General features: G+C 70.8%; 50 protein-coding genes (2 of these 50 only partly in view). 33 read left to right on the forward strand and 17 right to left on the reverse strand.

The annotated features are described in order from the left end of the window. On the forward strand, positions 1-233 hold the 3' end of the coding sequence (locus UA75_RS12835; RefSeq protein WP_075743748.1) for a zinc-binding dehydrogenase. The gene continues 820 nt to the left of window position 1, outside the view; only the last 233 of its 1,053 coding nucleotides appear in the window; its start codon lies off the left edge, out of view; it ends in the stop codon at positions 231-233. Between the two features lie 22 nt (positions 234-255). Here UA75_RS12835 and UA75_RS12840 read toward each other — a convergent pair whose 3' ends face one another. Then, positions 256-789: a cupin domain-containing protein gene (locus tag UA75_RS12840; protein WP_157434148.1), complete on the reverse strand. Its 534-nt coding sequence runs from the start codon at positions 787-789 to the stop codon at positions 256-258. Positions 790-819: 30 nt separating this feature from the next. Beyond that, on the reverse strand, positions 820-2,154 hold the full coding sequence (locus UA75_RS12845; RefSeq protein WP_075740439.1) for a cytochrome P450: 1,335 nt from the start codon (positions 2,152-2,154) through the stop codon (positions 820-822). 366 nt (positions 2,155-2,520) lie between these two features. Here UA75_RS12845 and UA75_RS12850 point away from each other — a divergent pair, with 366 nt between their 5' ends. Genes UA75_RS12850 through UA75_RS12860 form a run of 3 tightly spaced genes read left to right on the forward strand, consistent with a single transcriptional unit; the run spans position 2,521 to position 4,896 of the window. Further along, positions 2,521-3,690 (forward strand): aromatic ring-hydroxylating oxygenase subunit alpha, encoded by a 1,170-nt coding sequence (locus tag UA75_RS12850; RefSeq protein ID WP_198043004.1) that lies wholly within the window; start codon positions 2,521-2,523, stop codon positions 3,688-3,690. Positions 3,691-3,697: 7 nt separating this feature from the next. Continuing rightward, positions 3,698-4,219, forward strand: a complete 522-nt coding sequence (locus UA75_RS12855) for an aromatic-ring-hydroxylating dioxygenase subunit beta (protein WP_083683166.1) — start codon at positions 3,698-3,700, stop codon at positions 4,217-4,219. Then, positions 4,216-4,896, forward strand: a complete 681-nt coding sequence (locus UA75_RS12860; RefSeq protein ID WP_075740441.1) for a maleylpyruvate isomerase N-terminal domain-containing protein — start codon at positions 4,216-4,218, stop codon at positions 4,894-4,896. Before UA75_RS12855 ends, UA75_RS12860 begins: the two co-directional genes overlap by 4 nt. A gap of 423 nt (positions 4,897-5,319) precedes the next feature. Here the strand turns inward: UA75_RS12860 and UA75_RS12865 are convergent, their stop codons facing one another. Both UA75_RS12865 and UA75_RS12870 read right to left on the reverse strand, forming a co-directional pair. Further along, positions 5,320-6,225, reverse strand: coding sequence for a prenyltransferase (locus tag UA75_RS12865; protein WP_075740442.1), 906 nt, complete (start codon positions 6,223-6,225; stop codon positions 5,320-5,322). A 119-nt stretch (positions 6,226-6,344) separates the two neighbouring features. After that, entirely contained in the window at positions 6,345-7,115 is a 771-nt protein-coding gene (locus tag UA75_RS12870; protein ID WP_232237736.1) for a methyltransferase domain-containing protein, read from the reverse strand. 279 nt (positions 7,116-7,394) lie between these two features. Between UA75_RS12870 and UA75_RS31755 the strand changes: the two genes are divergently transcribed. Next, a complete protein-coding gene (locus UA75_RS31755) occupies positions 7,395-7,946 on the forward strand; it encodes a PPOX class F420-dependent oxidoreductase (RefSeq protein WP_198043005.1) in 552 nt (183 codons plus the stop codon). Here UA75_RS31755 and shc read toward each other — a convergent pair. Continuing rightward, a complete protein-coding gene (gene shc, locus UA75_RS12880; RefSeq protein WP_083683168.1) occupies positions 7,883-9,823 on the reverse strand; it encodes a squalene--hopene cyclase in 1,941 nt (646 codons plus the stop codon). The genes UA75_RS31755 and shc overlap by 64 nt on opposite strands. A gap of 59 nt (positions 9,824-9,882) precedes the next feature. Further along, positions 9,883-10,827, reverse strand: coding sequence for a polyprenyl synthetase family protein (locus tag UA75_RS12885; RefSeq protein WP_198043006.1), 945 nt, complete (start codon positions 10,825-10,827; stop codon positions 9,883-9,885). A gap of 554 nt (positions 10,828-11,381) precedes the next feature. Between UA75_RS12885 and UA75_RS12890 the strand changes: the two genes are divergently transcribed. The 3 genes from UA75_RS12890 to UA75_RS12900 all read left to right on the forward strand — a co-directional run bounded on the left by UA75_RS12890 (position 11,382) and on the right by UA75_RS12900 (position 15,550). Next, complete coding sequence (locus tag UA75_RS12890) at positions 11,382-12,191, forward strand: methyltransferase domain-containing protein (protein ID WP_075740446.1); 810 nt, start codon at positions 11,382-11,384, stop codon at positions 12,189-12,191. Positions 12,192-12,369: 178 nt separating this feature from the next. Continuing rightward, positions 12,370-13,878 (forward strand): carboxylesterase/lipase family protein, encoded by a 1,509-nt coding sequence (locus tag UA75_RS12895; RefSeq protein WP_075740447.1) that lies wholly within the window; start codon positions 12,370-12,372, stop codon positions 13,876-13,878. Between the two features lie 370 nt (positions 13,879-14,248). Beyond that, positions 14,249-15,550, forward strand: coding sequence for a sensor histidine kinase (locus UA75_RS12900; RefSeq protein ID WP_075740448.1), 1,302 nt, complete (start codon positions 14,249-14,251; stop codon positions 15,548-15,550). 64 nt (positions 15,551-15,614) lie between these two features. On the opposite strand, the gene UA75_RS12905 is transcribed toward UA75_RS12900, so the two are convergent. Beyond that, the gene (locus UA75_RS12905) at positions 15,615-16,253 is read right to left on the reverse strand and encodes a response regulator transcription factor (RefSeq protein ID WP_075740449.1); all 639 of its coding nucleotides are present in this window, start codon (positions 16,251-16,253) and stop codon (positions 15,615-15,617) included. 324 nt (positions 16,254-16,577) lie between these two features. On the opposite strand from UA75_RS12905, the gene lanKC reads away from it, so the two are divergent. From lanKC to hisG, 7 genes are all read left to right on the forward strand, one after another. Beyond that, the gene (gene lanKC, locus UA75_RS12910; protein WP_075740450.1) at positions 16,578-19,235 is read left to right on the forward strand and encodes a class III lanthionine synthetase LanKC; all 2,658 of its coding nucleotides are present in this window, start codon (positions 16,578-16,580) and stop codon (positions 19,233-19,235) included. Next, positions 19,232-19,336: a class III lanthipeptide gene (locus UA75_RS33820; RefSeq protein WP_198043007.1), complete on the forward strand. Its 105-nt coding sequence runs from the start codon at positions 19,232-19,234 to the stop codon at positions 19,334-19,336. Before lanKC ends, UA75_RS33820 begins: the two co-directional genes overlap by 4 nt. A 92-nt stretch (positions 19,337-19,428) precedes the next feature. After that, a complete protein-coding gene (locus UA75_RS12915; protein WP_075740451.1) occupies positions 19,429-20,961 on the forward strand; it encodes an MFS transporter in 1,533 nt (510 codons plus the stop codon). Beyond that, on the forward strand, positions 20,958-23,339 hold the full coding sequence (locus UA75_RS12920) for a prolyl oligopeptidase family serine peptidase (RefSeq protein WP_075740452.1): 2,382 nt from the start codon (positions 20,958-20,960) through the stop codon (positions 23,337-23,339). The genes UA75_RS12915 and UA75_RS12920 overlap by 4 nt, the downstream gene beginning before the upstream one ends. After that, positions 23,336-23,668 (forward strand): hypothetical protein, encoded by a 333-nt coding sequence (locus UA75_RS12925; protein WP_075740453.1) that lies wholly within the window; start codon positions 23,336-23,338, stop codon positions 23,666-23,668. The genes UA75_RS12920 and UA75_RS12925 overlap by 4 nt, the downstream gene beginning before the upstream one ends. Positions 23,669-24,002: 334 nt before the next feature. Then, entirely contained in the window at positions 24,003-24,266 is a 264-nt protein-coding gene (locus UA75_RS12930; protein WP_075743751.1) for a phosphoribosyl-ATP diphosphatase, read from the forward strand. A gap of 17 nt (positions 24,267-24,283) precedes the next feature. Further along, complete coding sequence (hisG, locus tag UA75_RS12935) at positions 24,284-25,129, forward strand: ATP phosphoribosyltransferase (protein ID WP_075740454.1); 846 nt, start codon at positions 24,284-24,286, stop codon at positions 25,127-25,129. Positions 25,130-25,295: 166 nt separating this feature from the next. Here the strand turns inward: hisG and add are convergent, their stop codons facing one another. Then, complete coding sequence (gene add / locus UA75_RS12940) at positions 25,296-26,330, reverse strand: adenosine deaminase (RefSeq protein ID WP_075740455.1); 1,035 nt, start codon at positions 26,328-26,330, stop codon at positions 25,296-25,298. 529 nt (positions 26,331-26,859) lie between these two features. Here add and UA75_RS12945 point away from each other — a divergent pair. Then, a complete protein-coding gene (locus UA75_RS12945) occupies positions 26,860-27,171 on the forward strand; it encodes an antibiotic biosynthesis monooxygenase family protein (RefSeq protein ID WP_075740456.1) in 312 nt (103 codons plus the stop codon). A gap of 95 nt (positions 27,172-27,266) precedes the next feature. Here the strand turns inward: UA75_RS12945 and UA75_RS12950 are convergent, their stop codons facing one another. Next, positions 27,267-29,273: an ABC1 kinase family protein gene (locus UA75_RS12950; protein ID WP_232251194.1), complete on the reverse strand. Its 2,007-nt coding sequence runs from the start codon at positions 29,271-29,273 to the stop codon at positions 27,267-27,269. 151 nt (positions 29,274-29,424) lie between these two features. Next, positions 29,425-30,318, reverse strand: a complete 894-nt coding sequence (locus UA75_RS12955; protein WP_075740458.1) for a RecB family exonuclease — start codon at positions 30,316-30,318, stop codon at positions 29,425-29,427. A 408-nt stretch (positions 30,319-30,726) separates the two neighbouring features. On the opposite strand from UA75_RS12955, the gene UA75_RS12960 reads away from it, so the two are divergent. After that, positions 30,727-31,857: a site-2 protease family protein gene (locus tag UA75_RS12960; protein ID WP_075740459.1), complete on the forward strand. Its 1,131-nt coding sequence runs from the start codon at positions 30,727-30,729 to the stop codon at positions 31,855-31,857. A 219-nt stretch (positions 31,858-32,076) separates the two neighbouring features. Further along, entirely contained in the window at positions 32,077-32,910 is an 834-nt protein-coding gene (locus UA75_RS12965; protein WP_075743752.1) for a tRNA (adenine-N1)-methyltransferase, read from the forward strand. Positions 32,911-33,048: 138 nt separating this feature from the next. Here UA75_RS12965 and UA75_RS32800 read toward each other — a convergent pair whose 3' ends face one another. From UA75_RS32800 to UA75_RS12985, 3 genes are all read right to left on the reverse strand, one after another. Then, entirely contained in the window at positions 33,049-33,876 is an 828-nt protein-coding gene (locus UA75_RS32800) for a hypothetical protein (protein WP_157434149.1), read from the reverse strand. Between the two features lie 504 nt (positions 33,877-34,380). Next, complete coding sequence (locus tag UA75_RS12980; RefSeq protein WP_075740462.1) at positions 34,381-35,214, reverse strand: hypothetical protein; 834 nt, start codon at positions 35,212-35,214, stop codon at positions 34,381-34,383. Positions 35,215-35,477: 263 nt separating this feature from the next. Continuing rightward, on the reverse strand, positions 35,478-36,194 hold the full coding sequence (locus UA75_RS12985) for a DUF4878 domain-containing protein (RefSeq protein ID WP_075740463.1): 717 nt from the start codon (positions 36,192-36,194) through the stop codon (positions 35,478-35,480). A gap of 229 nt (positions 36,195-36,423) precedes the next feature. On the opposite strand from UA75_RS12985, the gene arc reads away from it, so the two are divergent. The 3 genes from arc (at position 36,424) to UA75_RS13000 (ending at position 40,758) form a co-directional block, all read left to right on the forward strand. Continuing rightward, entirely contained in the window at positions 36,424-38,217 is a 1,794-nt protein-coding gene (gene arc, locus UA75_RS12990) for a proteasome ATPase (RefSeq protein ID WP_075743753.1), read from the forward strand. Between the two features lie 474 nt (positions 38,218-38,691). Continuing rightward, positions 38,692-39,225: a DUF3558 family protein gene (locus tag UA75_RS12995; protein WP_083690684.1), complete on the forward strand. Its 534-nt coding sequence runs from the start codon at positions 38,692-38,694 to the stop codon at positions 39,223-39,225. A 576-nt stretch (positions 39,226-39,801) separates the two neighbouring features. Next, positions 39,802-40,758, forward strand: a complete 957-nt coding sequence (locus UA75_RS13000) for an aldo/keto reductase (protein ID WP_075743754.1) — start codon at positions 39,802-39,804, stop codon at positions 40,756-40,758. A 232-nt stretch (positions 40,759-40,990) separates the two neighbouring features. Here the strand turns inward: UA75_RS13000 and UA75_RS13005 are convergent, their stop codons facing one another. Then, positions 40,991-41,518, reverse strand: a complete 528-nt coding sequence (locus UA75_RS13005) for an NUDIX hydrolase (protein WP_075740465.1) — start codon at positions 41,516-41,518, stop codon at positions 40,991-40,993. A 56-nt stretch (positions 41,519-41,574) separates the two neighbouring features. Here UA75_RS13005 and dop point away from each other — a divergent pair, with 56 nt between their 5' ends. The 4 genes from dop to prcA all read left to right on the forward strand — a co-directional run bounded on the left by dop (position 41,575) and on the right by prcA (position 45,444). Beyond that, positions 41,575-43,074 (forward strand): depupylase/deamidase Dop, encoded by a 1,500-nt coding sequence (gene dop / locus UA75_RS13010; RefSeq protein ID WP_075740466.1) that lies wholly within the window; start codon positions 41,575-41,577, stop codon positions 43,072-43,074. 89 nt (positions 43,075-43,163) lie between these two features. Beyond that, positions 43,164-43,361, forward strand: a complete 198-nt coding sequence (locus tag UA75_RS13015; RefSeq protein ID WP_075740467.1) for a ubiquitin-like protein Pup — start codon at positions 43,164-43,166, stop codon at positions 43,359-43,361. A gap of 172 nt (positions 43,362-43,533) precedes the next feature. Beyond that, positions 43,534-44,379: a proteasome subunit beta gene (gene prcB / locus UA75_RS13020; protein WP_075743755.1), complete on the forward strand. Its 846-nt coding sequence runs from the start codon at positions 43,534-43,536 to the stop codon at positions 44,377-44,379. A 276-nt stretch (positions 44,380-44,655) separates the two neighbouring features. Next, on the forward strand, positions 44,656-45,444 hold the full coding sequence (prcA, locus tag UA75_RS13025) for a proteasome subunit alpha (protein WP_075740468.1): 789 nt from the start codon (positions 44,656-44,658) through the stop codon (positions 45,442-45,444). Positions 45,445-45,620: 176 nt separating this feature from the next. Here the strand turns inward: prcA and UA75_RS13030 are convergent, their stop codons facing one another. After that, entirely contained in the window at positions 45,621-46,106 is a 486-nt protein-coding gene (locus UA75_RS13030; RefSeq protein ID WP_075740469.1) for a universal stress protein, read from the reverse strand. Between the two features lie 157 nt (positions 46,107-46,263). Continuing rightward, entirely contained in the window at positions 46,264-47,658 is a 1,395-nt protein-coding gene (locus tag UA75_RS13035) for a bifunctional phosphatase PAP2/diacylglycerol kinase family protein (protein ID WP_083690685.1), read from the reverse strand. A 170-nt stretch (positions 47,659-47,828) separates the two neighbouring features. Here UA75_RS13035 and pafA point away from each other — a divergent pair, with 170 nt between their 5' ends. The 5 genes from pafA (at position 47,829) to tatA (ending at position 51,963) form a co-directional block, all read left to right on the forward strand. Continuing rightward, on the forward strand, positions 47,829-49,187 hold the full coding sequence (gene pafA / locus UA75_RS13040) for a Pup--protein ligase (protein WP_075740471.1): 1,359 nt from the start codon (positions 47,829-47,831) through the stop codon (positions 49,185-49,187). A 153-nt stretch (positions 49,188-49,340) separates the two neighbouring features. Then, positions 49,341-50,318, forward strand: a complete 978-nt coding sequence (locus UA75_RS13045; protein ID WP_075743756.1) for a helix-turn-helix transcriptional regulator — start codon at positions 49,341-49,343, stop codon at positions 50,316-50,318. Then, entirely contained in the window at positions 50,315-51,304 is a 990-nt protein-coding gene (locus UA75_RS13050) for a helix-turn-helix transcriptional regulator (protein ID WP_075740472.1), read from the forward strand. The genes UA75_RS13045 and UA75_RS13050 overlap by 4 nt, the downstream gene beginning before the upstream one ends. Positions 51,305-51,308: 4 nt before the next feature. Continuing rightward, positions 51,309-51,578 carry a bacteriophage holin gene (locus tag UA75_RS35155; RefSeq protein ID WP_075740473.1) on the forward strand — a complete coding sequence of 90 codons (270 nt, stop codon included), beginning with the start codon at positions 51,309-51,311 and terminating at the stop codon, positions 51,576-51,578. Next, the gene (gene tatA / locus UA75_RS13060) at positions 51,556-51,963 is read left to right on the forward strand and encodes a Sec-independent protein translocase subunit TatA (protein ID WP_075740474.1); all 408 of its coding nucleotides are present in this window, start codon (positions 51,556-51,558) and stop codon (positions 51,961-51,963) included. Before UA75_RS35155 ends, tatA begins: the two co-directional genes overlap by 23 nt. A 149-nt stretch (positions 51,964-52,112) precedes the next feature. On the opposite strand, the gene UA75_RS13065 is transcribed toward tatA, so the two are convergent. Beyond that, entirely contained in the window at positions 52,113-52,325 is a 213-nt protein-coding gene (locus UA75_RS13065) for a zinc finger protein (RefSeq protein WP_075740475.1), read from the reverse strand. 522 nt (positions 52,326-52,847) lie between these two features. Between UA75_RS13065 and UA75_RS13070 the strand changes: the two genes are divergently transcribed. The 3 genes from UA75_RS13070 to UA75_RS13080 all read left to right on the forward strand — a co-directional run. Continuing rightward, entirely contained in the window at positions 52,848-55,886 is a 3,039-nt protein-coding gene (locus tag UA75_RS13070) for a DEAD/DEAH box helicase (RefSeq protein ID WP_075740476.1), read from the forward strand. A gap of 169 nt (positions 55,887-56,055) precedes the next feature. Then, on the forward strand, positions 56,056-56,694 hold the full coding sequence (locus UA75_RS13075) for a DUF4333 domain-containing protein (RefSeq protein ID WP_075740477.1): 639 nt from the start codon (positions 56,056-56,058) through the stop codon (positions 56,692-56,694). Positions 56,695-56,758: 64 nt separating this feature from the next. After that, positions 56,759-57,414, forward strand: partial view of a GNAT family N-acetyltransferase gene (locus UA75_RS13080; RefSeq protein WP_075740478.1) — the 5' portion only. Its footprint extends 559 nt past the window's final position; 656 of the gene's 1,215 nt are visible here — the first part of the coding sequence; the start codon lies at positions 56,759-56,761; its stop codon lies off the right edge, out of view.

Raw genomic sequence — 57,414 nt, forward strand, 5'->3', positions numbered from 1 at the left:
CGGCGCAGCTCGATCTGCGGCAGATGTACCTGCGCAACCAGCGGGTCCTCGGTGTCCGAACCGCTCGGCCCGCCGACGTCCAGGCACTGTGGAGGGACGTGTCCGAGGGACTGCGGGCCGTCGTCGATCCGGAGTCCGCGTTCACCCTGGAGCAGGCCGCCGACGCGCATCGGCATCTGGAGGAGGCTCGCAACTTCGGCCGGGTGGTGCTCACCGTGGACGCTCAGGGGTGAGCACCACCGACGGCGCAGCGGATCAGATCATCCGTGTCGTCGTGGAGTCCACCTGACTCATGCCGTACCGCTCGAACAGCGGGCCCAGCGTGGCGAGGTTCAACTCACCACGCCGGGCCAGGCTGTCCGCTTCGATGAACCAGCCCTCCGGCCCGGCGGGGACGAACATCGTGAGGTGTCGGCCGCCTGCCGGTCCCGCCGTGAGCTGATGCGGCACCCCTCGGCCGACCTTGACGACGTCGCCCGGCCCGCAGTCCAACGTCGTGTCGCCGATCCGGAACCGGTAACTGCCCTCCACGACGTGGAAGTACTCGTCCTCGTCGCGGTGGAGGTGCGGGTCCGGCCCCTGCTCCGGGCCGAGCCGCATCTCCAGCAGGGCGAACGCGTCGTCGGTGTCCTGACCTGACAGCAGCAGCGCCCCGTCGAGGAACGGGAGCCGGAACCGGGCGTACTCGGTCGAGCCTCGGACCAGTCCCCAGGGAAACGGCGTGCGGGGCAGCGCGGTCGTCGGCCCGGCCGAGCCCGCGGTCGTGGTCACGTCGGGTGCTTCGGACATCACGGTCACCTCTCCTGACGGTCGGATCGGTCAGCGCGGACGCACCACGACGCGCGCGCCGCGACCGGGTACGAAGGTGACGTGCCGCAGCCGAGGAGGCTCCGAGCGATCGTCGACGCGGTGCAGGTCCACCTCGGTGAGCACGGTGCGCAGCACCTCTTTCATCTCGAGCAGCGCCAGTGCGGCGCCCACGCAGCGCCGTGCGCCGCCGCCGAAGGGGACCCATGCATAGGGGTCGGGTTTGACGTGCAGGAACCGGTCCGGCCGAAACTCCTCCGGCGCCTCGTAGTTGTCCGGTGACAGGTGAACGAGGCCGGTGGAGATCATCACGTTCACTCCTGCCGGGAGGTCCCAGCGGCCGATCCGGACCGGCGCGGCGGTCTTGCGGGCCATGATCGGGGTGATCGTCCTGATCCGCAGGGCCTCCCGCACCAGGGAGTCGAGCTGAGCGTCCAGTGTCGGATCGTCCAGGTCGACGGCCGCCTGAATCCGGTGCATCGCCTCCGGATGCTGTACGAGTCGTTCCAGCGCCCAGGCCATGCCGGTGGACGAGGTCTCGTGCCCGGCCAGCAGCAGCGAGATGAGCAGGTCGATCAGTTCGGAGTCGTCCTCGGCGACGGCGTTGCCGCTCGCGAGCACCGTCGAGAGGATGTCGGTGCGCTCGGCCAGATCCGTTCTGGTTCGACGGTCCGCGATCTCCTGTCCCAGCAGATCGCGAGCCTCCGCCTGGATGCGGAGATATCGCTGCCAGGCAGGCATCTTCCGGAGGCCCGACCACAGCATCGGCCCCCGATCGAAGGACGCGACGCGGGGCAGCAGGGCACGCAGCCGCTGCGTCCTGGTCTCGTCGGTGACGCCGATGACGATCCGCAGGATCACCTCGAGGGCGATGGACTGCATCGGCTCCAACAGGGCGACGGGAGTGTTCCTCGGCCAGCGAGCCACCTCGGCACGGGTGATCTCGCCGATCTCCTGCGCGCTGCGCCGGACCGCCTTGCCCTGGAACGCGGGCGAGACGCTGTGCCGTCGCCGTCGATGCTCCTCCCCGTCCTTGATGACGAACGCCGTCGGGCCGAGTACCTCGCCGAGGCCGATCTCGGTGGAGTGCTCCCCGGCCCGCAGGACGTCCGGGTCGCCGGTGAACACCTCCTTGACCAGTTCTGGGCTCGACACGAAGACACAGGGCCCCCAGGTCACCGTGCGCAGCGTGAAGCAGTCGCCGTAGCGTCGTCGACACGAGTCGAGATACGGCTGTAACCGGCCTGCCAGCATCGCGGTCTGCAGAATCGCAGGCGCGCTCGGCCCCGGCGGCAGGCCGTCGCCCGGTGCGGATCTGCGCTCGGCAAGTGATTGCGGGCTTCCCATCAGTTCCTCGCATTCGTCGGCTGGTGGCGGTGGAGCTGTTCCGCCTGCGCCGACTCAATCAGTTCTCTCGTGCCAGGAACAGTCTTGACTCCGTGATTCTCCGGTTAGTGCGAGTTCCGACGTCCGACCGGCAGCCGGTCGCCGCACTGCGCTGCGCCGCCCGGCGCAATAGTGCTCCATTCGGGTATTTCGATGCTGCGCTGAGTGCTAATCTGCGGCGGCAAATGCGCGGGTACCAGAGGTAGTTTCTGAGTCGAGGAGTCGGGCATGTCGACACCCAGCACCGTCGCACCAGAAGGCCTTGTCGCGGATTCCGAGTTCGCCCGGATATGGCCGGGTTCGAGTGTCTCTCGAGTCCCTTACTGGGTGTACACGGCAGCCGACGTCTACCGTCGAGAACAAGAGCGGATCTTCGCCGGGCCGTTCTGGAACTACGTGGCGTTGGCGGCCGAGATTCCGCGTCCCGGCGACTTCGTGCGGACCTTCGTCGGCGGACATCCGATCATCGTGGTGCGGGCCGAGGACGGGGCGATCAACGCCGTGCTCAACCGGTGTGCGCACCGAGGACTGGAATTCTGCATGGAGCGCTCGGGCAATGCCCGCCGCTTCGTCTGTCCTTACCACCAGTGGACCTATGGCCTGGACGGCACGCTGCGCGGCGTGCCGTTCCGGCGGGGCGTCGGCGGCAACGGCGGGATGCCCGCTGACTTCGAGCCCGCCGAGCACGGATTGCGGCGGCTGGCGGTCGCCGAGCGCAACGGAGTGGTCTTCGCGAGCCTCGACCACGCCGTACCGCCGTTGGAGGCCTACCTCGGTGCCCAGATGACCCAGTACTTCGACCGGGTGTTCGACGGACGAGAGCTGACGGTGCTCGGCTACCAGCGACACCGCATCCCGGCCAACTGGAAGCTGATCTTCGAGAACATCAAGGACCCGTACCACGCGAGTCTGCTGCACGTCTTCCTCGTCAGCCTCGGACTGTTCCGGGCCGACCAGCCGTCCCGGGTGCTGATGGACGCGACCGGTCAGCATGCGGTGCTCAGCTCCCGGCGCGGGGAACAGCGACACACAGCGGCGACCGCGGACATCGAGAACCTGGACACCTCCCTGCGGCTGGCCGATCCGAACATGCTGGTCCCCGCCAAGGAGTTCGCGGGTCCGGAGACGGTGGTGATGCAGACCCTGTGGCCGAACCTGATGATCCAACAGCAGACCAACACCCTCGCGATGCGGCAGATCGTCACGCGCGCGGCCGGGGTGACCGAACTGCACTGGACCTACTTCGGTTACGCCGACGACGATGCGGAGATGACTCGGCGCAGGCTGCGTCAGGCCAACCTCCAGGGGCCCGCCGGGCTGGTCGGCATCGACGACTGGGAGGTGCTGGCCTACAACCAGCGTGGACTTCAGGGCAGCGACGACGCGGAGGCCGTCGTCGAGATGGGCGGCCATGGAACCGAGGACACCGAGCACATGGTGACCGAGGTGGCCATCAGGGCGTTCTACCGCCACTATCGCCAGGTGATGGGACTGTGAGGCAGCGATGACCGAGACCACCGAGACCGCACTCAGCCGCGACGTCGGGCAGTCCACGTCGATGGAGCTGTGGTTCCGGGTCCTGCGGCTCTACACCGACTACACGGAGCTGCTCGACGAGAAGCGGCTGACCGAGTGGCTCGGCCTGTTCGAGGACGACTGTCGATATCTGGCGATCTCACGGGAGAACGCCGATGCGGGACTGCCCTTGGCGATGATGCGCTGCGAGGGCGTTCCGGGGCTCTCCGACCGTGTCAACGCCATCGAGAACGTCTCGGTCTACGCGCCGAGGTCGATGCGTCATCTCGTCTCGGGGCTCCGGGTGAGCCACACCGACGAGCCGGGCCTGTTGGCGGTGGAGGCGTCCTTCGTCGTGCTGCAGAGCCTCAATGAGGAGCACACCGAGGTCTACGCCTCGGGGCGCTACCGTGACCTGGTGCGCGACGACGGTGGGACCCTTCGCTTCGCCGAGAAGACGGCCGTCTACGACGGTGCGCTGATCAAGAACGCCATGGTCTATCCGCTGTGACCTCGCAGCAGGATCGGGCCACGCAGGGCAGCGGCGCCTCGGCCCTGCCCGTGCGGGGGAGCCGGGCGGGCGGGACCACGGCAGACCTCGCGCTGCTCGCCGAGAACTGGGCGAGCTGGGCAGGGCTCGGCGCGGGGCTCGACGATGCCGGGTGGCGGTCCCCGACGCGACTGCCCGGCTGGACGATGACCGAGCTGTACGCCCATGTCGCCAGGGGGGTCGGTGTCCTGGGCACCGCCGTGGACGGCCGGTCGGACTCCCCGCCTTCGCGGACCGACGCGGCCGACTATTTCCGATACCTGCGGGGACTGCCCCACGGACCCTCGATGGTGGACTCGGCCGCGCGGGCGGCGGCGGAGGCGGGCCGGACCGAGCTGGTCGGCTGGTTCGCCGAGGACGCCCCCGTGGTGCTCGAACGAACGCAGGCCGCCTGGGACTCGGTCGTGGCCAGCCCGGCAGGCGACATCGCGCTCGGCGACTACGTGCTGACGCGACTCGTCGAGGGCACCGTGCACCTGCTCGACGCGGCCTCGGCCGTCGACCGCGTACCGGAACCCGCCGCCGAGGCCCTGGCCAGGACGGCCGACGTGCTCGTGGTCCTGGCCGGGCCTGCCCGATTCGTGGAGCTGGCCACCGGCCGCGACGCCGGTCCGGAACTGTTCCCCGTGCTGACCTGACCCGACCCGGCCTGATCGGCACCTGACCAGGCTGCGCCGGGGCGAGCCGAGATCGAGCCAGACGGAGTCGCGGGCCGGACGCAGGCCGATCGGCTCGGCATCGTCCCGGCCACCGCAGGACAGGATCAGGCGGGATGCCCGCGTCCTCGGCCGGTCGGCGCCGCCGGGGGACGGAATCGGCCGGTGCGCAGGCTGGACTCCGGGCGACGGCGGGGCCGGCCTGTGCCATTCCACGCCGCAACGGGCACCTCCTGCGGGTTGGGCCCGTGGCCGATCACGAGGTGATCGGCGGCTTCGCCCGCGCTCGGCAGGGCCGCACCCGCTCCGACGCCGAGTGGAGCCGGCGGGACCCGCCGGAGGGGAGACCATCGGACCGGAGGCCGTCGACACGGTAGGCAGGCTCGACTGAGCCGACCCGCCCACTCACAGCCAGGCGCCGACGGAGAACAACGCGAAGTTCGCGATCATCAGCAGGTACAGCCGCGCCCAGGAGACCATCTTGTCGCCGATCGGGCCTCGGAGGACCGTGACGGCCAGCGACGCGGTCCAGGGCAGCGTGACCAGCGGCAGCAGGTACCAGGGCGCCGACAGCAGCACCGCGATGCCCGCGACGCAGAGGTAGAAGCCCGACAGTCCGGCGACGTAGACGGCCTTGGTCGCCGACGGCGGGACGAGCTGTGGCAGCGTCGTCTTGCCCACTGCGGCGTCCTTCTCCACGTCACGGGCGTTGTTGTGCAGCATCAGGCTCATGAACAGGAAGCCGGCGCCGAGCGCGGCCAGCACCAGGGCGCCGTCGACCCGGCCCACGTTCACCCAGCCGACCACCAACGTCACCATCGTGCCGGTGAACACGAAGTCGAGGGCCTCCCCGAGGCCCCGATGGCCCAGTGGTCGACGGCCGCCCGCATAGGCGAAGTAGGCGAGATAGAGGATCGGGATCGACAACAGCAGCCACGGCGTCGTCGTCACCGCCAGGTAGCCTGCGCAGAGCCAGGCCAGCACGAATCCGGTCATGCCGACGCGACGGACCACGCGCATGTCCAGTCCCAGCGCCAACGAGCTGTCCGGCCGGACCCGGTCCGGCCGGTCCAGACCGCGGGCATGGTCCTCGTAGTCGTTGATCAGTCGCCGTCCGATGCCGTCGAAGACGAACATCGCCAGCGTCAGGCCCACCCGCCACGGGGAGAGCTGCTCCAGATGGTGGGAGGCGGAGACGGCATAGGCGCCCTGGAGCACCAGAACGAGGATCAACGGCGGACCCGACGCGTGCACCCAGTCGAGGAGGCGAGCGGGCCTGGAATGGGAGAGGGCTGCCGAGTCGGTGGTCATGGGGACTCCTCCCGGGAGTTTCCGGCGATCGGACCGCTCGCGGGACTGAGCGGACTTCGCTATGTCGCGCTCCGGACCTGGACGAGCCGGACCGCCGAGTACCGTCCTGGCCGTCGGTTCTAGCCGCCGATGCCCGCCGGTCTCCTCGCCTCGCGGTGACTCCTCGCGTCGGCACGCACTCGCTTCACCCCCACACCCTGGAAGAGAACGCTGGTGTTGCGCGAGGGGATGAGGCGGATCTCCGGACGGCGGTGAAACAGGAATCCGGGTATGTCGCTGAGCTTGGGCGCGAGACCCTGAAGACGCAGCGAGACTCCGTGCGCCGCAGCGGCTCGCACCAGACCCGCTCGGTTCACGAACAGTCGGTGGTCATGGCAGCCTTTGGGCGCCTTGACCCGGAGCGGCAGGTTCTCGGCCAGTGTGATGATCAGCAGTCGCGCTATGGCGGTGTCCGGGATCGTGTCCACCACGAGCGTGCCGCCCGGCCGGAGGATTCGACAGCATTCGGCGATCACCCTGGCCGGGTCGGTGACGTGCTCAAGACACTGGCCCGCCGTGACGACGTCGGCACACTCGTTCGCCAACGGAATGCGATTCATGTCGCCTCGGATCACCTGGTCCACGCCGTGGGCGCGGGCGACCCGGCCGCTCTCGGCCGAGAGGTCCACGCCGACGTGGGTGTAACCCTTCCCGACCAGGTGCGGGTGCAGCAGGCCGCCGCCGCACGCGACGTCCACCAGCACGGCGTTCTCTCTGGTCGCGGTGGGCACCAGGGCCGCGCGGCAGCGGGCGATCCAGGAGAGCGACGCGAAAGTGCCCTCCGGGTTCCACCATTGATCGGCGAGTTCGTCGTACTGGCGCGGGTCATTCGGAATCCGAGTGCTGCTCACCGTCGTCATCCCGTCGTGTCGAGTCGGCCGAGAGAGAGGATTCAGAGAAGGAAGTAGAGCTGTCTGGCGGCATCCATACAATGGTCTATGCGTCCATCGGTGGCAACCCTTCTGGCCAATCCAGTGGTACTCAAGCGTGCCTCGAGGTGCCTGCTGCTAAACCGAGACCTTCAATGGTCGAACAACCGCTGCTGGATTCCAGGCAGGGCGGTCATAATCGCGGATCGGCCGGTGGGTGAATCGGCCTCGAAGCGTGCCAGGACTACAGGAGGTGCGTCCGTGAGCGACGCCGTTCGTCCCGCCCGTCGGTCCGCTCGTCCGGTCGCGGGTCGGGCCCTGCCCGGCGGCCGGGTCGCCGACCGGCTCAGCATTCCGTCCGTTCGCATCCTCGAGCTGCTCGACGCGATGCCCGACCGGACCGAGTCCACGCCGGAGTCGATCGCACGGGGAAAGCAGACCCTGTTGATCACGTTCCGGCGGGACGGCTCCCGGGTGGCGACCCCGGTCTGGGCGGCTCGGACGGCGGGGATCGTCTACGTCCGCACCCAGCGCCCGTCCGGCAAGGTCAAGCGCGTACGGCGTGAGCCTCGAGTGCTGCTGGCCCCGTGCACCACCAGAGGCGTCCCCACCGCTCCGGCGGTTCCCGCCCGCGCTCGCCTCCTCGGACCAGCCGAGGAGGCGAGCGCGGAGCTGGCGCTCCGGCGGGGCTACCGCCTGGTCCGCGCCGCGTGTGCGCTGATCCAGGACCTGCTGCGGGTCGACATGTGCTACCTGGAGATCGTCTTGGACGACTCTGCCGCCACCGAGGCCGGTGACCCGGTGACCGGCTGACGCCGATACCTGCCCAGCGCCATGATGGGGAAGATCTGCCGGTAGAGCGGGTATCCGATGTAGAAGTCGCCGGGGAACCCGGTGCCGGTGAACAGATGCTCCTCCCAGGTGCCGTCCGGGAGCTGCCTGCTGGTCAGCCATTCGATGCCGCGCCGGACCACGTCCGTGTCCTCGCCCTCGCCTGCCGCGTGCAGCGCGAGCAGCGCCCACGCGGTCTGGGAGGGCGTCGACTCGCCCCTGCCCCGCCACGAGTCGTCGTCGTAGGAGCGCAGATCCTCACCCCAGCCGCCGTCGGCGTTCTGATGGTCGACCAGCCAGCGCACTGCCCGACGAACAGCCCGGCTCTGCGGTGAGGCGCCCGCCGCGATCAGGGCGGGCACCGCCGCTCCGGTGCCGTAGACGTAATTCGCACCCCAGCGGCCGAACCACGATCCGTCCTCTTCCTGAGTCTTCAGCAGGTAGAGGGCGCCGTTGCGCATCCTCGGGTCGTCGGGCGGCAGTATTCGGGCGAAGGCCTCCACCACGTGCGCGGTGATGTCCACCGAGGGGGGATCGGTCGCGACCCCGAAATCGCAGAAGGGCAGCTGCGCGAGGATGTCCGAGGTCTTGTCGGCGTCGTAGACGGCCCAGCCCCCGTTCTCGGACTGCTGGCCGAAGAGCCACCCGAAGCCTCGGTCGGCGGCGGCTGCGGCGCGCTCGGCGATCGGCGAGCCGTCGGCCTCGGCCACTCGGTGCAGGGCCAGGACGACGAGGCTGGTGTCGTCGCAGTCGGGGAAGTGCTCCATGGCGAAGGGGAAGGACCACGCGCCGGGCACCAGATCGGGTCGGTTGACCGCCCAGTCGCCCTTGGTGCGGATCTCCCGGTCCAACAGCCACTCCGCCGCCGCGCGGACTCGGTCGTCGGCTGGGTCGGTTCCCGAGTCCAGCAGGGCGAGCACGACCAGCGCGGTGTCCCAGACCGGCCCTGGACAGCAGGCGACCCGGCGCGCGACGCCCTGTGGCGTCTGCTCAGTGACGGCGAAGCGGCTCAGCCCGCGCAGGCCGGCGACCATGGTCGGATGGTCGGCTCGATAGCCGGCCGCGCCGAGCCCGAGCAGCCCGAACACGGTGATCAGGTGGATCCCCAGCCAGGAGCCGTCGACCTCCTGATGCCGCATCATCCACTGCTCGGCCAGTCGGGCCGCCGTGCGTCGGACCCTGGCGACGGGCCGTCGCTCGTAGCGGTGGAGCAGCCGGTCCATCCGGACGAACATGCCGGGCCAGCTCAGCAGCGGCGGGTCGGCGGGCGGCGGCACGGGCTGCTCCGACCGTAACTCGTCGACGTCGAAGGGCAGCGTGACGGTCGGCCGGTGCGAGCTGATCAGGGTCAACGGGATGACGGCCATCCGAGTCCAGCCGGAGAACCCGTACACCGACATCGAGGACTCGCGGGGGACGAACATCAGCTCCGGGGGGATGACGGGCAGCTCGTCCCAGGACCACTGCCCCAGGATGGCGAGCCAGATCCTGGTGACCATGCGGGAGCGCTCGGCGCCGCCCGCCTCCCGGCAGAACGCCGCCGCCGCAGCCATGTGCGGCTCGTCGGGTCGATCTCCCGCCAGTCGTAACGCCAGGTAGGCCTCGATGGTGACCGACAGCTCCGCCGGTCCGCCGGGGAAGGTCGCCCAGGTGCCGTCGGCTCGTTGTTGAGACCTGATCCAGCGGGCCGTGGTCGTGGTGTACTCCTCGGTTCGCGTCCCGAGGAACTCGTGCATGAACAGCTCGCCTGCCTCTGCCGTCACGTTCGTCAGCACCGGCGCGTACCAGTAACCCTCGCTGTCCTGCTGTTTCAGCAGCCAGTCGACTGCCTGTGCGAGGGCGTCATCGACCTTGGTCATGGCCACCTCTTGATCATTCTCGTTTCGGACTTCTCGATGGTGAGCACGAGCACCGCCGCTCAGGCGACGACAGAGGTCTCGACATGCTCTGGCCGGGGGAGCAGCCGGTCGATCTCGGGCATGAGCAGCCGCGCGACGGCGATGAGCCGCTCCGCCGAGTCCGGCGCGACGCCGGGCAGGGAGCGGACGTCGGACAGCGCCTGCTCGATGTGGGCCCTGGCCACGCGGAGGGACTGTTCCGCGGCATCGGTGCGGCCGAGCACGGCGAGGATCTCCTCACGGCGTTGCGGGGTGAACTCGCCCTTGCTGAGCAGGGGCTGCAGCTCGGCGGGCCGCTCGCGCAGTGCGTAGATCACCGGCAGCGTGTAGACCCCGTTGGCCAGGTCCTGCCCGGACTCCTTGCCGGTCACGCCGTTCGGCGCCCAGATGTCGAGCACGTCGTCCCAGATCTGGAAGGCGATGCCGAGGTTGCGGCCGAAGGACCCCATGCCTGCTCTGGCGACCGCGTCCCCGCCTGCCGCTGCCGCGCCGAGCACCGCGCTGGCCTCCATGAGGGCGGCGGTCTTGCCGGTGATGGCGGCGAAGTAGGCGCTCTCCGAGCGGTCGACGTCGTAGAGGTCGAGGCCCTCCTGCAACTGGCCCATGCAGATCGTCTTCAAGGTCTCGCCGATGAGCTGCATCGGCAGGGTGCCCAACGACGCCGCCGTGCCGGTGGCGCAGGCGAGCAGATAGTCACCGGAGATCAGGGCGGTCGCGTCGCCGAACAGCGCGTTGACGGTCGGGTGACCTCGTCGGGTCTCTGCTCGGTCGCACAGGTCGTCATGGCAGAGCGTGGCCAGGTGGAGCAGCTCCACGGTCACGGCGGCGGGGATCACCTCCTCGGCGGACACCTGGTGGTCGACGACGTAGGCCGAGGTCAGCGCGAGTGTCGGCCGGAAGAGCCTGCCCGGCCTGCGGGTGAAATGCTCGAAAGGGCCTCGCGCTCGCTCGTCGCCCACAGTCACCGAATCGATGATCGCCCGCCGCACCGCCGCCAGATCCGTGGTGAGTCGGGGAAAAGAAGAACTGCTCGATGACGACCTGGATGTCATGGTGCACCGCCCCCTTGAAAGACTCAGATGACTTGTTGATCGCTTTCACACTGCCAGTCGGCACAATGGCAGGCAAGACTCCGCGCCGAGTTGAAATTGGTTTTGAGGCGGCGGCGGGAGAGACGCCTGCACTAAGCTCGACTGGGACGAATGGAGTAGTGAATAACAAAGGCGGTTGGCGGTCGATCCGCCGGTCGTCGAAGTTCGCGCAGGTGGCGCGGGAACACCAGGATCACCGATTGTGACGCGATTCGCCGATCGTCACTCCCAGTATGCGGACCGGCTTATTCCCGAGGTCCGATTTCGGCCGCGTTAAATGACGTCTCCTCGGTTGCGGGCGGCGTCGGGTCTGCTCTGGTCGGCTGGTCCCGGCATGGTGCTATTTTCTCGAATCATGAGAGCCCGCTCTCGAATGATGGGAGGCGCCCGGTACGGTCGGGGCGCGGGACGAACGACGGGGAGGGCCCATGACCGCAGAGGCTGATCAGTATGTGCACGGACACCACGACTCGGTGCTGCGGTCCCATCGATGGCGGACGGCGGCCAACTCCGCCGGCTATCTGCTGGATCGGCTGCGGCCCGGCCTCGATCTGCTCGACGTCGGATGCGGTCCCGGCACGATCACCGTCGAGCTGGCCGAGCGGGTGGCTCCCGGCCGGGTCGTCGCAGTCGACGTGGCACCCGTCGCGATCGCGGCCACCCGAGCATTGGCCGAGGATCGCGGTCTGACCGACCTCGAGGTGCGTGCCGACGACGTCTACGCGCTCGATCTGCCGGACGACGCCGTGGACGTAGTCCATGCACACCAGGTGTTGCAGCATCTCGCCGATCCGGTCGGCGCGCTGCGGGAGATGCGTCGGGTGTGCCGCCCCGGTGGACTGGTCGCCGTCCGCGACGCCGACTACGCCGCGATGACCTGGTTCCCTGAGCCGCTTGCGATGCGGGAGTGGCGCTCGGTCTATCGCCGCGTCGCCCGTGCCGCGGGCGGCGAGCCGGACGCGGGCCGTCGACTGTCCTCCTGGGCTCGCCAGGCCGGGTTCACCGACGTCACCGCCACCGCCTCCACCTGGTGCTATGCCGATCCGGACGACCGGGCCTGGTGGAGCGGCCTGTGGGCCGAGCGCATGACCGAGTCCACCGTGGCCGCCCGCGCGCGCCACGAGGGGCACGCGACGGAGGCGGAGCTGCAGCGGATCGCGGCGGGTTGGCGGGAGTGGGCCGAGGACGACGGCGCCTGGTTCGCCGTCCTGCACGGCGAGGTGCTCTGCCGGGCCTGAGGCCGACCGGCCGACGGTCCTCGGCCCGCCGTCGGTCGTCGGCTCGGACGGGCTGCGCCGACGCGGGCGCCCATCGGCCCGGCGGGCACGGAAATCGAGCTGCCTTCGACGCGTGCGCCCGGTTACAGTGCCCAATCGTCGTCCGTCGACCGGCGGTGGCGAAGACGGGGGGATCGGAATGGACGACCTCGTCGCCACCTCCGCCGGTCGGGTGCGCGGCATCGCCCGCTCGCCGGAGGTGCTCGCCTTCCTCGGCATCCCCTACGCGGCCCCGCCCTTCGGTGCGGACCGCTTCCGGGCGCCCCGCCCCGCCGCCGGGTGGGCCGGAGTCCGCGACGCTCGGTCCTTCGGGCCCGTCGCGCCGCAGTCCGCGCGGCTGCCCGGCATGCCGACCTGGTCGCCGGGCGACGAGGACGTCCTCACGGTGAACGTCTGGACGCGCCGGCCCGCCGCCGACCGCCCGCCGTCGCCGGTCCTGTGCTGGCTGCACGGCGGGGCGTTCACCTTCGGGTCGGCGGCCCAGCCCGACTTCGACGGGACGACGTTGGCCTCGGCCGGACTCGTGGTGGTCACGTGCAATTACCGGCTGGGCTTCGAGGGCTTCGGGCGGCTCGCGGGATTCCCGGACGATCGAGGGCTGCTCGACCAGCTCGCCGCACTGCACTGGGTTCGAGACGAGATCGCGGCGTTCGGCGGCGATCCCGATCAGGTCACCCTCGCGGGCCAGTCGGCGGGCGCGACCTCGGCGGCCTGCCTGCTGGGGCTGCCCGAGGTACGCGGGCTGTTCCGCCGAGTGATCGCCCACAGTCCCGTCGGGGTGCGTTTCACTCGTGACGCTGCCGACGACGTCGCCGAGCGGATCGCCGCCGTGGCCGGGCTGCCCTCGGTGACTCGCCTGTCCGAGGCATCGCCGCAGACGCTCGTCGCCGCCTCCGACGCGGTGTCGGCCGCCTGCCGTGCGGACCCGGCCGAGGGCCGCCGGTACTACGATTCGGTCCTCTACGGCCCGGTGCCCGCCGACGGCGGGGCCGATGCGCTGCTCGCCGCGTCCCCGGAGGAGCAGCTGCGCACGGGCCTCGCTTCCGACGTCGACCTGCTGGTCTGCCGCACGGCGGACGAGCACTGGCTGCTGCACGCGGTTGACGGCGTGCCGTCGGTGGTCGACGAGGCGGGCTTCGCCGACTTCGTCGCGGCGATGGGCATTCCCGAGGAGATCGTCCTCGGCCTGCGTCGGCGTCGGCCTGCGGCCTCGATCGTCGAGTCCTATCTCGACGTGTTCGGTGAGTTCGTCGTCGGCAGGCCCGCCGCCCGGCTGATCGAGGAGCACGTCGGGGCAGGCGGTCGAGCCTGGTCGGCTCGCTTCGCCCGCCGCCTCGGTCCCGGCGGCCCGGTTCCGGCCTGGCACAACGCCGACCTCCCGTTCGCCTTCGGCAATCTCGACGTGCCGGGGGCGCACTTCCTGATCGGCGGTCCGCCGGGCGAGGCAGACCGGGCACTGTCGCGTCGGATGACGGCGTCCTGGGTCGGTTTCGCGACCGACGGAGATCCCGGCTGGCCCGCCGTGCCCGCCGCCGTCGGGCCATCGCCGACCCGGATCTGGCAGACGCCGCACGACTCGCTCGACCGCCGAGCCGACGACGGCGCCGTCCGGCGCGATACGGTCCGGCCGAACGACACCGCGGGCTGACGGGCACCGGAGCCCGGACACGGAGCGTGTCGGACTCGGTCGAGGAGTGGGCGCGGCCCGGTCGTCGGGTCTGTGGTGCCGAGGCCGGTCCACCCTGTCGAACACCGCGCATGGGGACGTTTCAGCAGGTGGAATGTCCCGCCGTAGATCCCCTCCCGTGATCCTCGACCCCCTCGCCGCCAGGTCCGTCGAGGCCTGCCCCGTACCGGCCGTGATCACCGTGTGTGCTCGGCGGACGTCCCGGACGCGACCGCATCACGAATAGACGTCGGTGCGTCGACAGATCGGCACGGCCGGTCACGGCCCGGTTACCGTTCGACTCGCCGGTGGGGGCTGGCCGACCGGCGGCGGTCCGGGGAGATGGTGCGGGATGAGCCGGTTCACGTCCTGGTGGGGGCATGCGGCGAGACTCCGACGGTTACGAGGCCTGGCGCCCGGCGGCACTCTCGGCTGGCTCGACCCTCGCTACATGCTCTCCAAACCGGGGGAGGAGCGGGCCCGCCGCTTCATCGCCGTGCTCCTGTTCGGTCAGCGGGCCAGCTATCTGCTGCCCGCCCTGGCCGCGTCGCAGGCCGCGAGCTATCACGCCGTCGTCCTCAACGGACTGCTGCTCGCCTGCGCCTTCGGCTGGAACGTCCTCATGGCCGCTGGGATCGGGCGGCGCGGCTGGTTCACCCACGGCATGGTCGCCGTCGACGTCCTGATCGGCTGCGTGCTGCTGGCGGCGGTCACCCGCAACTGTCTGCCGGGCACGGAGTTCACCTCGGTCAACTGGTCGTCGAAGTACGTGCTGGGCACGGCGGCGCTCATCGGGGCGACGCTGGCCCCGAGAGCGGCGATCCTCGTGTCGCTCGCCCCGATGATCGCCTACGTCTGGGCGTTGAGCGGCGGGGGTGCCTCCTTCGCGGTCACGCCGAACATGATCGGCCACCTCAACTCCTGCCTCTGGTTCGGACTGCTGCTGCACTACATGCGCCGTTACCTCTCAGCGCAGTCGCGCATCCTCGACGAGGCCTCGCAGCGCAGGCTCGCGACCGAGGTCGCCAAGGCCGCCGATCAGGCGCGCTTCCACGAGCGCATCGCCCACTACCGCGCCCTGCACGACACGGCGCTGGCGACCCTGACCGCCATCGCACGCGGCGGGCTCGACCATCGCACGGATCAGGTGCGGCGGCGGTGCGCCAAGGATGCCGACTACATCCGGCGGCTGATCGTCGAGGACTCCGCGGGCGGCTTCACCGGCCTCGGCGACAAACTCGCCGAGGTCATCGCCGACGCGGAGGGGCTCGGGCTGCGCGTGCACTACCTGCCGGGCACCCTGCCCGGTCATCTTCCCCGACATGTCGTCGAGGCCGTCGCCGACGCCTGCCGGGAGGGGCTCAACAACGTCGCCCGGCATGCCCGCTCACCCGAGGCGTGGGTGACCGTCGACTGGGAGGACGCCGAACTCACCCTGCGAGTCGTCGACCGGGGCGTCGGCTTCGATCCGGACACCACGCCGAGGGGCCTCGGGCTCGGCCGCTCGGTGATCGATCGCATGCAGGAGGTCGGCGGCCGCGTGGAGTTGTTCTCGATGTTCGGCGAGGGAACCTGTCTGGAACTCTCGTGGCGGCAGGAGATCCGGCCCGCCCTGGCGACGACGGGAGTCGCCGGAGCCCGGTCGCGCCAGTGAGGACCGGGGCTCCGTCGCCGCGCACCGGCGGCGGAGCAGACCCGGCGACGGCGGCCGGTCCGTCTCAGCTCAGCGGATAGCGGGCGAGGCCGTCCTCACGGACCCGGTTGGCCAGGTCCAGCTTGGTGTAGGTGGCGCGGCCCAGTTCGCGGTACTTCTCCTTCACCTTCGCGAGGTACTTCTTCGCGGTCGCAGGCTGCACCCCGGCGCGTCGTGCCGCCGCCGTCAACGTCATCCCGGAGGCGTAGGCGACGAGCACGGCCCGCTCCTGCGCGGCCAGGCGGGGTCGTTCCGGCCTGGTGTCTCGAGACCATGAGTAGGCGAGTTCGGTGGAGTAGACGGTCTCCCCGGCCGCGACCTGTCGGATCGCGTCGGCCAGCACGTCGAGCGCGTGATCCTTGGTGAGGTAGCCCAGCGCCCCCGCCCGGACGACGTCCACCCCGTGCTCGACGTGCGGCACCACGCTGGCCACCAGGACCTGGACGTCGGCCGTGACCAGACGGCGGACGTTCTCGACGGGATCGGAGCGGTCGGCGAGCAGCAGGTCCAGCACCACCACCTGCGGGCGGGCTCCCGGTGCGGCCAGGAGTTCGTCCACCGTGCGCATCGTGCCGAGCAGCCGCAGGTCGGGCACGGACGACAACCAGGCGGCCAGCCCGTCCAACAGCATCTGGTCGTCGTCGACGAACGAGACCGTGATCATGCGGCGTCGATGTCGTCGGGACACGGGCCCTCGTCGTTCTCGCCGTGTGACGGCAGCGGTGCAGACCCGGATCGCCGTTCGCTCCCCATCGAACCCCCCTGTTCGCGGAATCGCGCGCTTCGATTCCCTGGAGCATAGGCGGTCCTGCACGAATTCCACGAGTGATCGGGCTGATTCGCGATAATTCGCCTAGCGGTCCCGCCCGCATCGCGTCAACACCTCCGAAAAGGGGGCTGGGAAGGCCTTCCCGACTCCCGCAGGATCAGCATCGTCCGGTCGAGAAGAGGCCGAGATCCGAGGAACGCCGATCCGGGGGGAGCCACGATGCGCGAGTTCTGGCTGATGTTCGCCAGCAGCGAGTATTACCTCCCGCTGGACCAGCTCGCCGACCCCGGAACCCGATACCGGCCCGCCACGGTGCCGCCGGACTGGACGGCGACGCCGCTGGACTGCTGGCTCGCCTGGTCGGCGCCCGACGTGCGCTCGGTGGAACAGGGCTGGAAGATCCACGTCTCCAGTGCGCTGCCGGACGCCCAGACCACGCTGGACGTGGTCGCCGAGATCTGTTTCGAAGAACGCGTTCGATTCAAGCACCTCGCCGCGGAACAGTTCTTCCTCGCGTTACATCACAAGCACGGACCTCGTCCACAGGCGGGGAAGTTCTGCGCGCTCTATCCCCCCGACGTCGAGACCGCACGGCACCTGATGGATCGACTCGTCGAACGACGGCGAGAAGCCGAGGCGCCGCACATCCTCACCGACCGGCGCTATCGCGACTCGACCTCGGTTCATTACCGATACGGCGGATTCTCGCCGCGCGCCAGGCTGCTCTCCGACGGCACCCGTCAGTCGCTGCTTCTCGACGGCACGGGACAGGCGATCGCCGACGAGCGGCAGCCCTACTTCACCCTGCCCCCGGGAGTGACCGACCCCTTCGTGACGGAGTCCGGACCCGATCATCAGGGCTCCGTGGTCCTCGCCGGTCGGTACCGCGTCGAGAAGGCGATCCGGCACAGCAACGCGGGCGGCAGCTACCAGGCGGTGGACGAGCGGAGCGGCCGCACGGTGTTCGTCAAGGAGGCCCGCGCACACAACGGGCTGACCTGGGACGGGATCGAAGCACAGACCCGCCTTCGCCGGGAACACCGCACTCTCGTCGAGCTGCACGCTGCCGATCCGGGCCTCGCCCCGGAGCCGATCGACTACTTCCGTGCGTGGGAGCACGAGTTCATGGTCACCGAGCACGTGCCCGGCACCCCGATGGTGACCTGGAGCGGCACCTACAACCGGCTGATCAGGCCCGCGACCACGCCAGAGGATCGGCTCGCCTATGTCAGGCGGGCTCACGGCGTCCTCACCGAGCTGCGCAGCATCATGGACCGGCTGCGCGCCGTGGGCAGGCGGTTCGGCGACCTCAGCCCCGGCAACGTGCTGATCGACTCGGATGACGCCGTGCGGCTGGTGGACTTCGAGGCCACGGCGCTGCTCACCGACCCGGAGATTCAGCTCGGCACCGAGGGCTTCTCACCGCCGAGGACCCTGGTCGCCGAGGGGGTGGACTCGGACTCCTACGGGTTCGCCGCCCTGGCCCTGCTCCTGTTGTTCCCGCTCCAACGGCTCATGGAGATCGACGGCGCGGGCCGCGTCGAACTGCTCACCCGCGATCTCGGCCTCGACGACGTCGCGGCGTCCCCCGCCGACGAGCTGTGGGGTGCCGCGCTGCGGTACTACGACACCACCACCCGCACCGTCTCCGCCGCGGCGGCGACCGCTTCCGGCGCGGCAGGGGAGGGGATTCCCGCGCTGGTGGCCGCCGCTCGTGCGCACCGCCCCCTGCCAGGACCGGCGGACCTCGACGAGCGGCCGATCGAGTCGCTGCTGGCACTCTCCGAGGACCTCGCCGCCGGAATACTCGCGATGGCGCGCCCCGAACGAGACGACTGGCTCTTCCCGCCGTCTCCCGGCGGATACCGCACCAACACGGTGTGCGTCGCCTACGGCACGGCGGGGGTCCTGCACGCGCTGCACCACGCGGGCACGACCGTGCCCGAGGAGATCCGCGTCCGGTTCCGTCGGGACGCCCTCGCGGTGCGGGACGAGCTCGCCCCCGGCCTGCACGTCGGGACGGCAGGCCTGTCCTGGGTGCTCGCCGAACTCGGCGAACTGGACGAGGCACGCGAACTGATCGACCACGCGCAACGGCATGTACTGACCCGCGAGTCGATCAACCTGGAGGGCGGTGCCGCAGGCGTCGGCCTCGCCCAGCTCGCCCTGCATCGTCGGACCGGCGACGAGAAGCAGCTGCTGGCCGCCGCGGACCTGGGCGAGTGGCTCTGCGAACTCGACGACCCGGTCGGGCTGTTGGGACGAATCCTGCCCGGACTGCTGCGCGGCCGCAGCGGGGTGGCCCTGTTCTTGCATCAACTGGCCGTGGAGACCGGTGAGGACCGGTTCCGGCGCGCGGGCCTCGACCTGATCCACGCCGAGCTCGACGGGGTCGTGCAGACCCCGAACGGTGATCTGTCCTTCGAGGAGCGTGCCGAGATGCGCAGACAGCTGCCCTACCTCGGGGCCGGTTCGGCAGGCGTCGCCCTCGTGCTGGGCCGATATGCCGCCGACGACGAACGCTGCCGGACCATGCTGCCCGGCATCGCCGCCGACTGCGCGGTGAGCTGTGCGATCGACCCCGGCCTCTACCAGGGCCTGGCGGGCGGCGCCTACGCCTGGTCCGAGCACGCCGACCGAGCAGGCGCGGGGCGCGAGGCAGCACGGGACACCGCGCTCCGACTGGCCACCGGCCTCGTCAAGTACGTCGTGCGGCACCGCGACGGACTCCGGGTCCTCGGCGGCTCCGTCACCCGATTCACGGCCGACCTGCACAGCGGCTCGGCAGGTGTGCTGCTGGCCCTGCACCGCGTCGTGCACGGCCCCGCCGACCAGTTCTTCACCCTCGACGAACGGAGAGGAGGTGACATGACATGACCGAGATCCTCGCGCTTCAGCAGCTCGTCGACGACAGCGACAGCGAGTTGGTTCCCTGCAGCTCCGTCAGCGTGGTCTGCAGCAACGACAACATCCAGTGATGTTCCTGCGGTGAACCACCGACCCCGCGGGACTCGGCCCCACCACCGAGCCCCGCGGGGTCCGCCGCGACACAGCGGCAGAGAGGACCGAGATGCGACGCGACCTGCGGCTGTACTGGATCGGTCAGAGCAGCACGAGCGTCGGCTCCGCCTTCACTGCTGTGGCCATTCCCCTGATCGCCGTGCAGACGGTCGGGGCGACCGGCGTCCAGATGGGGCTGCTCACCGCCGCGAGCAGTCTCAGCGTCCTGTTGTTCGGCCTGCCACTGGCCACGCTCGCCGATCGGCTGCCCCGGAAGCGACCGTGGCTGATCGGCGCGGAACTCGTCGCCGCAGCCGCCGTCGGCGTCGTCGCGCTCGGCGTCGCCGGGAACTGGGTCGACGTCGGGCTGCTCGCCGCGTTCGCCTTCGTCCTCGGCTGCCTGGGCGCCCTCACCGAGGCCGTCTACTTCGCCCACCTCGGCAGCATCGTGGACCGCGACGGCCAGACCAGGGCACGCGCACACCTGCAGAGCGGGGAGTTCGTCGGCGACCTGACCGGCCGAGGACTCGCCGGTCCGCTCATCGCGATCACCGGTCCGGTCGGCGCCCTGCTCGTCAACATCGGCACCCGCCTGATCAGTGCACTGTGCCTGGTGCGGATCGCCGCCCCGGAACGGCCGACGTCCCCCACGGGCAGGCGAGTGCGCCCGGCCGACCTGCTGGCAGGCTTCCGAGCGATCGGCGACAGCCCGTACCTGCGCAGGCTCGCACCGTTCCTCGCGGTCAGCCAGGTGATGCGGGGAATGGTCGCAGCGCTGACGGCGCTCTTCGTGCTCACGGTCCTGGAGGTTCCCGCTCTCTGGTACGGCGCCCTGTTCGTGGTCAGCGGCCTGTGCGGACTGGCGGGCAGCCTCGTCGCGGCCCGGCTCGCCGACCGGGTCGTCCCGCAGCGGCTGGCCACCGTCGGCTTCGCGGGAGTCGCCGCCACCACCGCCCTGCTGCCGCTCGCCTCGGGACCGCTGCCGCTGGCGATGGCGGTGGCGGCCTTCGGGCTGGGCCTGCCGATCTTCTGCGGGGCCGTGGCCAACGTGGGCATGGTCGGCTTCGCGGGTCGGGAGCTGGGGGAGGAGGTGCTGGGCCGGTTCTCGGCGAGCTTTCAACTCGTCGGCACCCTCGCCTTCATCCTCGGCTCGGTGGCCGCAGGTCTCCTCTCCGAGATCATCGGAATCCGTCCGACGTTGTGGGCTGCCGTCGTCATCGGTCTGCTCGCCCTGATCCTGCTGCCCGCCGCTCGGCACGGCGCCGGGCCCCAGACGGCGGCGCCCCGGACTGCGACGCCCCGGCCTGAGACCTCCCAGTCGGACACCTCCCAGTCGGAGACCTCCCAGTCTGAGACGTCTCAGACTGCGACGCCCCGCACCGAGCCGGACCGGACTGTTCAGCCGCAGGCGGCGGCACCTCGGACCACGGCTGCCCGCCGGACCGGCACCGGACCCGATGCAGTCGTTCCCCGCTCCGCCTCCGCCTCGCCGGCTGCCGAGACGACTCGGTCGACAGCCTGGGACGGCGATCCCGATCGACGGGCCGTCGCCGAGAGCCCGACCACCACGGCGGCGGACAACCGCCCCGAGGTCGCCCGATGAACGCCTACCCGCCCGCCCCCCGAGGCACGGAGGTCGACGTGCTGCACGGGCGCGTCGTGCCCGATCCGTATCGGAGCCTGGAGCACGAGACCGGGGACACCGCGGAGTGGACTGCCGCGCAGGGGCGGCTCGTCGACGCCTACTTCCGTGACTGCCGGGTGCGCAGGCGGTTCGCCGATCGGCTCGAGGAGTCGGACGTGCGACCGGAGCCCACGTCGATGCGGTTCGGCGACCGCGAGTTCCTGCCCCCGTCGGGCGACGGCGCGGACGGCGGGCTGAGAATGCGCCGTGCCGACGGGTCGGTCGTGACCGTCTGCGACCCGAGGGAGATCGATCCCGTCGGCCACCCGGTGCTGGACCGCTTCGCGCCGTCCCCCGACGGCCGCGTGGTGGCGTGTCAGCTCTCCCGGCGAGGCGTCGAGTACGGGGCGATCCTGGTGATCGACGCCGACACCGGCACGATCCTCGACGGCCCGGTCGGACCGACGCGGTACTCCTCCATCGCCTGGCTGCCCGACTGCTCCGCCTTCTTCTACGTGTCGCAGGAGCCTGCGTCCGTCGCGTCGGCGGGTACCCGCCCCGTCGTCGCACTGCACCGACTCGACAGCCGACGCGCGGCGAGGCCCGCGCGCGGCGCGGGACTCGCCGCCCGCGAACCGACGTCGCAGGCAGGCGGCTTGGACGCGGTCCGCGTCCCCGAGAACTCCGGCGCGACCCGGCCGGGTGTCGAGACGCCGATCACGGCCGAACCGGACGTGGTGCCCGCAGGTCTCCTGGCCGCGATCACCGTGGCGACCGAGGGAGCCGCCGCGATCTCACTGCGGATCGACCGGGGCCGGTGGCTCCTGCTGCACTGCGGGTCTGCCGCAGGCGGCGGCAACCGAGTCTGGCTGGCCGACCTCGCCGATCCCACCGCGTTCGCCGACCCCGTCCGCCCCCTGATCCGCTGCGTCACCGAGGGGATCGACGCGCGCACCCACGCCGAGATCGGACCGGACGGCCTGCTGTATCTGCTGACCACACACCGCGCGCCGAACCGGCGGTTGTGTCGTGTCGAGCCTGCGGACCCGCATCCCGAGCACTGGCGGGAGGTGGTGCCCGCGCTGCCCGACGCGACGCTGGCCTCGGTGACCCTCCTCGAGGGCACACCCGTGCTGCTCGTCCTCCGGCTGCTGGGCGGCGCCCACGAGGCAGCCCTGCATGACCGGGCGACCGGGCGGCGGCTCAGGACGATCACGCTGCCGGGGCCAGGTCGGGTCGGGCAGATCGTCGAGACCGGGCATCGGGAGGTCCGGTTCGTCTACACGGACTTCGTCACGCCGCCGACCCGGCTGCGCTGCGACCTCGTCACCGGCTTCTGTCGGCCGACCACCCGGCAGGCGAGCCGACCGAGTCCCGCGACGGCCGTCCGACAGGTCCGGTATCGCTCGGCCGACGGCACCCCGGTCCGCCTGTTCCTGCTCGGCAGGACCGCCGACCTCGCGGTGCGGCCCCGCCACCCCCTGCCCACCCTGCTCACCGCCTACGGCGGCTTCGGCATCCCCACCGTGCCCGCCTACGACCCGGAGCTGCTCGCCTGGGTGGCCGAAGGCGGCCTCGTGGCGATCGCCTGCGTGCGCGGCGGCGGTGACGAGGGTGCGGCCTGGCATCGGGCGGGGAGGTCGGAGCGGAAGCAGAACACCTTCGACGACCTCCACGCCGCCGCCGAGTGGCTGATCGCGGACGGACACACCTCGCCGGACCGGCTCGGCCTGCTGGGGTCGAGCAACGGCGGTCTCCTCGTCGGCACGGCGATCACCCAGCGCCCCGACCTGTTCGCCGCAGGGGTCGCGCGGGGAGCGGTGCTGGACATGATCCGTTCCGAGCAGTTCGGCCTCGGCCCGCTCTGGCGCGGCGAGTACGGCAGCGTCCGTGACGAGTCCCAGTTCCTGGCGCTGCTGGCCTACTCGCCGTACCACCGGGTTCGCCCGGGCATCGGGTATCCCGCGACGCTCTTCGTCGTCGCCGACGGGGACACCAGAGTGCATCCGATGCACGCCCGCAAGACGTGTGCGGCGATGCAGCACGCGGACCCCGCAGGCAGGCCGGTCCTCTTGCGCGCCCTGCCCGATGCCGGACATGTCGAGCACTCGCGGCACCGTGCGGCCGCCGTCGCCGCCGAGACCCTCGCCTTCCTCGCCAGGGAGACGGGTCTCCTCGGGGCGGCGGGCTTCGCCGAGGCGGCCGGGCCGGTTCGGGGGGCGGGCTCCTCGGGGGAGACGGGTCTCGCCGCATCGCCGTCCGGCCGCCCGCCCCGACGAGCCGGGGCGCATCAGGACTCCTCGACGGGGCTTCCGTCGAGGTCGTCACACCGGAACACTAGGAGGGAAACACCATGAACAGTGTGCGACGCGCACTCGTCTCGACCGCGTTGGCGGGGGCCATGGCACTCGGCGGCACAGCGATCGCCTCGGCCGCTCCCGCCATCACGGCGGCGCCCGGCGCCTCGTCGGTGTCCGCTGCCGAGACGACCGCTGCCGCCGGGTGGTTCACCGGCTACGGCTCCGGCGCGATCGAGTTCCTCGCCGTGTTCCAGGCCGAGAATCAGGCCTACCAGTGGGCCTGGATTCACGGCGGCTTCGAGCGCTGGCAGTGCAGTGTCACCAGCACTCAGGTCACCCCGTTCCTCAACGGGTTCAACGCGCAGGTGACGGTGTACTGCTTCTGATCCGTCTCGATCGGAGCCTGCCCGACGAAAGGCGTCACCCGACGGGGGCGGGCGTGCCGGGCCGGTACCAGAGCGCAAGATCTCCGTAGGCGCGGCTCGGACACCGACGGTGTGTCCGAGCCGCGTTTCGTTCGTGGTCGAGGCGGCCCCGTGCCGCCTGGTCTCGGGCCGGACGATCAGTGTGCTGCTCCAGGGCCTGGTTCGGGGCGGGTGCCCTCGATTCGTCGCCGGGCCGCGCCCGCAGCCTGCCCAGCACGGCGAGTCGCGGCCCGCAGGGCTCGGACACCGGGGTGAGCGGGGCGGCTTCCGGGCCGGGATGCGAGGATCGGGCCTCGTGAAGACGTTCGACGAGCTGTTCGCGGAACTACGTGATCGCGCCGCCACCCGTCCTGCGGGTTCCGGCACCGTCGCCGCCCTGGATGCCGGGGTCCATGCGCAGGGCAAGAAGGTGCTGGAAGAGGCGGGCGAGGTCTGGATCGCGGCCGAGCATGAGTCCGACGAGCGACTCGCCGAGGAGATCTCCCAGCTTCTCTACCGCCTTCAGGTGTTGATGATCGGTCGTGGGATCGACACCGCCGACGTATACCGCCACCTGTGAGCCGGAGGAGTCACCACATGTTGCGTGTCGCCATCCCCAACAAGGGCTCCCTCGCCGAGAAGGCGTCGGAGATGCTGGCCGAGGCGGGCTACCGCCGCAGGCCCGGCCCCAAGGACCTCACCGTGCTCGACACGGTCAACGAGGTCGAGTTCTTCTTCCTTCGACCCAAGGACATCGCCGTCTACGTCGGCTCCGGCCGACTGGACATGGGAATCACCGGTCGTGACCTGGCCCTGGACTCCGAGGCGCCGGTCAGGGAACGGCTGGGTCTCGGCTTCGGCGGCTCCACCTTCCGCTACGCCGCGCCCGCAGGCCGAGAGTGGACGGTCGCCGACCTCGCGGGAAGGCGGATCGCCACCTCCTATCCTCGGCTGGTCCGCAGCGACCTCCTTCGGCACGGCGTGGAGGCCGAGGTCATCCGCCTGGAAGGCGCGGTGGAGATCTCGGTGCAGCTCGACGTCGCCGACGCGGTCGCCGACGTCGTGGAGTCGGGTGTCACCCTGCGCCAACACGGCCTGGTGGCCTTCGGCGCACCGATCTGCGTCTCCGAGGCGGTACTGCTGGAAGGCGTGGACGCCGAGGACAACCCGGCCAGGGCGCAGCTCGCCGCCCGGCTGCAGGGTGTGGTGATCGCGCAGCAGTATCTGATGCTCGACTACAACTGCCCGGCGGCGCTGCTGCCGGAGGCGATCCACGTCGCTCCCGGCCTGGAGTCGCCGACGGTCTCCACGCTGGCCGAACAGGACTGGAACGCGGTACGCGTGATGGTGCCCAGGAAGCAGGCCAACGAGGTGATGGATCAGCTCGCCGTCCTCGGTGCCAAGGCGATCCTCGCCTCGGACATCCGCTTCTGTCGGCTGTGACGACGCGCCCCGCGCTCCGACCGGGCGCGGGCGGTGCTCCGCTCACCTCCGGTGGGCACGCACCGCTTGCGGAAGGCTGACGCCGCACCGTCGAGCGAAGTCATGCCGGGCGGACCGGCCGTGACCAGGTCGTACTCGGACCTGGTCACGGCCTGCGTCGTTCAGATCAGATCTCGCCTGCCTGCCAGCGGGCGACCACCGCGCCGATCTCCGCGTGCAGGGCGGCCTTGCGCTCCGCAGGCAGGAAGGACGCGGTGACGCCGTTGCGGGCCAGCAGCGCGAGCTGTTCCGGGGCCAGACCGATCTCGTGCGCGGTGCGGTACTCGTTGGTCAGGTCGGTGCCGAACATCGGCGGGTCGTCGGAGTTGAGCGTGACGAAGACGCCCTCGGCGAGCATCTGCGGCAGCGGGTGCTCCGCTGCGGTCGCGACCATGCGGGTCGCGACGTTCGAGGTCGGCGAGACGTCGACCGGGAGCTGCGTGTCGCGCAGGTAGGCGACCAGTTCCGGGTCCTGCATACTCCCGATGCCGTGTCCGATGCGCTCGGCGTGCAGGGTGCGGATGGCCGACCAGACGCGGTCCGGGCCGTGCGTCTCGCCCGCGTGCGGGAGGCTGTGCAGCCCGGCTGCCCTCGCCTTGGCGAAGATGTCGACGAACGGGTCTCGCTCGACCTCGATGCCGCCGACGCCGAAACCGATCACGGAGTCCGGACCGACGTCGAGGACCTCCTTGAGCGTCTGCTCGCCCGCCTCGACGCCGTAGTGACCCGGGAAGTCGGGAATCCAGGTCAGCGTGATCCCGTGCTCCTGCTCGGCCTGTCTGCGCCCCGCCTCGATCCCCGCGAAGACGACCTCGGCGGGCACGTCGCGCTCCAGATGGTTGAGCAGGCTGAGATGGACCTCGGCGTGCCGGACGTTCTGGCGGGCGAGGTTGCGCGCGGTCTCCAACGTGAGCAGCGCGAAGTCCTCCTCGTCCCGCAGCGCCTGCACCGACGTCAGGTACACGTCGATGAAGTGCGGGAAGTCGCGGAACGCGTACCACTCGCGCAACGCGTCCAGGGTGGCGGGCACGGCGGGCAGGTCGTGTTTGCGCGCCAGCGTCAGCAGGGTGGTCGGGGCGATCGAGCCCTCGAGGTGGACGTGGAGTTCGACCTTGGGCAGCGCGTCGATCAAGGTGTGGACGGAGCGGGTGGACTCGGGCATGACGAAGCTCCCTGACCGGGTGGGGGTGGAGTGAGTGTCTGCGAGACGAGCGGCGCGACGAACGGCCTGCTCGTCGCCGGTTCAGGGTGCGAGGTCTCCGCGTTCGTGATCCTCCCCGTACAGGGGCAGAGGAGGCGGCTCGGGGAACGGACGCATGCCCCGCACTGTAGCCGGCCGGTCTGTCTCGTGTCACTCGTCTTCGGAGATCGCGCGAGCGGCGTCCGGGGAGTCTGCCTGCCCCCGAGGCGATCTCGGCGGGCGGCAGGCTTCGGCGGGACGGTGTGGCCGACGGGCGCCGACCTGCCTGCCGACGTCTGGCGGCGGCACGGAGTCCGGCCGGCGACGAGCACGCGCCGGTATCGGAGCAGCCGCGCAGTCCGCTTCGAGGGCCGCTCGCGGCGGCGGAGATCGAGCATGCCGATCCGTGCGGCGTCGCTCGTCGTCGCGGTCGTCGTGCGGGATGCGGCGCCGTCGCCCCCTCGCGCGAGACTCGGTCTCCCCGCCATGTCGACCGAGCAAGGACAACGTGATGATCCTCGAAGCCGCCACCCTCGACGTGATCCCCGACCGCGAGGCCGAGTTCGAACTCGCCTTCGCCCAGGCGCGACCGCTCATCTCCGCGTCGCCGGGCTTCCTCGGCCTCGATCTGAGCCGATGTCTGGAGCAGCCGGGGCGCTACCTGCTGCTCGTCCGGTGGGCCACCTTGGAGGATCACACGGTCGGCTTCCGGCAGGGGCCGGACTACCCGAGGTGGCGCGAGCTGCTGCACCACTTCTACGACCCGTTCCCCACCGTCGAGCACTACGCGTCGGTGCTGCCCGACGTGGCGGCTGTCCACTGACACCCGAGCTGACATCCGAGGCGTCCTCGCGGTGGGCGCCTCGGCTCGGCGGCGTGATCGCGGCAGGTCGTCCGCCGGACGGATGCAGGCCGAGGTCAGAGTCGACTCGCCGGGTCCCGACCTCGATCGGTACGGAAGATCGACACCAGCACCCGGAGCACGAGCACCGAGGCGATGACGAGCAGGCAGTAGCCGAACACGGCATACAGCGACAGTTCGCTCCCCAACACCTGCGGCCCGCCCTGCAGTCCGAGCAGCATCACCGCGATCAGGCCGCTGGTGATGCCGAGCAGGGTCAACAGGACCTGGTGCACCAGACCGGTGGCGAAGCGGCGATCCCGCTCGTCGGCGAACAGCCGCACGTTGATGCTCAGCCTGCCCTGCTCCAGCGAATCGGAGATCCGGTCCAGGCGCCGGGGCAGTCTGCGCAGCATGGGCAGCATGGCGAGCAGCTCGCCCTTGACCGTCTCCCGAACCGAGCCTGCGGTGCCCTGGGAGGCCAGCGCCTGCTCCCCGAAGGTCCGTGCCTCGGCGACCAGGTCGAACCGGGGCAGCAGGACCTGCAGGGTGCCTTCGAGGGTGCCCAGCGCCCGCGCCACGGCGGCGAGCTGCGGCGGCACCGCGAGGCCGTGGCGCGACACGATGCCGAAGAGGTCGACGAACATCTGGGCGGACGGCGTCATGCCCGCGCTGAGATGGCGGGCCATGAACTGGCCGAGTGCTCGCTCCAGCCGCTGTTCGTCCACGTCGTCGGGACGTTCCACCACCGCCAGCAGCGCGTCGGCCACCATCGAGGCGTTGCCCGTGTTCAACCCGAGCAACAGCTGGGCCAGCGAGTCCTTGGTGAGGCCGTCGAGCCTGCCCACCGAGCCGAAGTCCAGCAGCCCGATTCGGCCTGTCTCGGTCACCATGACGTTGCCCGGATGCGGGTCGGCGTGGAAAACCCCGTCGAACATGATCTGCCGCAGCACGCAGTGCAGCAGCGAACGAGCCAGTTCGGCACGGTCCCAGCCCGCCTCGTCGATCATCGAGCCCGATCGCCGCAGCGACCGGCCGGGCAGCCGGTCCATCACCAGCACCCGCTCGCCGGACAGCTCCTCGTGCGGGACCGGGTACAGCACGCTCGTGTCGGCTCGGAGCCGAGCGGCCGCGCCCACCGCCGCCATGTTGCCCGCCTCGATGCGGAAGTCCAGCTCCTCGCGCAGCGCCTCGGCGAAACCCTGGGTCAGCTCCGCGACCCCCAGCGACCGACCCCAGCGAGTGCCGTTCTGGAGCGAACGGCCCAGCCGGGTGACGATGTCGAGATCCCGCTCCACCGTGGTCCTGATCCCCGGTCGCTGGACCTTGACGATCACCTCCTCGCCGGTGCGCAGCCGAGCCACGTACACCTGCGCGATCGACGCCGCCGCGAGCGGCTCCTGGTCGAACTCGGCGAAGACCTCCTGGACCGGTCTGCCCAGCTCGGCGACCAGAACCTCCTCGACCTGCTCCCACGGCGCCGCGCTCGCCCGGTCCTGCAGGCCTGCCAGCTCCTCGACGAACTCCGGCGGGAGGAGATCCTGCCGAGTCGACAGCACCTGGCCCAGCTTGACGAAGGTCACGCCGCCCTCGTCGAGGGCGGCGCGCAGCGAGCGGGCCAGCCGCTGCCTGCCACCCACCGAGGACGGTGCGGCGTCACCGCGACCGCGCAGATACGGGCCCAGTCCATGTCGGACGGCGATCGTGCTCAGACGGGTGTAACGGCTGGTCCTGGCGATACGTCGCCGCAGCGCGGGCAGCCACTCCATCACTCGGGGCACCGAACCGCTCGGCACGAACGCCTCGGCCAGCACGAGGAAGATCATCGCGGCCAGCACGGCGCAGGCGGTCGCGAGGACGAGCAGGAGCAACGCCACGCCCTCACCCTGCTCGAGCGAGGAGCCCACGATCAGGCTCACCAGTGGGCCGCCGATGGTCAGCGCGAGCAGCCCGGCCGCCACCGCGCGGAACCGACTGAAGCGAATACCGAGGAGGCGACGCGCCATCGTGCCGAACAAGAAGACCAGCCCGATGAACGTCACCGTCGCCACGATGGCGAGCATGAGTGCCCCTCTCGACGACACGTGAGAACGATCCGCTCTGTCCGTCGAGGCACCGACCCTCCGGTCGAGCCGCGCCACGGGCCGGAGCTGCCCGGCACCTCGACGCGGTCTGCCAGCCGCCGAACCCGGCAGGCCTGCCCGGCCGCTCGCCGAGCCCGCCCGCAGCCGGCGGTCAGTCGGCGCGGTCCAACGGGGTCTCGTCGGGTGCGACCGGCTCCGGCCAGCCGGGATAGGTCGGGGGAGTCCCGCCGAACTCAGGACAGAACGCCTGATGATCGCACCAGTCGCACAGCCTGCTGCGGTTGGGGCGGAAGTCGCCGGTACGACCGGCGCGCAGAATGGCCTGCCAGATCGCGTCGAGGGTGCGCTCGAAGCGGCGCAGTTCGGCCTCGTCGGGCGTGTAGGACAGGGACTGCCGATCGGCCAGGTACATCAGCCGGAGCTGGCGGGGTACCACGCCGCGCAGCCGCCACAGGGCCAGGGCGTAGAACTTCATCTGGAAGAGGGCCTTGCCCTCGCCGATCGCACGCGGCGCCGCGCCGGTCTTGTAGTCCACCACCCGGATCTCGCCGGTCGGGGCGACGTCGATGCGGTCGATGTAGCCGCGCAGCAGCACGCCGGAGTCGAGTTCGGTCTCCACCAGCAGCTCACAGGCCTCCGGCTCCAGCCGTCGCGGGTCCTCGAGTTCGAAGTAGCCCGCCAGCAGCCGTCGCGCCGAACCGAGCCACTCCGCGAGCGCGGGATCGTCCGGCCCGGTGAACAACGCGGTCCAGGCAGGCTGATCGGCGGACAGCTCCTGCCAGCAGGGCTCGAGCAGGGCCTCGGCGCGTTCTGGCAGCCGCTCGTCGATCGGCAGCGCGAAGAGCCGTTCCAGGACGGCGTGGACGACCGTTCCTCGGACCTGTGCCTTCGTCGGCTTCTCCGGGAGCCGATCGACCGCCCGGAAGCGATACAGCAGGGGACACTGCTTGAAGTCGCCTGCCCGAGAGGGCGACAGCGCAGGTCTCCTGACGGTGCCCGTGGAACGTCGGCCCGCGTCGATGCTCGTGCCCGCCGTGTCGGTCATGCAGCGCACCCTAGGTCACCCGGCCGACGGTCCGACCGCGACGCGAGGCGCGTGACCGAGCCGGATGCGACCTCGGCGTCGTCCACTGCGCCGGGACGACCGGCGCGCGCGCCCGGCCGGTCGGGCACCGAGCGCCCGGCGGGCCGCCACACCGAGACGGGGACACCGAGACGGGGATGTCGAGGGGCGGGGACGCCGAGACGGGGATGTCGAGACAGGCCTGTGCTGTGTTCGGCCGTGCCGCCCTGGTCTTCGGCGTCGTCCTCGACCTCCGCCGGGTTCCCGTGGTGCCGGGCCTCGTCGGGGTGCCGGGCCGAGGGCCCGCTCGACCACCGGGGTACCGGGCCTCGGCGGCGCTGGGCGACCCGATGCACTGCCGCCTCACCCCCGGGGTTCTAGGCTGCCTAGATGCCCGCCGCCAGCAGACCCGCCCCGTCAGCGGGTTCGGTGTCGGGACTGCTGCTGCTCCGAGTGAGCGGCGTGCCGGTCCTGCTGGCCCCGTCCTGGTGGCTGATCTCCCTGTTGATCGTCGCCCTGTACACGCCGTTGGTGCGCAGACTGCTCCCGGACACCGGGCTGGTCACCTCGGCACTCCTCGCGGCGGCGTTCGCCCTCCTGCTGGGCGTCTCGGTGCTGCTTCACGAACTGGGACACTGTTTCGTGGCACTGCGCCTCGGCCTGCCGGTCCGCCGCATCCGACTCCAGTTCCTCGGCGGTGTGGCCGAACTCGTCCGGACCCCCGCCAGGGCGGGGCAGGAAGGGCTGATCGCGGCGGCAGGCCCGGCGGTGTCGCTCGCCCTCGCCGCCTTCTTCGCGGGTCTTCTGCCGATCATCGAGCCGCGCGGGGTGCTCTGGCTGCTCGTCGTCCAGGTCGCCGTCGCCAACGCCGTCGTCGGGGCCTTCAACCTGCTGCCCGGTCTGCCGCTCGACGGGGGACGGGTCCTGCGGGCGGCGGTCTGGGCGGTCAGCGGCCGACGGGTGACTGGTACCAGGGCGGCGGCGGTCGGCGGGACGCTGGTCGCGGTGCTGCTCGCCTGGTGGGCTGCGGCAGGCCTCCTCGCGGGCAGCGACGACCGCTGGCTGCGGCTGGGCGCCTGCGTGATCATGATCTGGTTCATCGCGATGGGGATCAGCGCCGAACTCGCGGTCACCGGCAGGCGGGTCTGGCCGCCGGAGCTGCGGCTTGCGGAGCTGACCCGACCGGTGTTGCAGCTCCCCTCCGAGAGCCCGGTGGCCGACGCGCTGGCCGCCTCGGCCGGGCGCGGCGTCGTACTGGTGCGGGCCGACGGGGTCGCCGTCGGCCTGCTGGATCGCCGGGCGGCCGAGGAGCTGGCGGTCGTCTCGCCGTCCTCTCCTGCCGAGTACGCGACCGAGGCGATCACGGCGGAGAACGTCGTCCTGGACTCGGAGTCGGGGGAGGAGATCGCCGAGCGGGTGCTGAGCACCTCGGCCTGGCAGTTCCTCGTCGTCGACGCCGACGGGCGACCGTGCGGGGTGCTCCGCAGGGAGGAGCTGCGGGCGGCGCTCGACGCAGGCTGATCGACGGCTCCCGTCGGCCGGTGTCCGACCATGGACGAGGCGGTGCAGCGGGCGATCGGGAGGTTCCGCGCGGCAGACGGCCGCCGGTCTGCGACCATCAGCGCCGCCGCACGCCGTGCGGCGCACTCGCGGAGCCGACGCCCGATCCTCCTCCCGGCGAGCAGGAACGGCGGGGATCGACGCGGCTTCCCCCAGATCATCGCAGGAGGTTCGACACCAGTGAGCAGCGTCAGCGGCCCGTTCCAGATCGGCGACCGGGTACAGCTCACCGACCCCAAGGGCAGGCACTACACCGTGGTGCTCGAAGAGGGCGGCGAGTACCACACCCATCGAGGGAGACTGGCTCATGACGCGCTCATCGGCGCCCCGGAGGGCTCGGTCGTGACGTCGGCGGGCGGCGGGACCTCCTATCTCGCGCTGCGCCCTCGGCTGGCCGACTACACGCTCTCGATGCCCCGAGGCGCACAGGTCATCTATCCCAAGGACGCGGCGCAGATCTTGATGTGGGGGGACGTCTTCCCTGGCGCGCGAGTGCTGGAGGCAGGCGCAGGCTCCGGCGCACTGACGTGCTCGCTGCTGCGGGCCGTCGGCTCCGAGGGCTCGGTGACCTCCTACGAGATCCGGCAGGACCACGCCGATCATGCCGACCGCAACGTGCGGCGCTTCTTCGGTGACAAGCCGGACAACTGGTCGCTGCACGTCGCCGACCTGGCCGACTACGACGGCGGGCCCGTCGACCGCGTGATCCTGGACATGGTCGGGCCGTGGGAGATGCTCGACGTCGTCGCGGCGAACCTGATTCCCGGCGGCGTCCTCGTGGTGTACGTCGCCACCGTCACCCAGCTCTCCCGGATCACCGAGGCGCTGCGTGAGCAGCAGTGCTGGACCGAGCCGGAAGCCTGGGAGACGCTCGTCCGGCCCTGGCACGTCGTCGGTCTCGCGGTGCGGCCGGAGCACCGGATGGTCGCCCACACCGCCTTCCTGCTCACCGCGCGGCGGCTCGCCGACGGGGTGACCGCGCCGAGGCCGCAGCGGCGGCCGAGCAAGGGCTGACGCCGGTTCGCTCCACATCGGAGACGAGTCCCTGCCGGGACCGTCTTCGGCGACCGGAACCGTGAACGACGAACGGCGTCGCCGCGAGCGGAGTGCTCGGCGGCGACGCCGCGGGTCGCGATCGACGGTTCGGGAGGGTCAGTAGGTGGGGATGATCAGGGAGTTCTCGTCCACCCGGTAGTCACAGACCTTCCACTGGCCGTCCTCCGGCACCAGAGTGAAGTACATGGCCATCTCGGTCAGGTAGTCCGCCATCTCGGCGGGCACGTTGGTGTAGGAGATCAGCATCCGCGCCTCCGCCTCCCCCGGGCTGAGCTGCGCGACCGCGTCGACGGTGAAGGCGACCTCGATGGCGGCCAGCGACGGATCGATCGCACCGGGGTCCAGACCGGCGGCGAAGTCCTCGACGCCCGAGACGCCCAGCTCGTCCTGGTACTGCGTGCAGGTCATGTCGACGAACGTCTGGAAGTCCTCATTCGTCACGGCTTCGGCCAGCGTCTGGGCCGCCTGCTCCGGGCTTCCCGAGACACCGCCGCCACTGCCGTCCCCGCCACCGCCGTCGGACCGGCTGTCGCCAGGGGCGCCGGAGCCGCCCGCGTCGGTCGTGGCGCCGCCGTCGGAGTCGTCGCCGAGGACGAGCACGAGGACGACGATCAGGACGACGACGAGCACCCCGCCGCCGCCGAGGATCCAGGGCAGCGGGCTCTTCTTCGGCCCGCCGGGACCCCCCGACCCGGCGGGGTCGTACTGCGGACCGTAGCCGGGCTGCTGCCCGCCCCAACCTTGCTGTTGCCCGCTCCAACCCGGTTGCGGTCCGGGCTGCTGCTGGGGGAAGCCGCCGGACGGCGGGCCGCCGGGCTGGGGATACCCGCCGGGTTGCTGCGGGAAGCCGCCCGACTGCGGTCCGGGCTGCTGCTGCCAGCCGCCGGGCGGCCCGTACGGGCCTGGCTGAGGTGGCATGGACATGAAGATGTCTCCTACGACTGAGGAAGGTCGAGCCGACACCGAGCCGGTGCCCGCGATGCGCCGATCCGCATCCGATCCGGGCGGTGGCGTGCGGGCGACGCTATCGGGCGAGGTCGCGGGAATGGTGACTGGTTGCCGGTAAGTCGCCCGCTGATCGGCACGACGATTCTTCGAACCTGTCCTTGGTCGCTGGTGTCCCGTTGCGCGGGGCAGGAGTGGCGAGCTGCGTCGTCGTCGGTCATGACGACTCCGGGACGGCTTCCTCCGGTCGCCAGCAGCTCACCGACGCCGAGCTCCGCGCACGTTGGAGCGGGACCGAAGACGGACTCGCCGGAGCTGACCTCGAATGTCGGGAGTGGGTCGACTCGACCGGCTCGTCGACGGGCCGCACACCGTTGTTCGGCGCGACCCGCCGTGGCCGGTCGACCATGTCGGTGGAACGCGATCACGGCCGGGCTCGAGGACGAGCCCGGCCGTGATCGAGGGACGGCGACCGCGTCGGTCTCAGCCGAAGCTGCAGACCTTCCACTCGCCTTCGTCGACCAGTTCGATCGGCAGCTCATTGGTGAGCGCGATGCCCTGGTCCTCGGCGGTCTGCTCGATCTCCGGCGGCAGGCCGGTGAGGGAGAACTCGATCACGCCGGTGACGACGCCGTCGGCCGTGGGCTCCGACACCGAGGTGGCGGTGAACTGCGGCTGGGCATCGGCGATCTCCGGCGGCGCCCCTTCCATGAGGTCGAGTTCCGAGGCCTCGGCGTCTGACACCCGCTCCGCCTCGCAGATCAACGCGTTGGCGGCGATGTAGTCCTCTTCGGTCAGCGCGGCGGCGAAGGCGTCGGCCGTCGCCTGCGGTGACCCGGTGGCGAGTCCGCCGCCGTCCGGCAGTGTGCCTTCGTCGTCGGACGGGTCGGGACTCTCCTCGGTGGTGCTGCTCGTTCCGCCCGTGCCGGGCTGGGCGGCCTGCTCGTCGCCGTCGTCGCCGCCCAGAGTGAAGATGAGGACGGCCACGACGGCGATCAGGACGACGCCACTGCCCGCCAGAATCCAGGGCAGCGCGCTCTTCTTCGGGGGCCCGCCTTCGGGGCCGAAGCCGCCGGGCTGGCCGTACTGACCGGGCTGGCCGTACTGACCGGGACCCTGCTGACCGGGGCCGTACTGGCCGGGCTGACCGTAGCCCTGCTGACCGCCCGGTCCGTACTGCTGGGGGAAGCCGCCCGACTGGGGGCCGCCCTGCTGGGGATGTTGCTGGGGGAAGCCGCCGGACTGCGGGCCGCCCTGCTGGGGTTGCCAGCCTCCTTGCTGGCCGTACGGGCCGGGCTGTTGAGGCGGCATGGACATGTTCTCTCCTACGACTCACGGTGGTCTCGTCGACGTCTATCGGCAGAGCGCGCCGACCCGCATGACTGCGGCGTCGGTCCCGTGACTCACACACCTCTGCCGGGCGACCGTATCGGCCCATGAGGTGCTGGGTGGCCTCTTGCCAAAGAAGCATGGTGGGCAGTGAGAGAAATTCTCACGTGCACAGGCTGGAGACGCAGAATGCGGCCGGGCTCGTACGAGCCCGGCCGCATTCGTCAGCCGAGTTGATCAGACGATCTCGCTCAACCGGTCATGCCGCTCATGCCGCAGACTCGCCAGCCGTCCTCGTCGACAAGTTCGAGAGGGAAGGTCATCTCGTCCATGCTGCCTGCCAGCATCTCCTCCATCTCCGGGTCGAGGCCGTTGAAGCGGAAGCTCAGCTCGGCGGTGGCACTGCCGTCGGCAGGCTCGCTCACGTTGTCGACCGAGAACTCGACGGAGACGCCCTCGCCGAACTGAGCCGCCAGCTCGTCGGTCATCTCGGACATGGCCTCTTCGGCCTCGGCGAGCTCGCTGTCCTCAGCCCGGTCGGCTTCGCACATGAGTTCGTTGACACGCTGGTAGTCGCCGTCGTTGAACGCTGCGGTGAAGTCGTCCGCGGCCTGCTGGGGACTGCTCGAACCGCCCGCGCCACCACCACCCAGGGTGAAGATCAGCACGACGATGACGGCGATCACGACGACGCCGCCGCCCGCGAGGATCCAGGGCAGCGGGCTCTTCTTGGGCGCGCCGCCCTCGGGGCCGCCGAAGCCGTCAGGCTGCTGGCCGTAGGGCGCGCCGCCGGGCTGCTGGCCGAACTGTTCGGGCTGGCCGGGCTGCTGGCCGAACTGGGGCTGGCCGCCCTGCGGGCCCTGGCCGTACGGTCCGGGCTGCTGGCCGTACGGCGGCTGACCGCCCGGCTGGCCTTGCGGGCCCTGCTGTCCGCCGTAAGGGCCTTGGGGGTTGGGCGGGACGGTCATGACTTCTCCTCATACTGCTGCCTCATCGTGACCGGTCGGAGCTTAGCGACCGGCCGAACCTGCATGGTCACTCGGGACGCACGGTAGTTGCTTCGGCGTGCCGAATAGGCCTGTTCGGTGTATCCGGTCCCGCCGACCGGGCGTTTATGGGTCACACCCAGGAGCAACACCGCCAAGGACGGTGATCGCCGGTACCGTGGTATCCACCAGCACGGGAGGAGGTGCCGAGATGCCGCACGACCATCCCGGCAGCAGGCCTGACAGCGGCGACGAGCAGAGGTTCGGCGGCGACGCCGAGCTTGCTGCGCAGATCCGATTCCTGGAGGACGAGGTGGCACTGCTGCGCCGCCAGTCGTCCCAGTCTCCTCGACAGTCTCAACTAGTGGAACAGCGCCTCGCCGAGGCGTCTGATCGCATTGACCAGCTTACCGAGCGCAACGCGAAACTGGTGGACACCCTCAAAGATGCCCGCACGCAGCTCATGGCCCTGCGCGAAGAGGTCGACCGCCTCGCGCAGCCGCCGAGCGGCTACGGGGTCTTCCTGCGGGGCCACGAGGACGGCACGGTGGACGTGTTCACCGCCAGCCGTCGGATGCGAGTCCCGCTCTCGCCCAACGTGGAGATCGGCGACCTCACCCTAGGCCAGACGGTGCGCCTCAACGAGGCGTTGACCGTGGTGGAGGCGGGCGGATACGAGCGGATCGGCGAGATCTGCACCCTGCGCGAGGTTCTGTCCGATCCCGGCCAGGACAGCCCGAGCCGTGCACTGGTCGTGGGTCACACTGACGAGGAACGTCTGGTGTGGCTGGCGGCTCCGCTGGCCGAGTCGCCGCTGAAGTCGGGCGACTCCCTGTTGGTGGACAGCAAGGCAGGCTATGCCTACGAACGGGTGCCCAAGGCCGAGGTCGAGGATCTGGTCCTGGAAGAGGTCCCCGATGTGGGCTACACCGACATCGGTGGTCTCGGCAGGCAGATCGAGCAGATCCGCGACGCGGTGGAGCTGCCCTTCCTGCATGCCGACCTCTTCCGGGAGTACGAGCTGCGGCCGCCGAAGGGCGTGCTGCTGTACGGTCCGCCCGGCTGCGGCAAGACGCTGATCGCCAAGGCCGTGGCCAACTCGCTGGCCAAACAGGTCGTCTCGGCCCGAGGCGGCCCCGACGAGCAGGCCAAGTCCTACTTCCTCAACATCAAGGGCCCCGAGCTGCTGAACAAGTTCGTCGGCGAGACGGAGCGACACATTCGGCTCATCTTCCAGCGGGCCAGGGAGAAGGCCTCCGAGGGCACGCCGGTGATCGTCTTCTTCGACGAGATGGACTCGATCTTCCGCACCAGGGGCAGCGGCGTCTCCTCCGACGTCGAGACGACCATCGTCCCGCAGCTCCTCAGTGAGATCGACGGTGTCGAGGGGCTGGAGAACGTCATCGTGATCGGCGCCTCCAACCGGGAGGACATGATCGACCCGGCGATCCTGCGGCCAGGCAGGCTCGACGTGAAGATCAAGATCGAGCGGCCGGACGCCGAGGGCGCGAAGGACATCTTCTCGAAGTACCTGACCGCCACGCTGCCGATCCACGCCGACGACCTGGTGGAGTTCCGAGGCGACAAACAGGCCTGCGTCGAGGCGATGATCCAGAACACCGTCGAGCGCATGTACGCCGAGTCGGACGAGAACCGCTTCCTGGAGGTCACCTACGCCAACGGTGACAAAGAGGTGCTGTACTTCCGCGACTTCAACTCCGGGGCGATGATCCAGAACATCGTGGACCGGGCGAAGAAGGCCGCGATCAAGGGCGTGCTGGAGACCGGACAGCCCGGCCTCCGCGTCCAGCACCTGCTGGACGCCATCGTGGACGAGTTCGCCGAGAACGAGGACCTGCCCAACACGACGAACCCGGACGACTGGGCGCGGATCTCGGGCAAGAAGGGGGAGCGGATCGTCTACATCCGCACTCTGGTCACCGGCAAGAATCAGGAGTCCGGCCGAGCCATCGACACCGCGACGAACACGGGGCAGTACCTGTAACCCGACCCCGGAGAACGCTGATCGACGAGCAGCGGGCCCGTCGCCGATGCATTCATCGGCGACGGGCCCGTCGCGTCGCGCCCGGCTCCGCGGTTCTCGCGAACTCCTTTCGGGCTGCCGTGCCTATCTGGTGAATTGCTTGCGGGTCTGAATTTCAACGGGCGGGCAGGCAGGTCCGCGATCGCCGCCCCGGTCTCCGCTCGGGGCATGCTGATCACGCAGGTCAGCAGCCAGCCCGCGGCTCCGGTGAAAATTTCGCTTCTGGTGACTTCTTTTCGATCTTGCAATCCGGGCCTGCCCGCTGTGTATGGTGATCTTCGCTTCCAAGTTCGAGTGACGATGGCGAGGTGTGGGGTCGATGTGCGGTCCGGAGAATGCCGTCGCCCGCACTGATCGAGTCCGCGAAGTGGGATTTGCTCGGCTGACGAGCCCCATGAGCGTCATTTGCCCGATGCGATTACAGAGGTAGTTGATATGTCGATTCCTAATCCTCGGTTGGCGGGCGTGGGCGCGTCGGCGGTGTTGCTGCTGTTCGTGGCCGCGTGCAGCGAGGCAGACTCCGCCGCCCCCGGTGGGGACGCGGACATCCGAAGCGTCGTCGAGACCGCCGAGGACGAACTGATCGCCGCCACGAAACGAGCCTGTGACGAGCCGACTCAGGTGGTGCTCGACGAATTACCCGACGCGACGGGGAATTACACCACCAATCGGATGCAGGGGCCTACCTGCAATTGGACTAATCGGGATTACCTCGAAGGGGCCACGATCACGGCGGTCACCGGCGCGCCGTATTCGGAATGGGTGGAGTCCGACACGCTGATCACCGGGGAGACCTCGGCGGTGGAGATCGCGGGTCTGCCGGGCAGCCAGGGCACCACCGCCGAGGGCTGTGCGGTCCTGGTGGACGTCGACGGCGCGGCGCTCAGCGTGGACGTCCGGCTGAGTCAGGACGAGCCGTCGTGCGAGGTGGCGTCGCGGCTGGCGACCGAGGTCCTGAACAACCGTTGATCGGTAGGCAGTCCGGCAGGCGTGTCCTCCGCCCGCTCCCGGCCAGGATTGCCAGCTGTCCGGCGGGACCCCGATGAGTCGTCGTCCGCAGGCCCCCGACGGCTGCGAGCGGAGCGGCGGCCCAGCGAGGGCAGGCGAACCGGCCTGCCGACGAGCGTTCCCGCAGCCACCGGGACTCGATCTCCGGGGCTCGGCACGGAACGGGACTGCGGTGCCCGTGGCGCTGAGGCGGTGCGGCGGGTGTGACCGGCGGCGCCCGCCTCGCCTTCGGGGCGGTCCTGATCCCGACCGTCGCCCGTTCGGCCGGGTCTCGACGAGGTTCGAAAGGGCCGTCTCTGCCGCCCTCGCCTGCGGTGACCATTGCCGCGTGAGCATCGGTCCGGCGGCAGGGTGCCGGCGGGGCTGTTGATCCTCGGCATCGCCCAGTCGGGCGGTGCGCTGCACCGCGAGCGCTGCTCGACGGACCGGCGTCGACCGCCGGCGGTGCCGCCGATCTCCCGTGCCGCGCGGACAGCGCTCGGACGGCGACCGGTGCCGTCTCGGCCCGGCCACCGGCCTGCGGTTACCGTGGCGTCCGTGTCCGACACGTCTGATCGCCCGGTCGTCCCCCGCCTGGCACTGGGGCTGGCCGCCCTCGGCCGTCCCGCCTACATCAACCTCGGCCGCGAGCGGGAGCTGCCTGCGGAGCGCACCGTCGCGGCGATGCGTGCGGCGACCTGGGCGACGCTGGACGCCGCCTATGCGCAGGGCGTCCGCTGGGTCGACGCGGCCCGGTCCTACGGTTGCTCCGAGGAGTTCCTCGCGGACTGGCTCGACGACCGGGGGCACACCGACGTCACGGTGTCGAGCAAGTGGGGCTACGCCTACGTCGCCCACTGGCGGGCCGATGCTCCCGTGCACGAGGTCAAGGAGCACTCCTCGGCCCGACTGCGAACGCAGTGGGCGCAGAGCCGGGATCTCCTCGGCGACCGGATCGACCTCTACCAGGTGCACTCGCTGACCTGGGACAGTCCGCTGTTCGACGACGCCGACCTGCTCGCCGAACTCGCCGACATCGCGGGCGAGGGAGTCCGGCTCGGCTTCTCCACCTCCGGACCCCGCCAGGCCGACACGGTACGCAGGGCCTCGGCGTTGGAGGTCGACGGACGGCGGCTGTTCCAGACGGTGCAGTCGACGTGGAATCCGCTGGAGCCCTCGGTGGGTGGCGCACTCGCCGAGGCGCACGCAGCAGGCTTCCACGTCCTGGTGAAGGAGGCGCTGGCCAACGGCAGGCTGGTGGTGCGTCCGCCGGAGGTGCTCGCCGAGATCGCCCGTAGACACGAGGTCGGTCCGGACGCGGTCGCGCTGGCGGCGGCGTTGTCTCGACCGTGGGTGGACACCGTGCTGCTGGGACCCGCCGGACCCGCACAGCTTCGCGCCAACCTCGCCGTCGACGGCCTGCACCTCGATGCGGCCGAACTCGACGCGCTGCTCGGTCTCGCCGTCCCCGCCGACCGGTACTGGGACGAGCGCGCCGAGCTGTCCTGGACCTGATCCGTCTCCTCGGGTCCGGTGGCGGCCGCGGTCCTCGATCCGAGGCCCGAGCCCGCACCGCCGAGGACACCGACGGCTTCCCGAATCGCGGCGCCGAACGGCAGGCGACGCCCCGCCCGAGGCGACCGTGATGCGCGTCCGGGACTGCGGTGTCCGCCGAACGGGTGAGACTGTCGAACAGGTGACCGGCCGGGGAGGGTGGTCCGTCGCTCGACGATCGGTCGAGCGCTGATCAGTCGAACTCGCCCGCGTCGAGCAGGGTCAGCCACCGCCGAGCCAGCTCGCGGCCGTCCGGGACCATCGGCCAGGCCGGGTTCGCGACCTTGGCGCGCAACTCCGCCAGGTCCAGCCGGCCGCCCTCGGCGACCTCCGTGAGCTGATGCCGGATCGGGCCGTCCCAGCGCACCTCGAATGCGGTGGTGAAGAGCCGCACCGTGTCGGACTCGTATCGGCCGTCGAACAGTCGGACCAGCGGTGTTCCGCTCACGCCGAGTTCTTCGGCCAGCTCACGCCGTGCGCATTGGCCCATCTCCTCGTTCGCCCCCAGCACCCCGCCCGCCCAACAGTCGTACCTGCCGGGGAACACGTCCTTGGTCTCGGTCCGCCGATGCACGTAGACCCGACTGCCATCACCCGATCGGACGAGAACCGAACTCGCGGCGTGCCACAGCGAGCGCGCTCGCATGTCAGCGCGGGTGGTGGCTCCGATCCGGCTGCCGGTCGCGTCGAACACGGCGACCAGCTCGTCTGGAGTGCCCATCGAGTGATCCTCTCACCACTGACCGTCAGACCCCCTGAACCCGTAGGCTGACGACCATGCGGCGGATCATGGGCACCGAGGTGGAATACGGCATCGCAGTGCCGGGGGACAGCACCGCCAATCCGGTGCTCACCTCGACGCAGGTGGTGCTGGCCTATGCGGCCTCGGCGGACATCCCTCGGTCGCGGCGGGCCCGGTGGGACTACGAGGTCGAGTCCCCGCTGCGCGACGCGCGCGGCTTCGACCTGGGCGCGGGTCACTTCCCGTCCGCCGATCCCGACTCCGACGATCTCGGTGCCGCCAACGTCATCCTCACCAACGGCGCCCGGCTCTACGTCGACCATGCGCACCCGGAGTACTCGGCACCCGAGGTCACCAACCCTCGCGACGCGGTCATCTGGGACAAGGCGGGCGAGCGGATCATGGAGGCGGCGGCGATGCGGGCCGCCACCGTGCCCGGTCAGCCCCGGCTCCAGCTCTACAAGAACAACATCGACAACAAGGGTGCCTCCTACGGCACGCACGAGAACTATCTGATGGCGCGCAGCACCCCGTTCACCGCCGTCGTCGCAGGTCTGACGCCCTTCTTCGCCTCCAGGCAGGTGATCTGCGGCTCCGGGCGGGTCGGCCTCGGCGCGTCCGGCGACGGCGCGGGCTTCCAGCTCTCACAGCGCGCCGACTACATCGAGGTCGAGGTCGGCCTCGAGACCACTCTCAAGCGGGGCATCATCAACACCCGTGACGAGCCGCACGCCGACGCCGACAAGTACCGCAGGCTGCACGTCATCATCGGTGACGCGAACCTGGCCGAGACCTCGACCTATCTCAAGCTGGGCACGACGGCGCTGGTCCTGGACATGATCGAGTCCGGCCACCGGTTCGACGACCTCCGGCTCGCCGATCCCGTCCACGCCGTCCACGCCATCAGCCACGACCCCGGCCTGCGGGCCACCGTCTCGTTGGCGGACGGCCGCCGCTTCACCGGCCTCGACCTGCAGTGGGCCTATCACGAGCGGGCCGAGCGCTTCGCCGAGGCGGGTGGCGTGGAACCGCCGGGGCGGGACGTGCTGGCCGCCTGGGGCGAGATCCTCTCCGCCCTCGGTCGTGACCCGATGGAGTGCGCCGATCGGCTCGACTGGCCTGCCAAGCTCCGGCTGCTCGAGGGCTACCGCAGCCGGGACGGCCTCGGCTGGGCCTCGCCCCGGCTGCACCTGGTGGACCTCCAGTACTCCGACGTCCGGCTCGACAAGGGCCTCTACAACCGCCTGGTCGCGCGCGGCTCGATGCGCAGGCTCGTCGCGGAGGAAGAGGTCCTGGCTGCGGTGACCGCCCCGCCGGAGGACACCAGGGCCTATTTCCGGGGCCGCTGCCTGGAGCGTTACCCCTCGGCGGTCTCGGCCGCCTCGTGGGACTCGGTGATCTTCGATCTGGGTCGAGACTCGCTGGTGCGGATTCCCACCCTCGAACCCCTTCGCGGCACGAAGGCGCACGTCGGACACCTGTTGGAGGCGGCACAGACGGCGGAGGAACTGGTGGACTCCTTGACTCGTCGTTGAGGACCCGGACCGGCCCGCGTCGACAGGCGACAGGGCAGGCACTGCTGGGTAATGTTGATGGCGGGCTCCACTGTAATAAGGGAGGCGAGATGGCACAGGAACGAGTGCAACGCCATGGCGGCGGTGACGGCGACGAGGACGAGACCCCGGACGCGGGCACCGGCGGCCAGGAACGCCGCGAGCAGCTCGGCGAGGACGTCGACACGATCCTGGATGAGATCGACGACGTGCTCGAGGAGAACGCGGAGGACTTCGTTCGGGCCTACGTCCAGAAGGGCGGCGAGTAGCCGCACTGAGGCACTCTTCTCCGCCGAGGTGCCATTGGATGCAGTCGAGGCACTCTCCTCTGCCGAGGTGCCGTCGGATGCAGCCGAGGTGCCCCTCTCCGCCGAGGGCGGGATCAGATCCCGCCGTCGGCGACCCGCCACCCTTCCTCAGATCAAGGAGATCATCGCGTCGATGGAACAGTCCTCGGTCGCGCCCTCGTCCGGCGCCGTGCTGCCCGCCGCCTACCTCGCGCCGGGCTCGTCCTTCGTCGACTTCCTCCGGGCGGCCTCACCGGGGCTGCTGCCCGGCGGCCGAGCTGAGAACGGGGGCCGGGTGGACGCGCCGCACGGCACGACGATCGTCGGAGTCACCTTCCGAGGTGGCGTGTTGATCGCAGGGGACCGCCGCGCCACCAGCGGAAACCTGATCGCGCAGCGGGACGTGGACAAGGTGTACGTCACCGACGACCACTCCGCCGTGGCCATCGCGGGAGCGGCCGGGATCGCCGTCGAGCTGGCCCGGCTGTTCACCGTGGAGCTTCAGCACTACGAGAAGATCCACGGCGTCTCGCTGTCGCTGGACGGCAAGGCCAACCAGCTCGCGGGCATGGTCCGGGGCAACCTGGAGCAGGCGATGATGGGGCTCGCGGCCGTCCCGCTGTTCGTGGGCTACGACGTCAACGCGGCCGACCCCGACCGGGCGGGCCGCATCATCTCCTATGACGTCGCGGGCGGCCGGTACGAGGAACGGGCCGGCTATCACGCGGTGGGGTCCGGCTCGCTGTTCGCCAAGTCGGCCTTGAAGAAGCGACACGACCCCGACGCCGACGCCGACGCGGCGGTGCGGGTCGCCGTGGAGGCCCTCTACGACGCCGCCGACGACGACACGGCGACCGGCCATCCCGACCTCGTCCGCCGGATCTATCCGACGGTGGTCCTGATCACCGGGGCGGAGGGGGCGGTGCGACTCGACGACGATCGGGCCGAGGCCGTCGCCCGCGCGGTGGTGGCAGGCCGCCAGGAGAATCCGGGCGGCTGAGTCCGTGGTGTCCCGCGCCTTCCTGCGCGTCTCGCCCGCCGTGTCGGGGCAGTCGATCGCCCGATGCGCGCCTCGGCGGGCGGGGCCGTGCCCTGTGCCCGTCGCCGTCGTCGATCACGCCCGACGTGCGTCGGCCCGCGCTGTGGGCGTCGCTCAGGGCGTCCCGCCTGCTCGCGTCCGTTCCCCTCGGACGTCGACCCCCTCCGCCCGCCCCGCGCAGGCACTGACTACTCCCACTCATTCCGTGCCCGCCCGACCACGCCAGGAGCGTCCCTCGTGAGCATGCCGTTCTACGCCTCGCCAGAGCAGTTGATGCGCGAGCGGTCCGAGCTGGCCCGCAAAGGCATCGCCAAGGGCCGCAGTGCCATCGTGCTGACCTATGCGGGCGGCGTGCTCTTCGTCGCCGAGAACCCGTCGAAGACGCTGCACAAGGTCTCGGAGATCTACGACCGCATCGGATTCGCGGCTGCCGGTCGCTACCCGGAGTTCGAGAATCTGCGAGTCGCGGGCATCCGGCACGCCGACCTGACCGGCTACGCCTACGACCGTCGAGACGTCTCCGGTCGGTCGCTGGCCAGCTTCTACGCCAAGACGCTCGGCGCGATCTTCACCGAGCAGATCAAGCCCTACGAGGTGGAGATCTGTGTGGCCGAGGTCGGGGCATCGCCGGATCTCGACCAGCTCTACCACCTCACCTACGACGGCTCCATCATCGAGGAGCCCGGCTTCGTCGTGATGGGCGGTCAGGCCGAGACCATCTCCGGCGCACTGCGCGACTCCGACCACGCCTCGTCGAGCCTGGCCGAGACGCTGCGGAGTGCCGTGAGTGCCCTGACCACGGAGCCGACGACGGGCAAGGGGACGGCGAGCAAGGGCGAGGCGAGAGAGCCCGCCCTCGGCCAGCTCGAGGTGGCCGTGCTGGAACGGGATCGGCCGCATCGCGCCTTCCGACGCATCCCCCCGGCCGTCGTGACGGAGATGCTCGGCGAGGGCGCCGCGAAGACCGAGCCCGCGACGGCCGAGAAGCCCGAGGACGCCTCGGCCGCGCCGGACGAGAAGAAGTAGGACCGAGTCACGCCGCCCGGCCGGGGCCGGGCGGCGTGTGCGAGCCGAGTGCGGCTGGCCACGATGGGCGACCACGGCGCGTCCAGACGTCGTCAACCACTCGGTGAGCGCCGATCGCCTGCCGACCTCCGACGCGGCCGGCCCGGCCCGGCGAACAACCCGGGCGGATGCGCGACTCAGCCTGCTGCGGGGTTCCGCCTCGACGCGCGACGGTGATGCGGCCGGGTGACCAGCACCGGACACCCCGCACGGCGGACACAGATCGCCGCCACCGACCCGAGCATCAGCCTGCTGCCGCGACCCCGGTGGCCCACCACCAGCAGGTCGGCCGTCTCCGCGGCCGTCAACAGCGCGCCGACGGCCTGGGAACGCGGCAGATGAAGCTGAACCCTGGCCAGATTCTCGGGATCGGGCAAGGTGTGCTCGACGAGCGCCCGAGTACGCAGGACGATCCAGTCGCGGAACTCGGCGACGCTGGGGACCGCCGACGGCGGGACGTCCGGCGGCCGAGGCGCGGTGCGCAGGGTCCACGCGCGCACGACGTGCAGCGGACAGTCTCGCCGCCGGGCCTCGTCGGACGCCAGGGACAGGGCGTGGAGCGAGGCGTCCGAGCCGTCGATGCCGACGACGACGCCGCCGTCGATGTCCAGGTCAGCGCGCATGGCGTCACCGGCCCGATCGCGGCGGGGTGTGGGGGTCTTGTCTCGAACGGTGGACCTCGACGATCTTCGGCATGACGGCCTCCCTGCGTCGCTCGCTCCAGCGTGAGACATGCCACACTACTGTGGCGAGCTGCCGTTCGGGGGAAATCCAGGGTGGTCACGGCTCGACTCTGCTCAGGCGCGGCCGATACACCCGGAGCGTGCCGCAGTGGGCCGCGAAGCGGAATCGACGTCCCGCCGGGCCCACCTCGCCGTCGGTCGCCGCGATGACGGGGTCGCCCGCCACCTGCACGACCAGTTCCGCGCACTCGCGCTGCACGTAGGTGCGACTGTGATGCAGTGCGCCGGTCACGGCGGCCAGCACGAACCGAAGCCGGGAGAATCGGACGTCGGCGCGCACATAGCGCACGTCCAGCGTGCCGTGGTGCAGCCCGCCGCGGATCATCGGGGCGAAGCCGCGCGGCGTGTAGACGCCGTTGCCCACGAACAGCAGCCACACCTGTCGGACCCGGCCGTCGATGCGCACCGTGAGCGGCCGGGACTCGCGCAGCACCCGTACCAGCGCCGCAGCCGCCGCAGGCCACTTGCCATACCGGTCCTCCCAGCGTTCCCGGTATCCGACCAGGTCGGGATAGCCGCCGAGGCTCGCCGTGTTGAGGAACCACCGTTCGATCCGGCCGTCGATCTCGACACTGCCCAGATCGACCTCGATGCCGGTGCCGTGCTCGGCTGCCATGGTCGCCGCGGTCGGCCCGTCCACCCGGATGTCGCGGGCGAAGTGGTTCAGCGTGCCGCCGGGGATCACGAGCAGCGGGAGCTTGCGCACGGCGGCGACGGCCGCCACGGCCGCCACGGTGCCGTCACCGCCGGAGACCCCGACCGCCCGCACGGCCGAGCCGAGTCCGTCCACGATCTCGGCGAACTGGTCGATCAGGTCGACGCCCTCTTTCGGGTAGACCACGGTGGCCGCCGGCCACGCCTGGGCGATCTGTTCGCCCGCGTCCTCGCCCTCCAGCCCCGAACCGGGATTGATCAGCAGCACCAGGCCCGCGCCGTCGCTGAGCGGGGGGAGGTCCACCTCCACGCCGGGGCCGTCGTAGACCTCCTCCGGGACCGGCCACCAGCGTCGGGTGGCCCCGGCGACCGCCGCGCCGAGCAGCGCACCGCCGAGGACGTCGCTGGGCCAGTGCACTCCGGTGTGCACCCGCGAGAAGGCCACCGCGGCGGCCAACGGCGCCACCACCCTGGCCGTCCGGGGGCTCTCCATGGCCACCGCCGTGGCGAAGGCGGCGGCCGAGGCGGCGTGTCCGGAGGGGAAGGACGAGGACCGTGGGGGATTCCGATACCGACGTGACTCGGGAACCAGCTCCACCGCAGGGCGCCTGCGAGGGAACAGCGGCTTGCCGACCGCGTTGGCCAGTGCGCTCGCCCCGGCGATCGCGGCGAGCCCGCGCCACGCCGCTCGGCGTGTCGGCCCCTTGCGTAATGCGAGCACCGAGGCGGCCGTGAACCACAGCAGACTGTGGTTGGCGGCCGTGCCCAGTTCCTTCATCAGGGGGTCGACAGGGCTTTTCGGTAGGCGTGAACTCCGCCGGACGAGTTCTCGATCCCGGCGGTCGACCTCACCTGCAACGCTGCGCAGCCATTTCCACACCGGATAGACGCTAGCGTTTCCCCGAACGGATCACGGAGGAATCCCGTCGCAGCGCTTACTGTGGACCCATGCAGCGGCGGATCTTCGGGATCGAGACCGAGTTCGGGGTGACGTGCACCTTTCACGGGCAGCGTCGGCTCTCCCCGGACGAGGTGGCCAGATATCTGTTCCGACGGGTGGTGTCCTGGGGGCGCTCCTCCAACGTGTTCCTGCGCAACGGCTCGCGGCTCTACCTCGACGTGGGCTCGCACCCCGAGTACGCCACGGCGGAGTGCGACGACATCGCGCAGCTGGTGACCCATGACAAGGCGGGCGAGCGGGTCCTGGAGGATCTGCTGGTCGACGCCGAGCGGCGGCTCGCCGACGAGGGCATCGGCGGGGACATCTTCCTGTTCAAGAACAACACCGACTCGGCGGGCAACTCCTACGGTTGTCACGAGAACTACCTGGTGGGGCGGGCAGGCGAGTTCGCAAGGATCGCCGACGTCCTTCTGCCGTTCCTCGTCACCCGCCAGCTCATCTGCGGTGCGGGCAAGGTCCTGCAGACCCCTCGGGGCGCGGTCTACTGCCTGTCGCAGCGGGCCGAGCACATCTGGGAGGGCGTCTCCAGCGCGACCACGCGGTCTCGACCGATCATCAACACGCGGGACGAGCCGCACGCCGACGCCGAGCGCTACCGCAGGCTCCATGTGATCGTCGGGGACTCGAACATGTCCGAGGCGACCACGATGCTCAAAGTCGGCAGCGCGCACCTCGTGCTGGAGATGATCGAGGCGGGCGTGCAGTTCCGCGACTTCACGCTGGACAACCCGATCCGGGCCATTCGCGAGATCAGCCACGACCTGACCGGGCGGCGCAACGTTCGGCTTGCGGGCGGCCGGGAGGCCTCCGCGCTGGACATCCAGCGGGACTACTACGCCAAGGCCGTCGAGCACCTGCGCGACCGCGAGCCGGATGCGCTGCTCGACCGCGTGGTGGAGTTGTGGGGTCGCACGCTCGACGCCGTCGAGCAGCAGAACCTCGGCCTCATCGATCGGGAGATCGACTGGGCCGTCAAGCAGCGGCTCATCGATCGCTATCGGAACAAGCACGATCTGGAGCTGTCCAGCCCGCGCATCGCGCAGATCGACCTCGCCTACCACGACATCCGTCGGGGCCGGGGGCTCTTCGACCTGCTGCAACGCAAGGACCTGGTCGCCAGGGTCACCGACGACGGCGAGATCGAGGCCGCCAAGGACACGCCACCGCAGACCACCAGGGCGAAGCTGCGCGGCGACTTCATCGCGGCGGCCCAGACCGCCAACCGGGACTTCACCGTCGACTGGGTGCATCTCAAGCTCAACGACCAGGCACAGCGCACCGTGCTGTGCAAGGACCCGTTCCGTGCCGTGGACGAACGGGTGGAGCGGCTGATCGCGTCGCTGTGACCGGGCGTCGGGCGGGGTGACTCGTCGCCACGAGCGGCCCCGCCCGGCCCGCACCCCGCCTGCCTGCGGCCTGATCGCCCAGGCACGGACCTTCGGCCGGAAATCAGGCGGTCGCGTCACGACGGGCCACCCGCAACGACTAGGGTGCCGATCGTGTCGACTGCACGCGCTGAGCGCCTGGTGAACCTGGTGTTGTGCCTGCTCTCCACCCGTCAGTTCCTCGGCGCCGATCGAATTCGGGGGATCGTCCCCGGTTACGCGGACGCGCCCACCGGCGACGCGTTCTTCCGGATGTTCGAACGGGACAAGGCCGAGCTGCGGGACCTGGGCATTCCGTTGGAGACCGGCCGAAACTCCGGCTTCGACGGCACCGAGGGGTACCGCATCGCCCGCCGGGACTACGAGCTGGGCGAGATCGACCTGGAGCCCGACGAGGCCGCCGCCGTGGCACTGGCCGCCCGGCTCTGGGACTCGCACGACTTCGCCGACGCCGCTCGCCGGGCCGTGGTCAAGCTACGAGCCGCGGGCGTGGACGTCGATCACGGCACCGCTCCCGCCGTGGAGCCCAGGGTGCGGATCAGCGAGCCGTCGTTCGCCGTGCTGCACGCGGCGGTGCAGGCAGGGCGGTTGGTCACCTTCGATCACCGGCGCAGCAGCAGTCCTGAGCCGATGCGCCGAGTCGTCGAACCCTGGGGCGTGGTGTCCTGGCGCGGGCGCTGGTACCTGGTCGGACACGATCTCGACCGCCAGGCCACCCGATGCTTCCGGCTCTCGCGCATCGTCGGGCCGGTCACGACCTCCGGTCCCGACGGCGCGGTCCAGCGTCCGGAGGGCGTCGACCTGCTGTCGATCGTCGCGGCCACCGCCGAGCCGCCGCCGCCCGCGCCGCCCGCACTGCTCTGGATCGCCAAGGACCGGGCCAACGGGCTGCGCAGGCACGGCAGGACGACCGGCGAGCGCGTCGTCGGCGGGATCGACGGCGACCTGCTGGAGATCGAGTTCAACCACTCCGGCTCCGCCTCCGACTGGATCGCGGGCTACGGTCCGGACGTCCTGGTCGTCGAGCCGGAGTCGCTGCGGGAGTCCGTGCGCGAGGTGCTGCTCGGCGCGATGGGAGAGGGAGAACGATGAGCGCCTCGTCCGAACGGCTGTCCCGCCTGCTGGCTCTGGTGCCGTACCTGCTGGCCAGACCGGGCATCCCGCTGGCCGAGGCGGCGGCGGACTTCGACGTCACGCCTCGACAGCTGCGCAAGGACCTCGAGCTGCTGTGGATGTGCGGGCTGCCCGGCTACGGCCCCGGCGACCTGATCGACCTGTCATTCGACGACGAGTCGGTGATGGTCTCCTACGACGCCGGGATGAGCAGGCCGCTGCGGCTCACCACGACCGAGGCGACCTCGCTGCTGGTGGCGTTGCGGGCGCTGACCGACGACCCCGGACTCGCCGACGTCGACGCGGTCGTCCGTGCCGTCGCCAAGATCGAGGCCGCGGTCGGCCGGGCCCAGCCAGCGGGCGTCGTGGTCGGCCTCGGCAGGCGAGGCGCGGTCCGAGCTGGCGTGCAGGAGGCAGCGCAGCGGGCACTGGAGCTTCGGCGGGCCCTGCGGATCAGGTACTACACGGCCTCGCGCGACGAGATCAGCGAACGGACGGTCGACCCGACACGACTGGTCCTGCTGGACGGCCGCGAGTACCTGGAGGGCTGGTGCCGTTCGGCCGAGGGGATGCGCCTGTTCCGGATGGATCGCGTCGACCAGGCCGAGGTGACCGACGAGCCCGCCGCCCCGCCGCAGCATGCCGAGCCCGTCGATCTGACCACCGGACCGTTCCGCGCCGCGCCCGACCAGCTCGCGGCCGTGCTCGTCCTCGGTCGTGACGCGCGCTGGGTCGCCGAGTATCACCCGGTGGAGGAGCCCGTCGAACTCGAGGACGGCAGCCTGCGGGTCACCATGCGCTATTCCGACAGCTCGTGGATGCTGCGCCTGGTGCTCGGACTGGGCAGCGGCGTGCGGGTGCTGGAGCCCCGCAGCCTCGCCGAGGCGGTCCGCAGCCAGGCGTCGGAGGCGCTGCTGCTCGGTGAGAAGCTCGCCGCCGATCTCATCGCCGACGGACTACGGTAAGGCCGTGTCGTATCTGCTCAGCGGGCTGATGATCGCCCTCGGTCTCCTCCTCCTGGTCGTCGTCGTGCTTCGACTACTAAGGTCCGTGCGGACGGTGCGTCGTGCGCAGTCGCGACTGCGGCGTACCGTCGAGGACCGGGGCGGCCTGCTCCGAGCACGGCTCGCTGCCGTGGAGGTGGCGGTGAAGGAGCGGCGTCGGCCCATGTCAAGGCCTCGGCACGGGCACACGGACGAGAACGGGAGCATCATCAATGTTCAACCTGGGAACCGCTGAGATCCTGATCATCGCGGGCGTGCTCGTGCTGCTGTTCGGCGCCACGAAGCTGCCGCAGATGGCTCGTTCGCTCGGCCAGTCGGCCCGCATCCTCAAGGCGGAGACCAAGGGCATGCGCAACGACGGCAAGGACGAGGCGGCCGCCGAGGCCGCGCCGCAGGCAGATCCGGCCCAGGCGGCCGCGCCGCAGCCGTTGGCCGCTCCCCAGCCGCCGGTCGCGCAGCCGGTCGTGCAGCAGCCCGTCGCGCAGCCGCAGGCGCAGCCCGTCGCCGAGCCGGTCGCCGCTCCGCAGCCCGTCGCGCAGCCGGTCGCCCAGCCCGCCGCCGAACCGCAGCAGGCTGCCCAGCCGCAGCCCTCGACGACGCAGACGCCGCCCGCGCAGTAGGTCCCGTCCGCCCGGGTCTGGGCGCTGCCTGTCTCCTGCCCGTCGTTTCCGCCGTCAGTCCCGGCCGGTCGGCTGCTCGCCGTCCGGCCGGAGCAGGCACCGGGATGATGCTCCGGGCCTCGTCTCACAATGCCGCTTCACGGCCCTCCTCAGCGCGGTCTGGTCGCCGACATGTCGACCTGCTTGGCTGCCTCCCAGCACTTCTCGCAGCTCGCCCAGAATCGCGCCATGGTCGCCGTGTCGGCCACTTCGACCAACTCCTCGCACAGGGCGGTCGCCTTGTCTCCGGTTTTGTACGTGCCGCGTGGTCCGGGCAGCACATGGCGCTGCCTGCTCGCAGGCTGCCAGTGGTAGACGCTCACCAGTGCACACCCCTCTGCTGTCCGTGAGAGCGAGGATCACCACGGCCGGTGATGATCTCGCCTCACCACGTTAACGACGCTGAACGACTGATGGCGAGAGGTTCCGCCTTCCTAGTGACGCCTGCGGTCTCCGTCCGGGGGCGGCCTGCTCCGCTCCGGCCGATTCCGGCCGAAGTCCCTCCCTGCCGCGGTCCGCCTGCCGAGCTCGCCTGCGCGAGGGCCTCGCCGCCCGCCCGGCTCCCGCCGGACCGTCGGGGCATCGACGGGCATCGCAGCACCTCGCGTGGCGCCGCAGCGCCGGTCGGCACGGGCGGCCGGGCCGTTCGCCCGTCCTCCTTTCGGTCCCACTTGGCTGACGTCGGTACGTCGGGCTGGTGTATCGGCTGGTCCGCGCCGAACGACGCCGCGCCGCCGCCCGAGGACCGCCCCGCTCCGCTCTCGTCCCGGCGCCGTCGTCCGACAGGTGTGAACAGACCGCCGAAGACTCGGGTGCACGTCGGCCCGATGTGAAAGCCTGATGCCGTGGCCGCACGCTCTTCGAACAATTCGGCGACGTCTCCTGCGGAGCGTTACGCCGCTGCCCGCTCACGTCAGGCCCATCCGAGGCTGACGGAGTTCCTCAGCGAGATCGCCTTCGAGCTCGATCCGTTTCAACTCGCCTCCTGCCGGGCGCTGGAGGTGGGACACGCCGTCCTGGTCTGCGCGCCGACCGGCGCGGGCAAGACCGTCGTCGGCGAGTTCGCCGTCCATCTCGCACTCGCCGAGGGAAGGAAGTGCTTCTACACGACGCCCATCAAGGCGCTCTCCAATCAGAAGTACGCGGACTTGTGTGCCCGACACGGCGCCGAGAACGTCGGGCTGCTCACGGGCGACGCGGCAGTCAACGGCCACGCCCCCGTGGTCGTGATGACCACCGAGGTCCTGCGGAACATGCTCTACGCGGGCTCGTCCAGCCTCGACGGGCTCGGCTACGTCGTGATGGACGAGGTCCACTACCTCGCGGATCGATTCCGGGGCGCGGTGTGGGAGGAGGTCATCCTCCATCTGCCGGAGAGTGTCCGCCTGGTGTCGCTGTCGGCGACGGTCAGCAACGCCGAGGAGTTCGGCGAATGGCTGGTGGCCGTCCGAGGCGACACCTCCGTGGTGGTCGACGAGCATCGACCGGTGCCGCTCTGGCAGCACATGATGGTCGGCAGCCGCACGATGGACCTGTTCGGCGGGGAGTCCGCAGGCGAGCTGAAGCTCAACCCGAACCTGTTGCGTCAGGTGCAGAACACCGAGCGCAGCGAGCCTGCCTGGCGGGGGCCGCGTCGGGACCGGGGGCCGCGTGACCGACGGAACGGCGCTTCGCATCCCGCCCGGTTCCGGCCGCCCGCGCGCACCGACGTCATCGAGCGACTCGGCGCCGCCGGGCTGCTGCCCGCGATCGTCTTCATCTTCAGTCGAGCGGGCTGCGACGCCGCCGTCACCCAGTGCGTTCGCGGCGGGCTGCGGCTGACCACCGAGGCCGAGGCCGAGGAGATTCGTCGCGTCATCGACCTCAAGACCGTCGACCTGCCGGACGGCGACCTCGGTGTCCTGGGTTACTGGGAATGGCGAGAGGCGTTGGAGCGCGGGGTCGCCGCCCACCACGCGGGAATGCTGCCCGCCTTCAAGGAGACGGTGGAGGAGCTGTTCGTGCGCGGGCTGGTCCGGGCCGTCTTCGCCACGGAGACGCTGGCACTGGGCATCAACATGCCCGCGCGGACCGTGGTGCTGGAGAAGCTGGTCAAGTACAACGGCGAGGCACACGTCGACCTGACGCCGGGGGAGTACACCCAGCTCACCGGCAGGGCGGGCAGGCGCGGCATCGACGTCGAGGGTCACGCGGTGGTCATGTGGCAGCCCGGCGTCGATCCGCGGCAGGTCGCCGGGCTGGCCTCGACCAGGACCTATCCGCTGCGCTCCTCCTTCCGGCCCGGCTACAACATGGCCGTGAACCTGGTGCACCGGGTCGGCGTCCCGGCGGCGCGCGACCTGTTGGAGCAGTCCTTCGCCCAGTTCCAGGCCGACCGCTCGGTGGTCGGCCTGTCTCGCCGGATCGAACGCAACGAGGAGGCCTTGGCGGGCTATCGGGAGTCCGCGAGCTGTCACCTCGGCGACTTCGAGGAGTACATGGAGCTGCGACGTCGCGTCTCCGCCAGGGAGAAGGTCCTGGCCAAGCAGAACACCGCAGGCAGGCGCGCCGATGCTGCGGCCTCGCTGGAGCGGTTGCGCAAGGGCGACGTCATCGCCGTGCCCGCTGGCAGGCGGTCCGGGCTGGCCGTGGTCGTCGATCCCGGCCTGGACCCGCTCAACGAGCCGCGCCCGCTGGTGGTCACCGAGGATCGATGGGCGGGCAGGCTGTCGGTGGTCGACTTCCCGACGCCGGTGGAGGCGCTGGGCCGGATGCGGCTGCCCAAGCACGTCGAGGTGCGCTCGCCCCGGTCGAGGCGGGACCTGGCCTCGGCGCTGCGCGACACCGGGATCGCGGTGCCAGCCCGGGGCAGGAGCCGGCCGGGTGCCCCGCACGAGGACGGTGAGCTGAACACCCTGCGTCGTGCACTGCGCGCCCACCCCTGCCATGGCTGTGACTCGCGAGAGGACCACGCGAGATGGGCCGAGCGACACCATCGTCTCGCGGGTGAGAACGACCAGCTCCGCCGGAAGGTGGCGGGCACCACCCACTCGCTGGTGCGCACCTTCGACCGGATCAGGGCGCTGCTGCGGGCGAGGGGTTATCTGGCTCCTGCACCCGCCGTCCCCGGCGGTCCGGACGCCGAGGGCGCCACCGCTGCCGTGAACGCGGACGACGCCGCGAGCGCGGGAGCGACGGGAACCGACGGCGATACTGCGGAGACCGGTGTGGCCGAGGAGACCGCCGGTTCCGCTGCGGAGGCGGAGCAGGCCGAGGCCGAGCCTGCCGAGGTTTCGAGGGACGCCGTGTCCGCCGTCGGCCCCGTGTCCGCCGTCGGCGCGGCACCCGGCGGCAAGGGCACGGTCGTGGTCGTCGATCAGGAGACGATCAGCGAACACGGCAGGCGGCTGGCCCGCATCTACAGCGAGTCCGACCTGCTGGCGGCCGAATGTCTGCGCCACGGCGTATGGCGAGGCCTCGGACCGGCCGAGCTGGCCTCGGTGGTCTCCGCGCTGGTCTTCGAGTCGCGTCGCGACACCGGCCCGGTCGCGGCCCTGCCGGAGGGACCGGTCACCGACGCACTGGCGGAGACCATCCGCATCTGGGCCGATCTGGAGGACGACGAGCGGCGGCACCGGCTGGACCGCACCCGCGAACCGGACGCGGGCTTCGCCTGGCCCGTGTACCGGTGGGCGCGCGGCGAGTCGCTGGAGAAGGTGCTGACGGCGGCGGAGAGCACGGGCCATGATCTGTCGGCTGGCGACTTCGTGCGCTGGTGTCGTCAGGTCGTGGACCTGCTCGACCAGCTTCGTGACGTGGTCGGCACCCGGGATCCGGTGGGTGCCGCCGCAGCCAAGGCGGTCGTCGCCCTGCGTCGGGGAGTCGTCGCGATGAGCACGTCGTGAGAACGACTCCCGGTCACAGCACTACTACGGCATCGACTGTTCGGTGTGGTCAGCGACAGAGACTATGGTTTGATCGCGCGGATCGGTGACGAAGACTTCGCTCTACGAGACTCCGCACCAGATCCCTCGAACAGCCACGCGCATTCCAGCGTCGACCCGGAGGCGAACCATGACCAGCCCGTACGGACCGTCCGGGGGGAACGACCCGCAGCAGCAGTGGGGACAGCAGCCTTACGGGGGCTACAACCCCGGCACTCCCACGGGCGGGACGCCGGAGCAGGGCGCCTACGGCGGCTACCCGCAGCAGGGCTACGGGCAGCCGCCTGCGGGCCAGGGGTACGGCCAGCCGCCTGCTGGTCAGGAGTACGGCGGCTATCCTCAGACCGGCGGTTACCCGCAGCAGGGCTACCCGCAGCAGGGCGGCTACCCGCAGCAGGGTTACGGCCAGCCCGGCGGGTACGGCTACCCGCAGGGTCCGCCGCCGCAGCCGCAGAAGACCGCACTGCCCTGGGTGATCACCGGCATCGTCGTGGTGCTCCTCGGTGCACTGGCCGTCCTCGGCTTCGTCTGGCCGGGCTTCTTCAACACCAGGGTGTTCGACGAGAACGCGGTCGCCGAGGCGGTCACCCGGATCGTCGAGGACGACTACGGCGCAGGTGAGGTCACCGGGGTGAGCTGCCCGGCGGGCCAGCCGCTGGAGGCGGGCACCTCCTTCGAGTGCACCGCGACGGTCGACGGCGAGGCGTCCCGCATCACCATCTCCGTCCAGACCGACGACGGCGAGTACCAGGTGGGCCAGCCCTCCTGACCTGGTCGGGCGCGCAGTGAAAGGCATTCGCATTTCCGCGCGCCCACCAGGCATCATCGTCGACGTGCCCGACTACCAGATCAGAACACTCGACGACGCCGACATCGCCGCAGCGGACGCCCTCTTCCTGGGGACGCTCCACCTTCCCCCCACCGCCGCCGAACAACTCGACAACCTGCGGCCCAGCTATGTGCCGGGACGAGCGCTGGGCGCCTTCGACGGCGACGAACTGGTCGGCACCGCGATGTCCTATCCCTCCGCCCTGGCCGTGCCCGGCGGCGCGGTGCCGAGGATGGGCGCCGTCAGCAGGATCGGCGTGCGTGCCGATCACACCAGACGCGGCATCCTCACGGCCCTGCAACGTCGCCAGTTGAGCAGCCTCGTGGAGCAGGGCGATGTCATCGCCACCCTGCGTGCCAGCGAGGCGACCATCTACGGGCGGTTCGGCTACGGCGTCGCCGAGCGGGTGCGATCGATCACGGTGAACCCGTCGACGGCCGAGATCCGGCCCGATCTTCCGCGAGTCGGCCGGACCCGGCTGATCGACGCCGCCGAGGCCGAGACCCTGCTGCCCGCGCTCTACGAGCAGATCGGTCTGCGCCGACCGGGCATGATGACTCGCCCGGCCGGGCTGTGGGGCATCTGGCGGGTGCGGGAGACCAAGCTCGACGGTCTCGCCCGCACGGCGGTGCACACCAACGCCGACGGCGTCGCCGACGG

This window comes from Actinoalloteichus sp. GBA129-24 (genome assembly GCF_001941645.1).
Classification (GTDB): Bacteria; Actinomycetota; Actinomycetes; order Mycobacteriales; family Pseudonocardiaceae; genus Actinoalloteichus_A; species Actinoalloteichus_A fjordicus.

What these genes read in the sequence shown, in the direction of transcription:
- UA75_RS12840 (WP_157434148.1), bottom strand. Translation starts at nt 789, where the DNA reads ATGTCCGAAGCACCCGACGTGACCACGACCGCGGGCTCGGCCGGGCCG.
- UA75_RS12845 (WP_075740439.1), bottom strand. Translation starts at nt 2,154, where the DNA reads ATGGGAAGCCCGCAATCACTTGCCGAGCGCAGATCCGCACCGGGCGAC.
- UA75_RS12855 (WP_083683166.1), top strand. Translation starts at nt 3,698, where the DNA reads ATGACCGAGACCACCGAGACCGCACTCAGCCGCGACGTCGGGCAGTCC.
- UA75_RS12865 (WP_075740442.1), bottom strand. Translation starts at nt 6,225, where the DNA reads ATGACCACCGACTCGGCAGCCCTCTCCCATTCCAGGCCCGCTCGCCTC.
- shc (WP_083683168.1), bottom strand. Translation starts at nt 9,823, where the DNA reads ATGACCAAGGTCGATGACGCCCTCGCACAGGCAGTCGACTGGCTGCTG.
- UA75_RS12890 (WP_075740446.1), top strand. Translation starts at nt 11,382, where the DNA reads ATGACCGCAGAGGCTGATCAGTATGTGCACGGACACCACGACTCGGTG.
- UA75_RS12895 (WP_075740447.1), top strand. Translation starts at nt 12,370, where the DNA reads ATGGACGACCTCGTCGCCACCTCCGCCGGTCGGGTGCGCGGCATCGCC.
- UA75_RS12900 (WP_075740448.1), top strand. Translation starts at nt 14,249, where the DNA reads ATGAGCCGGTTCACGTCCTGGTGGGGGCATGCGGCGAGACTCCGACGG.
- UA75_RS12905 (WP_075740449.1), bottom strand. Translation starts at nt 16,253, where the DNA reads ATGATCACGGTCTCGTTCGTCGACGACGACCAGATGCTGTTGGACGGG.
- lanKC (WP_075740450.1), top strand. Translation starts at nt 16,578, where the DNA reads ATGCGCGAGTTCTGGCTGATGTTCGCCAGCAGCGAGTATTACCTCCCG.
- UA75_RS33820 (WP_198043007.1), top strand. Translation starts at nt 19,232, where the DNA reads ATGACCGAGATCCTCGCGCTTCAGCAGCTCGTCGACGACAGCGACAGC.
- UA75_RS12915 (WP_075740451.1), top strand. Translation starts at nt 19,429, where the DNA reads ATGCGACGCGACCTGCGGCTGTACTGGATCGGTCAGAGCAGCACGAGC.
- UA75_RS12920 (WP_075740452.1), top strand. Translation starts at nt 20,958, where the DNA reads ATGAACGCCTACCCGCCCGCCCCCCGAGGCACGGAGGTCGACGTGCTG.
- UA75_RS12925 (WP_075740453.1), top strand. Translation starts at nt 23,336, where the DNA reads ATGAACAGTGTGCGACGCGCACTCGTCTCGACCGCGTTGGCGGGGGCC.
- hisG (WP_075740454.1), top strand. Translation starts at nt 24,284, where the DNA reads ATGTTGCGTGTCGCCATCCCCAACAAGGGCTCCCTCGCCGAGAAGGCG.
- add (WP_075740455.1), bottom strand. Translation starts at nt 26,330, where the DNA reads ATGCCCGAGTCCACCCGCTCCGTCCACACCTTGATCGACGCGCTGCCC.
- UA75_RS12945 (WP_075740456.1), top strand. Translation starts at nt 26,860, where the DNA reads ATGATCCTCGAAGCCGCCACCCTCGACGTGATCCCCGACCGCGAGGCC.
- UA75_RS12955 (WP_075740458.1), bottom strand. Translation starts at nt 30,318, where the DNA reads ATGACCGACACGGCGGGCACGAGCATCGACGCGGGCCGACGTTCCACG.
- UA75_RS12960 (WP_075740459.1), top strand. Translation starts at nt 30,727, where the DNA reads ATGCCCGCCGCCAGCAGACCCGCCCCGTCAGCGGGTTCGGTGTCGGGA.
- UA75_RS32800 (WP_157434149.1), bottom strand. Translation starts at nt 33,876, where the DNA reads ATGTCCATGCCACCTCAGCCAGGCCCGTACGGGCCGCCCGGCGGCTGG.
- UA75_RS12980 (WP_075740462.1), bottom strand. Translation starts at nt 35,214, where the DNA reads ATGTCCATGCCGCCTCAACAGCCCGGCCCGTACGGCCAGCAAGGAGGC.
- UA75_RS12985 (WP_075740463.1), bottom strand. Translation starts at nt 36,194, where the DNA reads ATGACCGTCCCGCCCAACCCCCAAGGCCCTTACGGCGGACAGCAGGGC.
- arc (WP_075743753.1), top strand. Translation starts at nt 36,424, where the DNA reads ATGCCGCACGACCATCCCGGCAGCAGGCCTGACAGCGGCGACGAGCAG.
- UA75_RS12995 (WP_083690684.1), top strand. Translation starts at nt 38,692, where the DNA reads ATGTCGATTCCTAATCCTCGGTTGGCGGGCGTGGGCGCGTCGGCGGTG.
- UA75_RS13005 (WP_075740465.1), bottom strand. Translation starts at nt 41,518, where the DNA reads ATGGGCACTCCAGACGAGCTGGTCGCCGTGTTCGACGCGACCGGCAGC.
- dop (WP_075740466.1), top strand. Translation starts at nt 41,575, where the DNA reads ATGCGGCGGATCATGGGCACCGAGGTGGAATACGGCATCGCAGTGCCG.
- UA75_RS13015 (WP_075740467.1), top strand. Translation starts at nt 43,164, where the DNA reads ATGGCACAGGAACGAGTGCAACGCCATGGCGGCGGTGACGGCGACGAG.
- prcB (WP_075743755.1), top strand. Translation starts at nt 43,534, where the DNA reads ATGGAACAGTCCTCGGTCGCGCCCTCGTCCGGCGCCGTGCTGCCCGCC.
- UA75_RS13030 (WP_075740469.1), bottom strand. Translation starts at nt 46,106, where the DNA reads ATGCGCGCTGACCTGGACATCGACGGCGGCGTCGTCGTCGGCATCGAC.
- UA75_RS13035 (WP_083690685.1), bottom strand. Translation starts at nt 47,658, where the DNA reads ATGAAGGAACTGGGCACGGCCGCCAACCACAGTCTGCTGTGGTTCACG.
- pafA (WP_075740471.1), top strand. Translation starts at nt 47,829, where the DNA reads ATGCAGCGGCGGATCTTCGGGATCGAGACCGAGTTCGGGGTGACGTGC.
- UA75_RS13050 (WP_075740472.1), top strand. Translation starts at nt 50,315, where the DNA reads ATGAGCGCCTCGTCCGAACGGCTGTCCCGCCTGCTGGCTCTGGTGCCG.
- tatA (WP_075740474.1), top strand. Translation starts at nt 51,556, where the DNA reads ATGTTCAACCTGGGAACCGCTGAGATCCTGATCATCGCGGGCGTGCTC.
- UA75_RS13075 (WP_075740477.1), top strand. Translation starts at nt 56,056, where the DNA reads ATGACCAGCCCGTACGGACCGTCCGGGGGGAACGACCCGCAGCAGCAG.